Raw genomic sequence first — 44,736 nt, 5'->3', positions numbered from 1 at the left:
GCCCGTAGCTCAGCTGGATAGAGTACCTGGCTACGAACCAGGCGGTCAGAGGTTCGAATCCTCTCGGGCGCGCCATCCCCTTTCAGAATTCTGATCATAATCGCTAGCCGGATTCTCTAACTGGTTTTTTATTTCCGGAACGCCCATGAAATTCATTGCCAAGCTTTTTCCCGAAATTACGATTAAAAGTCGCCCTGTTCGTCGTCGCCTGATTCAGCGCCTGCAGAGCAATTTGCAGATTTTGCTGAAGCGCCTCGATGAGGACATCAAGGTCAGCGGTTTCTGGGATAAGGTTGAAGTCAGCTTTCCGGGCCAGAACGATGCGCTCTGTGAGCAGATCATCGATGTAATGCAGCGGGTGCCCGGCATTCAGAACTTCCTGGAAGTGCAGGAATATCCGCTGGGTGATTTTGATAATGCCTTTGAGTTGACCCGTGAGGCCTATGCCGAACGGCTGAAGGGCAAAACCTTCAAGGTGCGTGTCAAACGCACCGGCGATCATGATTTCACCTCGGTTGAGATGGAACGCTACATCGGCGGTGGCCTGCGTCAGCATACCGAAGCGGCAGGCGTGGATGTACGCAACCCGGAGGTCTGGGTTGACCTGGAGATTCGTGACAACAAGCTGTTTGTTGTCACGGCCAATCATCAGGGCCTGGGCGGCTACCCGCTGGGCACGCAGGAAGACGTACTGTCGCTGATTTCAGGTGGTTTCGATTCAGTTGTGGCGTCCTACATGACCATGCGTCGCGGCAGCAAAACCCACTTCCTGTTTTTCAACCTTGGCGGTCATGCCCATGAAATCGGTGTTAAGCAGGTGTCACTTTACCTGTGGAAAAAGTTTGGTGCCTCTGCGCGCGTGAAGTTCATCACCGTGCCTTTTGAGGAGGTCGTGGGTGAAATTCTGCAGTCGGTTCATCACTCGCACATGGGCGTCGTGCTCAAGCGCATGATGATGCGTGCGGCAGACAAGGTGGCTGACCGCATGAAGCTTAATGCCATCGTCACGGGTGAGAGCGTGGCTCAGGTTTCCAGCCAGACACTGCCCAACCTGCGCCTGATCGACGAAAGCTGCGAGCACCTGGTGCTGCGTCCGCTGGTCACCATGGACAAGCCGGATATCATCAATATCGCCCGTGAAATCGGCACCTTTGAATTTGCCAGCGCCATGCCGGAGTTCTGTGGTGTTATTTCTGACAAGCCGACGACCCATGCGCGTCGAGAGCGTGTCGAGGAAGAAGAGAGCCAGTTCGATTTTGACGTGCTGGAACGCGCGCTGAAGCAGGCGGAGGTCATCGCCATCGATGACATCGTGGAAAATCATAATATCAATAGTGAGATTGAGGCCATGACACGTGTGGCTGACAATCAGACACTGATTGATATCCGCCCGCCGCGTGAGCAGGAGCGCAAGCCGCTTAACATGCCGGGCTGTGACATTCGCGTGATTCCTTTTTACAAGCTGGAAACCGATTTTGCGCAGCTGCCGCAGGAGCGGGAGTATTTGCTGTACTGCGACAAGGGCGTCATGTCGCAAATGCACGCCCAGCACCTGCATGAACTGGGGTATGAGAACGTCAAGGTCTTCCGTCCAGCCACTCAATGAGTGGCTTTTTCATGTCTGGGGGCAGGGCACCCTATCCACTGCCCCTGTCAGAACCCTGTTTGAGCCTGTCCTTGTAAATTAGCCAAAAGGCTAATCCCTTATTGTTGTTCAAAACGGCACTAGAAGTGCTAATGTCAACACTATTGTCGCGCTGAGCGGCCTTCAAGTTTGATTCTGTAAAAAAATTACAGATTGTCGACAATCTTGCAATTGGCCCCTGAGTTTGCGGTAGAATAGATTCGCTTGATTGTGTGCTCTCTGTTGATAGTGATCACCAGCAGAGGCCATAGTCACAACATCAGCCTGTCGCTCCGTCTCTGATACCAGAGGGGACGAGTGCGGCCAAAAGTCGCCGGCAGGCCCAAGGGTTTAAACTAAACAGGAGCACCCATAGATGGATAATCTGTTCTCGGAGGGCCTGACACTCATGGCCTTCGGCATGGGTTTCGTCTTCGTCTTCTTGACGTTGCTGGTGTTTGCAACCGGCATCATGTCGCGATTGGCCACCCGGTACCTGCCAGAACCGGTCGCCAAAGCGCCCACGCCACGTCCACAACCGTCTGCCGCCGGTGCTTCAGCCGGAAACAACGATGAAGTTGTTGCGGCCATTACCGCTGCGGTACACAAATACCGTTCCAAGTGACGCGGGTAGATAACAAGAATTTTAGCTAGATAAAGGCCTGACTCATGTCCGACGTAAAAAAACCGCTTGGCATCACCGACGTCGTTCTGCGTGACGCGCATCAGTCTCTGTTTGCCACACGCATGCGACTCGATGACATGCTTCCGATTGCCGAGAAGCTGGACAAGATTGGTTACTGGTCCCTGGAAAGCTGGGGCGGTGCCACTTTTGATTCCTGTATCCGTTACCTGGGTGAAGACCCCTGGACCCGCATCCGCGAACTGAAAGCGGCCATGCCCAACACCAAACAGCAGATGCTGCTGCGTGGTCAGAACCTGCTGGGCTACCGCCACTACGCCGATGATGTGGTGACCAAATTTGTTGAGCGTGCCGCGACCAACGGCGTGGACGTGTTCCGTATCTTCGATGCGATGAACGATCCGCGTAACCTGGAAATGGCCATCAAGGCTGTTAAAGAGTGTGGCAAGCACGCTCAGGGCACCATCTCCTACACCACCAGCCCGGTGCACACCATCGAAACCTGGGTGGATTATGCCAAGACCCTTGAGGACATGGGCGCTGACTCCATTGCCATCAAGGACATGTCCGGCATCCTGACGCCGTACAACGCTTTTGACCTGATTTCTCGTCTGAAGGCGCAGACCGGTCTGGAAGTGCAGTTCCATGCGCACGCCACAGCCGGCCTGTCCGACATGACCATCCTTAAGGCGGTTGAAGCCGGTGTGGATCGTGTCGACACGGCGATCTCTTCCATGTCCATGACCTATGGCCACACTGCAACCGAGTCTGTGGTAGCGGCACTGGCAGGCACTGACCGTGATACCGGTCTGAACCTGGAAGCGCTGGAAGAAATTGCGGCTTACTTCCGCGAAGTGCGCAAGAAGTACGCCAAGTTCGAAGGCTCTCTGCGTGGCACCGACTCCCGTATTCTGGTGGCTCAGGTGCCCGGTGGCATGCTGACCAACATGGAAAACCAGCTCAAGGAGCAGGGTGCGGCTGACAAGTTTGACGAAGTGCTGGCTGAAATCCCGCGCGTCCGTGAAGACCTGGGCTACATCCCGCTGGTGACGCCGACCTCCCAGATCGTGGGTACACAGGCGGTCATCAACGTACTGATGGGCGAGCGTTACAAGAGCATCTCCAAGGAAGTACAGGGCATCCTGAAGGGCGAGTATGGCGCCGCACCGGCACCTTACAACGCCGAACTTCAGGCACGTGTTCTGGATGGTCAGGAACCGCTGACCTGTCGCCCGGCAGACCAGCTGCAGCCGGAAGTCGAAAAACTGACCGCTGAGCTGAAGCAGATTGCTGAAGAGAAGGGCATCAAGCTGGAGCAGGGCGATAACCAGATCGACGACGTTCTGACCTATGCGCTGTTCCCGCAGATTGGCCTGAAGTTCCTGGAAAACCGTGGTAACCCCGACGCCTTTGAACCTGTACCGACTCTTGAGGACGCAAAAACCATGTCAGCCCCGAAAAACAACGGACCGGAAGTCTACACCATCAATGTCAACGGCCAGAACTACGTGGTTCAGGTAACAGAAGGCGGCGATGTCTCCTCCATTCAGTCTGCTCCGGCAGCGGCGCCTGCGGCTGCACCGGCTGCTCCGGCAGCGGGTTCCGGTGAGCCGGTTCCGGCACCTCTGGCCGGTAACATCTGGAAAGTCCAGGTAGCGGCGGGTCAGTCGGTTCAGGAAGGCGACGTGCTGGTCATTCTGGAAGCGATGAAGATGGAAACCGAAGTGCGTGCGGCTCGCGCCGGCACCGTGGTTTCCGTGGACGTGAAAGAGGGTGATGCCGTACAGGTCGGTGATTCCCTGCTGACGCTGGCATAAGGTAAGGCTCCATGGAAAAGTTGATGGATCTATGGCTGGCGTCGGGGATTTACAATATCTCCTTCGGCCAGTTCACCATGATGATTATCGGCCTGGTGCTGCTCTTTCTTGCCATTCGCAAGAACTTTGAGCCGCTCCTGCTGGTTCCGATCGGTTTCGGCGGTATTCTGGCGAATATCCCGGAAGCCGGTCTGGCAATGTCGGCGGTTGAAAACGCCATTCATTTCGCCAAACCTGAAGTCCTGCAACAGCTGGCGGGTGTGCTGGGAGTCAGCAGCACTGACGTGCATGAGTTGACCCATGCCTACCACAACTCCAATGCGACCGTGCATTCGGCTGCCAGCCTGGTGGCTCAGGATAATGGCTACGGCAATGGCATGCTGTACAACTTCTACACCGTGGCCATTGCGTCCGGTGCGGCTCCGCTGATCATCTTCATGGGTGTCGGCGCCATGACGGACTTCGGCCCGCTGCTGGCGAACCCGAAGACCCTGTTCCTGGGGGCGGCAGCACAGTTCGGTATCTTTGCCACCGTACTGGGTGCGGTCGCACTGAGCAGCTTCGGTATTCTGGACTTCACCATTCAGGATGCGGCTGCCATCGGCATCATCGGTGGTGCTGACGGCCCGACCGCCATCTATGTGGCCAGCCTGTTGTCACCGCACCTGCTGGGCGCCATCGCGGTAGCGGCCTACTCCTACATGGCACTGGTACCGCTGATTCAGCCGCCGATCATGCGTGCTCTGACCTCCGAGGCCGAACGCAAGATCAGCATGAGCCAGCTGCGCCATGTGTCCAAGGCCGAAAAGATCATGTTCCCGATTCTGCTGCTGATTCTGGTGGCCATGCTGTTGCCGGATGCGGCGCCGCTGCTGGGTATGTTCTGTTTCGGTAACCTGATGCGTGAGTGTGGTGTGGTCGATCGTCTGAGCGATACGGCGCAGAATGCACTGATCAACATCGTCACCATCTTCCTGGGTCTGTCCGTGGGCTCCAAACTGTCTGCCGACAAGTTCCTGGACGTGCAGACACTGGGCATTCTGGTACTGGGTATTGTTGCCTTCGGTATCGGTACCGCCTGTGGTGTCCTCATGGCCAAGGGCCTGAACAAGCTGCAGGGTGGCAATGCGATCAACCCGCTGATCGGCTCCGCCGGGGTATCCGCTGTACCGATGGCAGCGCGTGTATCCAACAAACTGGGTCTGGAAGCCAACCCGCAGAACTTCCTGCTGATGCACGCCATGGGTCCGAACGTGGCCGGCGTTATCGGCTCGGCGGTTGCGGCCGGTGTGATGATCAAGTTCGTCGGCTGATTCAGCGACAGACGCAACAAAAAACGGAGCCAAATGGCTCCGTTTTTTTTGCTCGGTATGTACGGGATATCGATCAGAAGCCGGCCAGCACCTCCAGGTGGGCCTGCACGCTGAAGGCCAGTGCTACCGGGTTATACCCGCCTTCCAGTACCGATACGATGCGCCCGCCGCAGTGTTTGTCGGCTGCCTGTTTGATCACCTGAGTGACCTGGCGGTAGTCGCCCTCTTCCAGGTTCAGATCCGCCATGGGATCTTCCTTGTGGGCGTCAAAGCCGGCCGAGATCAGGATCAAATCCGGCTTGTGTGCATCGATCGCCGGCAGCCAGTGTTCTTCCACCGCACGGTGAAAGATGTGTGGCTCGGTATGGGCGGCAATCGGGCAGTTGACGATATTGGGCCGGTCAATCTGGTGATAGCGCTCGGGGTAGTAGGGGTGCTGAAAGGTGGAGCACACCAGCACCTCGGGGCGGTCCTTGAAGATATCCACAGTGCCGTTGCAGTGGTGCACATCAAAATCCAGAATCGCAACGCGCTTGATCTCGGCCTGCTGCAGCGCATGTGCCGCACCGATGGCCACGTTGTTGAACAGGCAGAACCCCATGGCGATGTTGTACTCGGCGTGGTGGCCCGGCGGGCGGATGGCGCAAAAGGCGTTATCGGCCTTGCCATCCAGCACCCGATTGACCGCCATGATGACGCTGCCGGCCGCCAGGCGTGCGGCCTGCATGGTGTCCGGACACATGGCTGTGTCGTCGTCGGTGTAGACAATGCCGCTATCGGGCTGCTTGGCGTCCAGCTGACGGCTGTGCAGCCGGTGGTGGGCCAGCGAAATCTGCTCTTCAGTGACGGGAACGGCGGTAATCTGGTCCAGTTGGTCAATCAGGCCGGTACGCTCCAGTACCTTGTGGATGGCCGCGAGCCGCACCGGGCTGTCCGGGTGTTCCGGTCCCAGGTTGTGCAGCATGCAGTCCTTGTGTGTGATGAGTGCCGTTGTCATATGCTGTCTTTATTCCTTTTATTGTCGACATTCTAGAGCAAAAAGGCCCGGCGGCGTCTTAGGCGATGGTATTAATCCATGCGAATCAGATCCAGTGTGGCCAAAGTTTGATCGATGTCATGCATCGCCTTGCAGGACGCCTTTATAGTGACTGTACAGCATAGAACTGTCTTTCGCGCCGAGTATTCTCACCCGATGCTCGGCGGTTTTTTTTCCGGGACAGGGCGCTGCTCTTCTTCGGTTTACCTTCCCTCTGTATACTTGTTCATATTCATGCCTTCGGGCGTTCAGCGTTTGGTAACAGGTAAATAGCCACAGTGGCATCCCGTACGGTCGACTACTCAGACAAAAGTGTGCTTCTGATTGACAGCAGCGGCAACCTGCGGTCGACTATTTATTACATGTTGCGTGAGCTGGGCGTCAAGAATCTGCTGGCGACCACAGTGAACGACAAGGTCCTGAATCTGATTCAGGAATCGTCCTACGATATTATCCTGCTGGGGCATAACAGCAGCGATGCCGTGACCGGCATGCAGTTGCTGGAAGAAGCGCGCTACCGGGGCTATATCCGCCCCACGGCGGGCTGGATCTTCATGACCAGTGATGCCTCGCAGGAGGTAGTACTGCACGCTATCGACAGCCGTCCCGACGATTTGCTTACCCGGCCCTTTTCCATTGATGAACTCAAGGCGCGACTGGATCAGCTGGTGCTGCGGAAACAGATTCTGCGTCCGGTTGAGCAGTCCATTGAGGTCGGGGACCTCGAGGGGGCCGTGATCGCCTGTGACGATATCCCGCGTCAGGACCCCAACTTCGAGTATGCCTGTCGTCTCAAGGCGAGTTTGTTGATCGACCTGAAACGCCCGGAAGAAGCGTATGAGGTGCTGGAACCGCTGTTCTGGCAGACACAGGACAAGGATATCGGGCTATGTATGGCACAGGCGATGACCGCCATGCACCGCCTGACAGACGCCAGGGAATTGCTCAACAGCCTGATTGAACATTATCCGTTGCTGATCTCCGCGTATGACTTGCTGGCAAAAGTGCATGAGCAAAATGGTGCACTCGATGAGGCACGAGAAACGCTGAAACAGGCGACTGCCAAGTCACCATTGGGCATTCCCCGCCAGATGGAGCTGGGCCGGGTAGCGACTCAGACGCGGGTGCTGGATATGGCAGAAGGGGCGTATCGGCGCTCCATCATGCTGGGGCGGCGCAGCTGTTACCGCTCCCCCGAGCCCTATCTGCGTCTGGCAAATATCCGTCGGCTCGAGATGCAGGACGCCGACAAGCGCCGTCAAATCGAGCTGCGCAATGACTTCGATGCCATTCTGAATAACGCCGAATTCACCTTCCCGCGTGATGAAAGCCTGAAGGTCAAGACCAACCTGCTCAAGTCGCGGCTGTGTGAGGATCTGGGCGAGATGCAGCAGGCTCAGCAGCTGCGCTCATTTGCTGAAGAGCACAACCGGGCGCTGGAGCAGCCTCTGGAGCTGGAGCGCGAAAAGCTGGTGCTGGCCGGGGACAGTGTCCCGATCCTGGAGCCAGAGACCGACGAGCAGGAAGCACCCCGTACCGGCGCGCGCCGTGATCAGGCGATGAGCGACAAGGTAAATCGACTGGGCGTGAAACACTACCTGGCGGGCAAGATGTCTCAGGCCATGCGTTATTTCGGGCTGGCGGTCGAGTACGATCCGGGCAATGTGCCGGCCCTGCTGAATCTGGCGCAGCTGTTTCTGGAGGCGGCCCGCGATACGAGTGGCAAGCGGGATGAGCGTCTGCGCATGGTGGACCGTTACCTGCGACTGACCGACCGACTGCCACTGGAGCCGGCCGAAAAACTGCGCCAGTCACAGCTCAAGCAGTACCGCCAGCTTCCTCTGGAGGAGCTGCCGCCGGGACCGCTGGGCAGCCTTCTGCGCTGATCATTCCAGTTCCTGCAGGAAAATACGCGCGCTTTCTCGGGTTGCCTCCAGTGCTTCGGCTGACATTCTGTCCAGGTTGCGGTACGCTAGCCCCAAGCGCGGATTGGAGGCCAGCTTGTCCCGGTGTCGATCCAGAAAATCCCAGTACAGATAGTTGAACGGACAGGCGCGCGGTCCGGTTTTCTGTTTCACATCGAACCGGCACCGAGTGCAGTAATCGGACATGCGGTGAATGTAGGCACCGCTGGCGATATAGGGCTTGCTGGCCATCAGCCCGCCATCGGCGAACAGCACCATGCCCTGTACATTGGGCATCTCCACCCACTCATAGGCATCGGCGTACACCAGCAGATACCACTCGTTCACCGCCTTGGGCTCGATACCGGTCAGCAATGCAAAGTTGCCCAGTACCATCAGACGCTGGATGTGATGTGCATAGGCATGTCGACGTGTATCGTCTACGCACTGGCTCAGGCAGTTCAACGCTGTTTCAGCGCCCCAGTACAGGGCCGGCAGGGGGCGCTGTGCATCGAGGAAGTTGCTCTCTGCGTAGTCCGGCATCTGCAGCCAGTAGAGACCACGGACATATTCCCGCCAGCCCAGAATCTGACGTATAAAGCCTTCTACCGCGTTCAGCGGTGCCTGGCCGTCATGGAAGGCCTTCTCGGCAGCGGCCAGCGTCTCGGCCGGGTCCAGCAGTCCCAGGTTCAGGTAGAAGCTCAGGTGGGAGTGATAGAGCCAGGGGTCGCCCTGACGCATGGCGTCCTGATAGTCACCGAAATTCGGCAGGCGGTCGCGGATGAACTCGGACAGAACCTGAAGCGCCTGCTCGCGGGTGACGGCGTAGTGAAAATCATCCAGATCACCGAAGTGGTCATACCGCTGCGAGACCATCTGAATCACGTCACGCGTGATGTCATCGGGTTCAAAGCGTGTGGGTGAAGGGGGGATACGATCCGCCGGAAGGGCCTTGCGGTTTGAACTGTCAAAATTCCACTGCTCACCAATCGGTTTTCCATTCTGCATCAAAACATTGTGTTCGCGCCGCAGCAGGCGGTAGAAATACTCCATCCTCAGCTGTTTGCGCCCTTTCGCCCACTGCTCGAACGCTGCCGGCGTTGACAGGAAACGGTCATCTTCGCGCAGTTCCACCTGATAAGCGCACTCTTGTTGCCATTGCGTAAACTGCTGCAGCAGGCGGAACTCACCCGGCTGGGTGATGACGCAGCGGCGACAGCCGGAAGCCTCCAGAATCTGCTCCATCTCCTCGACAAAGCAGGTGACGGAATCGGTATCGTCGAGTTTTCGGTAGCGAACACGAAAGCCTTTTGACTTCAGGGCCCTGGCGAAGTGACGCATGGCGGAAAACACCAGCACCAGTTTTTTTCGATGGTGGGCGACGTAGGTGGCTTCCGTGTGCAGCTCACACATCAGAATCAGATCCCTGTCCGGGTCGGCATCTCTCAGGGTCGCCAGGTTCAGGCTTAGCTGATCGCCCAGAATCAGGCGCAGGACGGGTTCCGTCACGTATCTAAACTCCCTTGTCGTTTAAGGGAAGTCTACGTGCCCTGAGCAGCGGATGGATTGATCGAGCGGATAAAAAAATGCCCGCGGGCAAGGCCTGCGGGCATCAAAAGAACAAACAACAGATAAGGAATCAACACCATGAAGTGGTGAAGAGGCGTTACGCCTGATAGGCGTGACGCGGTGCGCCGATGCGGCAACCATATACGCCGACTTCTGCTTTCCAGCGCATCCAGGTCAGCAGGTCACGGATTTGGTTGAACGCCTTGGCAACAGCACTCTGGCTGTTGGATGCATCGGCATCCGTGTAGCCCATAGCCACCAGTTCCTGGTGAATACGACGATCTTCGTTTGCAAGACCGGTGTAGTGCTTCTGGTTCATAACAACACTCCCCAAAAATGTGTGTTAGACCTTAGTATTATAACTTCACCCATGGGCGGGATCAATTGTTTATTTCATGAACAGTGATCCCGGCCAGCATCTCTACGCTAGAGTTTCTATACATAAGCAAACACTTGTATGCTGTGGGTGTAGGGTGTGAATGGGTGGGCCATGCGAATACGCCAACTAATCCTGATCAACCTGGCTGTCTGGCTGTTCTGTGCCTTTGTGGTGGGCGCCTCATGGTTGATCAATCGGAATGCGATTCAGGGTGCGGCACTGTCGGTGTTTCAGGCGCAAGGCCGGGCTGCATTTACACTGATCCGTGCAACACGTCACTGGAATGCTGCTCAGGGCAGCGTGTATGTGCCGGTGTCCTCCCTTACCCCGCCCAACCCCTATCTTGAACTGGAAAACCGCGATATTACGGACAATCTGGGCAGGCGCCTGACTCAGGTTAACCCCGCCTACATGACGCGTCAGATCTCCGAGCTTCTGGCCGATGCGGATGTAAACATGCGCATTACCAGCCGGAACCCGTTGAATCCCGTTAACCGGGCGGGCCGCTGGGAGAGTGATTCCCTCGGCCTGATGGAGCAGACCGGCGCGACAGAACATGTTGACCGCGTGGGCGATCAGTACCGCTATATGGCGCGGCTGGACATTGTTCACAGTTGCTTGCCCTGCCACGAACAGCAGGGGTATAAGGTCGGTGATCTGCGCGGGGGGATCAGCTTCACCCGCAGTGCCGCACATGTAGACCCGCTGGTGAATGACATGCTGGCGCGGGTTGACCGTATCCATCTCGGGATCTGGGTCCTCATCTCGATGATTGCCGGGCTGACCACGAGCCTGGTGTTCCGTTTTCGCCAGCAGCTGGTGGGCAGTGAATCCGTGCAGCAGGCACTCAGGGCGCTGGTTGAGACCGATGCCCTGACTGGCGTTCTGAGCCGACGCGAATTGATGAACCGGCTGCACAGAGAGGTGGACCGGTGTAATCGCTTCGATACTTCGCTGGTCGTGTTGATGGTGGATATCGACCACTTCAAACAGGTTAACGACCACCAGGGACATGCCGAAGGGGACAGGATCCTGAAGCGGGTAGCGGAGCAGCTTCAGTCATCACTCAGGCGCGTTGATAGCCTGGGCCGTTATGGAGGCGAGGAATTTACTATTCTTCTGCCGCGTACGAGTCATGATGAGGCCCTGATACTGGCACGAAGGCTGCTGCAAGAGGTCCAGTCGATGGGAGATGTGACGATCAGTGTGGGTATGGCCTGCAGTCGTGACCTGCCTGACCCGGTTACGGGCGATGTGCTGCTGAAGATGTCTGACCAGGCGCTGTATGCCGCCAAACGCAACGGACGCAACCGCGTATTCTGTCATCGGGAGTTGTCCTGAACCGCCTGATAGCGATTCTTTATAACCAGGATAAAGAAAGCCATTTGGGCGAATCCTGATCCTCTGACTATTCTGATTTCACACGCTAAATATTCCGCACATGCGGAGAGCTATGCCTGTGATGGCCATGAAGAGCAGTACGGAGCAGTTCGGCCATCACGGCTCTAAGAGGATAAGGAGAGCAGACGTGAGCCAGAATAATAGTTCGGCAGGCAAGTGTCCTGTTATGCACGGCAGTAATACCTCGGCCAGCAAAGATGTCATGGAATGGTGGCCCAAAACGCTGAATCTGGACATCCTTCATCAGCATGACCGCAAGACCAACCCGTTGGGCGAAAACTTCAATTACGCGGAAGAATTCAAAAAGCTTGACCTGGAAGCGGTCAAAAATGACCTCAAGGCCTTGATGACTGACAGCCAGGATTGGTGGCCGGCAGACTGGGGGCACTACGGCGGGCTCATGATCCGCATGACCTGGCACGCCGCTGGCAGCTACCGTGTGGCGGATGGCCGTGGCGGTGGTGGTACCGGCAACCAGCGTTTTGCGCCTCTCAACAGCTGGCCTGACAACGGCAACCTGGACAAGGCGCGTCGTCTGCTGTGGCCGATCAAGAAAAAGTACGGTAACAAGCTGTCCTGGGCCGACCTGATCATCTTGGCCGGTAACATGGCGTATGAGTCCATGGGCTTCAAGACCTTCGGTTTCGGCGGCGGGCGTGAGGATATCTGGCACCCTGAGAAGGATACCTACTGGGGATCCGAGCGCGAGTGGCTTGCACCCACAGGCAGTGAAGGCAGCCGTTACTCCGGCCAGCGCGATCTGGAAAACCCGCTGGCAGCCGTCATGATGGGTCTCATCTACGTGAACCCTGAAGGGGTGGACGGCAACCCTGATCCGTTGAAAACCGCCGAAGACATGCGCGTTACCTTCGAGCGCATGGCGATGAACGATGAGGAAACCGTTGCCCTGACCGCCGGTGGTCATACCGTTGGTAAGGCGCACGGTAATGGCGACGCCGACATTCTGGGGCCGGAACCCGAAGCTGCCCCGATTGAAGAGCAGGGTTTTGGCTGGATGAACCACAAGACCCGAGGCATAGGCCGTGATGCGGTGACCAGTGGCCTGGAAGGGGCCTGGACATCCAACCCGACCCAGTGGGACTACGGTTACTTTGACATGCTGCTGGATCACGAGTGGGAGCTGACCAAGAGTCCGGCCGGGGCCAACCAGTGGAAGCCGGTGGATATCAAGGAAGAAGACATGCCGGTGGACGTGGAAGATCCGTCGATCCGCCGCATGCCGATGATGACCGATGCGGATATGGCGCTGAAAGTGGACCCTGAGTACCGCAAGATTACCGAGCACTTCCGGCAGAATCCGGAGTACTTCGATGAAGTCTTTGCACGGGCCTGGTTCAAACTGACCCACCGTGACATGGGGCCGAAGAGCCGTTATCTGGGGCCGGATGTACCTGATGAAGACCTGATCTGGCAGGATCCGGTGCCATCCGTTGATTACACGCTGGATGCCAATGAGATCGCCGACCTTAAGGCGAAGATTCTGGCAACCGGTTTGAGTGTGTCCGAGCTGGTTGCAACCGCATGGGACAGCGCGCGTACCTTCCGTTGCTCTGACTACCGCGGGGGTGCCAACGGCGCTCGTATCCGACTGGCACCGCAGAAAGACTGGGAAGGTAACGAGCCTGAGCGTCTGCAGAAGGTGCTCAAGGCTCTGGAAGGCGTTCAGTCCGGTCTCAGCAAGCCTGTCAGCATGGCGGATCTGATTGTGCTGGGCGGTACGGCAGCGGTTGAAAAGGCCGCGCGGGATGCCGGTGTGAACATCGACGTACCCTTCACGCCCGGACGTGGTGATGCGACCGACGAGATGACCGATGCGGACTCCTTTGAATACCTGGAACCGCTGCATGACGGCTATCGCAACTGGGTGAAAAAGGACTACGTGGTCACGCCCGAAGAGATGATGCTGGATCGCACCCAGCTGATGGGGCTGACGGCACCTGAAATGACAGCCCTGGTGGGCGGCATGCGTGTGCTGGGCACCAACCACGGCGGTACCCGTCACGGGGTGTTCACGGATCGGGAAGGCGTTCTGAGCAATGACTTCTTCGTCAACCTGACCGACATGCAGTACAGCTGGAAGCCGGTCGGCTCCAACCTGTATGAAGTGGTCGAGCGCAACACCGGCAATGTGAAGTGGACCGCGACACGCGTGGACCTCGTGTTCGGCTCCAACTCCATCCTGCGTGCCTATGCAGAGGTGTATGCGCAGGATGATAACAGGGAGAAATTCGTCAAGGACTTTGTTGATGCCTGGACCAAGGTGATGAACGCCGACCGCTTCGACGTCTGATATACAGAGATCTGATCAGGCTCGGTTAGCCTGAAAGTGAAAGCCCCGGCCGCGTGATCACACTGCCGGGGCTTTTTATAAGGAGAGTCAGCGTTTTGAGGCTTTTCGGTTGCGCTTGTCTTCATACATGCGCGCATCGGCGGTTTCGATCAGCTGGTCCAGGCTGTCACTGTCTTCGGGGAAGACGGCTGTCCCGATACTGGTGTTCACTTCGTGCTTGATGTCATCAAACAGCAGGGGAGGTGCCAGGGTTTTCTTGAGCCGTTTAAGGAAGCACTCGATCTCCTTGCGGTCCTTTATCGGCGTGAGGATCAGGCAGAACTCATCGCCTCCCAGTCGCGCCACGGTATCTGTCGAACGGCAGACCGAGGTACAACGGTTGGCAATTTCGAGCAGCAGAGCATCCCCCAGGCGGTGTCCGTAGCGGTCGTTGGCCAGCTTCAGGTCATCCACATCCAGCATGACCAGCCCCAGCAGCTGTCGGCTGCGCAGGCAGCTGGCCGTGCCCTTGCGTAACCGGTCCATAAACAGTGAGCGGTTGGCCAGCGAGGTCAGCGGGTCATGGGTCGCCTGATAGTAGATGTCTGAATCGTTGAAGTGGGTGGCAAAGTACATGGCCGAGGCGACCAGCTCAGACAACAGTTCCAGCAGCTCGATTTTGCCGGCATCAAACCCTTCAGGTGCCTTCGCCATCGCCTTGAGAACACCGGTGCAGGTATCACCGTGAATCAGCGGCACAGCTACCATGGATCGCATCCCTATTTTGCGGCAGGCCTCACGGTCCGCATGGGGGTCCCGTTCACTGTCCGGGCAATACATGACTTTGCCTGTTTCGGCGCTCAGGCCGGAGAAGCTGTTCTTGCGTTTCAGCCGGAGGCCCAAGTGGTCTCGGGCAATGCCTGAGGCAGCCCGGTAAACCATTTCGTTGTTCTCGGCCAGCTCAATGGCTGCTCCGTCGGCGTCGACCAGGCCCAGCGTGCGGTCGGTCACAAGCTGAATGATGTCCCCCAGGCTGTGGCCCAGCTTGATGACGTCCGTGTGGATGTGAATGACTTCCCTGAGCTTTTCGGAGGCAATGGGAGAATTGGCCATGGGCGCGCCTGCTACTTCTGTTAAACAAACAATAGTTCAACTGTTTTGAAGCTGCGAGAGCGATTGCAATTGAGCCCCAGGCCAGAGCGAATATGGATGCCGCCGAAGATCTTCATTAGCGGATGCGCTCAGGGACATGTACTGTATAGTGATAACAGGTTGTGTCTGGTATTAAAGCGATATCGCTGTGCGTCCGTCAGTTTCGTTATCCCACTCCCTCAACACAGCACTGCTGCGTGCTGCGCTTGTTGCATTGATCCTGCTAGCAGGCATCAGCTTCGTTGCATACAAGGGTGCGATTGAGCAGCAAATATACCGGGACAGTCACCTGACATCAGACCTGGTTTTTGAACGTTTTTACAACCTGATGGCCAGAGGTGCGGCCTCAGAGGAAATCCGTGCTCAGCTGGACCTGTTGCAAGACGAAACTCAAGCCATTCGATATGACGTGCTTCGCAGCGACCTGGTTGCCCGCCAGTATGGCGGCAAAGTTGACCTGATTCAGGCGCAGCTCGAACGCTTGGAGAAGCGTGATTTCTTTCAGCAGCAGGGCCTCACACTCACATATTACCGCCCCATACTGTTCGATCAGCGCTGCCAGATGTGCCATGACGGCGTTGAGTCGGGGCAGCTGGCAGGAGCCTTGGCAATCAGCTCGCCTGTGCTATCCCTCAAACTGCCGTTTCGGTACCTTGTGTGGGGTGTGCTGCTGATTGTAATACTCACTCTGGTATCCACCTTGATGATCCTGTCGCATCATGCCCGGCGCAATATTATTCAGCCTGTTGAACGACTAAGTGAGAAAATGCGTCAGATCGATGATCACACTGACTTGGTGGAAGCTCCGCGCAAGAATTGGCGAATTCGTGAAATCGACTTGCTGGAAACGGCGTTTCATAGTCAGCATCAAAAGCTCCTGAATGCATATGAAGACCTGAAGCAACAGGCCGAACTCGATACACTCACGGGTGCCTATAACCGCTTTCGTTTTGACGACCTTCTGGAGAAAGCCTTGGCGCGGGCAGAGCGTCAGAGCGAACCCTTGTCGCTGGTCATGGTTGACCTGGACCGTTTCAAGGAAATTAACGATAGCCTCGGCCATGATGTAGGTGACATGGCGCTCAAGCGCCTGGCTCGCCAGCTCCAGAAAGTCCTGCGCAGTAGTGATTACCTGATTCGCCTGGGCGGTGATGAATTTCTGGTGGTTGCAGAACGGTGTACACGCGAGCAAACGGCCTCGGTATTTGAGAGGCTGGTCGAGGCATTGCAGGAGGCTGAAGTCAGCAACCCGATCGGGTGCAATATTGAGTTCAGTACGGGCGTGGCCGAGTATCCGCAGGATGCCCAAACTAGGCAGGCACTTATAAAAATTGCAGATGAACGCATGTACCGACAGAAGGTTTCGCGAAGGCAGCAGCGACAATCCTCTGGGGGCGCCTGATCGACGGTTTAGCTGCCTGTGGCGGCAGCAAGACGAGGCAGTAAGCTCGAATTAAGAAACTGACAACAACTACAAGAGTACCTACCTGAATGTTTGGCAAGAAAGACGACTGGCAAAGTAAATACAAGGCGCTGGTACGTGAGACTGAGCGGCATGAGAAGCAGCTGTCCGGCGTGTTCGTTCATTTGCGCAGTCTTGCCATACAGCTCAATCTGGCGACCCACGGGCAGTCACCCAAACTGGATGCATTGCTGGACCAGCTTAAATCAGAGCTGGACGCCGGCAAGCTCGATTCGGTGCAGGAGTTGCTGCGCAAGACGGAAAAGCATGTAAGGCGGCTCGAGGGTACTCGCGGGCAGCTGGTTGATTCCCTGCTCAAGCAGTTTAGAGACTGGTCAGGGCTGCTTTTGTTGCAGGACAGGGATGGGGCCTGTGGCGGTACCCTGGGTGATGTACGCCAGCGCCTGGAGGAGCCGGATACTGACCTGTCGCTGCTGCCGGATATCGCCTCGACACTTCTGGGCGTGCAGAAAAAACTGAGCCATGTGGCTGTGGCAAAAGATGCCGATGACGATGTCTCAAAAATTAACGATGTGGTTACGGCACGGCTGGCCGCCCGCATGCTGGAGCTGTTGAAACAGATCAATGTGCCTTCCCGGCATGCCGCTCGTGCCCACGGACTGATGCATCGGCTTGAAGTTGACCCTGATGCCCAAACGCTGGAAGCCTGTCTGGAAGACCTGTCGGGGCTGATGCGCGCCTGCGGGGGCAATTTGGAAGCAGATATTCAGGATTACCTGGTGAACCTGAATCAGCAACTGGCCTACCTGCGCAGCTTTGTGGACACCTCCGATGAGCTGGAGCAGAAGCAACGCAAGCGCAATAATTTGCTGGATCAGACCGTGCGTCAGGATGTCAGCCGTATTCATACCACGGTTGAGAATACGCACGACATCAACGAGCTCAAGCTGTCAGTTAACGCGCAGCTGGACAGCATTATTCAGGCGATGAATACCCACAAGGCGAGCGAAGACGAGCACCTGGCGACACTGAAAAAAGAAAAGAGCGCGCTGATCGAGCGCGTCAGTCAAATGGAACAGAAAGCGGAGTCGTTCCGAAAGCAGGCCGAGGACGCGCATGTCGAATCCAGAACGGATCCGTTGACCGGTCTGCCGAACCGCCTTGCTTTCGACCAGAAGTTTGACGAAGAACTCAAACGTTTTCAGCGCTATGGGACGCCGTTCAGTCTCTGTGTGGGCGATCTGGACAAGTTCAAGAGCATCAACGACCAGTACGGCCACCTGGCCGGTGACAAGGTGTTACGCCTGACGGCCAAGGTACTTCGAAATCATTTGCGTGAGGTGGACTTTATCGCCCGCTTCGGCGGCGAAGAATTCGTGATCCTGCTGCCTTCGACAACCGCAGAGGAAGCGAAGCAGGCCGCCGAGAAGATTCGACAGGCCGTTGAAAAGAGCCCGTTCAACTTTCAGGGACAGCCGGTGCAAGTGACGATTTCCATCGGCGGGGCCGAGGTGCGTCAGGACGATACCTCAGAGAGTCTGTTTGAAAGGGCAGACAAGTCCATGTACGAAGCCAAGCAGGCCGGCAGAAATCGGGTGCTTATGGATGAGTAAGGCTCGATATCCGCGAGGTTAACGAGCGTAAGGAGCGCTTGGAATCAAATCGGTCCGCTTAACAGGTTGATGTTGCTTACCACTCCCTTGAAGGTTTGGTTATGATCCATTTTGCATAGTTTGACTGTTCTTATGAGTGATATTTTAAACTTGTGCTTGGTTTGAAATTGATCTAATTTGTATAGTATGAATGTGCGTAATGGAAATAAGTTAAACCGACTGGAACGCGAGCTGCCCGAGGGGTTGCTTGTCGATGCGGGCTGGCTGGAGGCGCGTGGTTATTCGCGCTCTTTGCGCAGCCAGTATGTTCGTTCCGGTTGGCTGGAGCAGCCGGTTCGGGGCGTGTTTCGTCGTCCGCGCGGCGTTCTTGGCTGGGAGCAGGTGGTGATTTCCATGCAGACGCTTCTCGGCTTGCCGGTCTCTGTCGGTGGACGGTCGGCGCTGGAGCTCCAGGGTTATGCCCATTACCTCTCTCATTCTATATCGTCCATTCACCTCTATAGCGATGGGAAGCTGCCCGGCTGGGTAGCCAAATTACCGATGGACGTTAAGTTTATCGTGCATAACCGCGCACGTTTTCTGCCACCTGTTGAAATGGCTGAAGGGCCGTCTCTGGAATCCGGAGCTGTCAGCGCACCTGAAGCTTCATTACCCGGGGCGCTGCGGATCGAGCGCTGGGGGCAATGGAAATGGCCGATGATGATGTCGTCTCCCGAGCGGGCCATTCTGGAGCTGCTCGATGAATTACCGACTGATGAGAGCTTTCACAATGCCGATATGATCATGGAGGGGCTGGCGGGGCTCAGTCCACGCCGGTTACAGCGCTTGCTGGAGCAGTGTCGCAGCGTGAAGGTCAAACGTTTGTTCTTCTTTTTTGCCGACCGGCATCGGCATAAATGGCTGGATCGTATCGAGAAATCGAAGATCAACCTTGGGTCCGGTAAAAGGATGCTGGTCAAGGGCGGTAAGCTTGATCCTGTCTACCAGGTTACCGTACCGGAGGAGCTTGATGGCTTTTGAGGATCGTTATCGTAAACAGGTCGAGCTGCTGGTCCGCACGCTTCCGCATGTGGCGGAAGAGGAGTGCTTCGCGCTTAAAGGAGGGACGGCGATTAACCTGTTCATCCGTGATATGCCACGTTTATCCGTCGATATTGATCTTACCTGGTTGCCGCAGGGGGACAGGGGCGAGGCTTTATCGGGAATAGATGCGGCGTTAAAGCGCATTGCGGACCGCCTCAGAAAAAGCGATGACCGTATATCAATCAACGCGACGGCCCCGAAGGGGCACTCCAAAATCAACAAGCTCGTTGTCCGAACACCTGATCGCGTACAGATAAAGATCGAGGTGACACCGGTTCTGCGGGGTTGTGTCTATGATCCTGTCATGACGATGATTTCAGAGAAGGCGGAAGATGAATTCGGCTTCGCTGAAATCAATGTGCTTTCTTTTGCTGATCTTTATGCCGGTAAAATCATGGCGGCGCTGGATCGGCAGCACCCCCGTGATCTGTTCGATGTGAACCAGCTTTTAGAGAATGAAGGGCTCACCGATGAACTGCGGACAGCGCTCATCATCTATCTCATTAGCCACGATCATTCACCGCAGTCGCTTCTGGTTCCAACTGAAAAAGACATCGCGCAGGAATACGAGCAGAACTTTCGGGGTATGACGGAAGATGAGGTTTTACTCGAAACACTAGTGGCCGCTCGCGCTACACTGGCGGCGGGCGTGGTATCCGGTATGCCCGAGGACCATAAACAGTTCCTTATATCCTTCTATCGGCGCAGCCCTGAATGGGAGCGTCTTGGACAGGACGGTCTCGATAAGCTTCCCGCTGTAAAGTGGCGGGAGCTTAATCTTGATAAGGCTGGGGAGGATACACGGGAGGCGATTATTGCGGAGCTGGAAAAGATCTTGTGGCCGTGAAGGCTCACTAATTACAGGTGTCAATTCTAAACGAATTTTCATGGTACCAGTGGCCGGACTCGAACCGGCACGCCCGTTAAGGCAACGGATTTTGAAACCTTTTTACGGGTTACCACTGTCTATCATGTTCTTTCATATCAAAGGCTTATGATGTTTTTGATCTCAGTGGCAGCCTTTGTTTCTCTACTGCGTGGACATTTTGTGGTCACTACTCAACGCCTTCCAAACGTCCTTGAATCCAAGGTTCTACAATGGATATGAGGAGCCCGTTTAAATAGCTGCGCCATTTGTCTTGGTTATGGGCCTCAGGGCCCACAATGGTCAACAGCAAGTAGCACTGATCAACATCATCGTAAGCATAAATCAACCAGTAGTCGTTTTCAGGTTCACTGATGCGGGTGGTTCGGTAATACACCTGAGATATGTGTGGGTAGCGCTCCACCCACTCTGCCGCTAATTCGTCAGTGTGTGCCAGGTGAATATGGTGAACGTCAGGAAGCGAAAGCTCAGCATCTCGACCAAAGTAGTCAGGTACGATGCCTTTGAGCTTGTAATCTTCAAAGCTGGTTTTGTGGTACTGCCATCCTGGCAGGGCCCTGAAAATAGGGCAGGTGTAAACCTTAGACACTGATCAGTGGCGAGCCTCTGCAGCAAGCTCTGATTCAGTCGGGAACCTGTTGTACTTAGCGAAGAACGCCAGCTCATCCTGATTAGGAAAGCGGTTGTGCTTCTGATGGAACTCAAAGACTTTGTTACCAGCTTCAGCCGCAGCAACCACATCACGCGCAGTCGCTGGGCGTGGGCGAGTGGTATCTGTTTGCTTCAGTTGTGGCATGTCTAGTTTTCCTTTCGAGAGTAATTCATCTGTGGCTGCATCAAATTTGCACCACATCTGCATCATAGCGAAATTTGAACAAAAAATATACGAATGACGAATGAAGCGAGCCAATGACTACCTAATGAGGTATTGGCTATGCTGCAACTTTGCTGGTTAATCTCCGTTCAAGTAGCCCGCGTTCAATAAGGTCGAATAGGTCCGATTTTGTTAGGTCCCGGGCCTTGATGTACCCCATCAGATCACGCCAAAGCCCCGACTTCTTCAAACAGCTCCAAGCCTTGCGAGCACTGATGTTGTTCCTGGCATAGATGGATAGCAGGTTGCCCAAGGCAAGGGCTACGTTCCGTTCATTACCTATCCCGGCTGTTTTGTACTTCCGCTTGGCCACGAAGTTGGAGGCAGGTTTGCCCCACTGGGTGTCATCATGCAGTACGGTCCAGAACGGATCTACAAAGCGCCTGTCAGCATCCAGTCGGAATCGGTCAAGGCCATAGGCCCAGAGGTGTGAAAGGTAGTCGGTGACGGATTCGTAGGTACTCAGTGATACTTGGTTGTAGTCGGCAAACTGGCGAAGCACAGTTTGTGAGAAGCGGAACTCCAAGCGCCATACGTCTTGGTCAGGATTCCATAGGGGTGTAGTCAGGTCGTGATCGACCTTCCGTGACCAGATGCCGTGAAAGTAGTCGATTTTATCGTGGGCAATGATCTCTTTCGACTTGTTGTACAGCGTCGCTTGGAGGCTTGAGACAGTGCCAAACGTGTAGGACTGCCCACGCCCGTAGATACTCGCGACTTCGCCGGTTGTCACCTCCAGCGATTGGAAGCCGTTGCGGTCATTTACGCGCTGTGATCGGCAGGTAAGCCGGTCCACGAAGTCGGCAGGCGGTACCCAGCCTTGCCAATCGGTTGCGAGGTGGATCGCCACACCACAGGGAGAAGGTGCAGTCACGAACCAACCCGCCGCCAATTCATCCATTTGATGCTGCAGCACATCGGGGGACTGGTCACGGATCAACTTAGGGGATACCTCAATTTTGCAGTGACTACCGGCCCGATCGGCAGTGGTGTGGTTGTTCTTGATCAGAATGACTACGCCGAACTCGGCATTTTGCAGCAGGAACTTGAAGCCCGCCTTTCCACCACGCCGCAGCCGCCAGAGATGGCCCTGATACTCAACCACTGGCTTAAATTCAGCCTCTAATCGTTCCTCCAATTCGTCCAGGAGGTCATGGTTCAACATGCCGTTGTAGAGCTGACGCACGGTATCAATGGACGTATCCAGAATTTTGACCCCAGACAGGTCGATTACTTCACCATGAGGACTTACAAAAACACGACCATCCTTTGAAGGCTCAAACTGGGTGTTGTAACGGGTAAGGCTTTCTTTGTTCATCAGCTGCACCTGATATCTAATGACTGCTAGTGACTGCTTATAACGTCTTGCGTGTTTTTATTTGAGACGTGCTACAGGGCCGTCTCGGAGTGGTAGTGGACTACCTGCATTCGCGCGCTGGTGTCCCGCGCCCGAGTCGCTACGCTCACGGATCGCGGGATCACATCGCGCTCGGTGCAGGCGTCCGTACCATGGTTCCTCGCTGGTATCCGGTTGTTCGATCCACCCGATGCCCGTCAACGTGACACCAGAGCTGATAACCGCCCTCATACTCATGGCAAGCAGACGGGTCGATATAGCGGTATCCCACCGTGTTGCGCACCACGTAGAAGAACCCATCCGGAATACGAACGGACCCGACCAGCTTCCAGTCATCCGATGGAGCCGGCAGGCGGCCATCTGGATCATCGAACTGGGGTTCGGGCTTGGGCTTGGGTTGTGCCTGGGCGGTTGAAGCGGAGGCGCTGGGCTTCTGTTTCATGTTGAATACCTGCGGCGGGGCCGAGGGTTTCACTTCAGGCTCAAGGTCTTCGGTCTGCGCACCAGTGACAAAACCGGATTGCAGCATGCTGAACACGGAGATCAGGGCGACCACACCGAGAATCGGTGCCCCGATCAGGCTGGCCAATATCTTGGGTGACTTCAGAATGTTGGCCCGCTTATCGGCCTTCACTTCTTTCCCCGCCCCATGCATACCGCTGTTCTGGGCTTTGGTGGCCGACTGATAGAGCTGGTACACCTCCGGCTGGTACTTGCCATAGAACTGACGCAACCGGCGCGACTCGGGTGGCTGCTGCCCTGTGACTGCGCCCTGATACACGTCCACGCGGTAGCGCTTGTCTTGCCCAACATGGTTCAGCTTTTGGGCGCGATAGGTTTCATCAACAAAGTTGCGCACCCATGAAGCGATCTGGGACAGGTCCTGAGTGATCAGAACGATCTCGGTTGAGCGCCCTGCAGCATCGACCTGGTGGCGATGCTCGGCAAAGTATTCCCGATGACCTTCAGGGCATTGGGTGACCTTCTGACCCGAGGGCCAGACCCGCCAGATTTCATCGAACACATGCACCGCGCCATAGCGCATGGAGAGGAACCCTTCTTCTACCGACTTGGCCACTTCGGACAGATCGACAATATCAATCCGCGGCATGGGCGCACCGTTCTTGCGGCACCATTCCTGCAGCTCACCGAGTTTCAGCGGCAGGTTGGTCACGATCGGGCGGCCATCTTTAAGGCACGGAAGAATGACGTTCTCAACGACCCCATAGGATTTGCCGGAACCCGGCAGGCCGGTATAAGCAGAGACAGACATAGATCACCCAATGATCGGAATACGGCGAATGACAAACCGGAGGACATAGGCACCGAGGATGATGCTCAACCCAAGTTCCAGCTCCATCGGTGCCAGATAAAAAGCCACGCTGGGCGGGATGGAGGAGAATGCACCGGAGGCATCATTAAAGAATTCCGGTACCGGCAACTCCTCCAGGAGCGAAGCCAACACATCAAAGAGCCAGTACAACATCTCTTTGAACCAGTGTTCGAGCGTGTCATAGAACGGCAGAAGTGCGAGCATAAATCCCCCTTAGGCAGACATGACTATACGGATGCCGAACAGGGCCCAGATGGCAGTGAAGACCGCCTCCAGAATGCCCGAGTTCTCGGCAATGACCGTGCAGTGAATATTCGTTGAGGATGAGAAGAAGGCTGTATCAATCGACAACGGCGAGCAGGAGCCGGAAGGGACTGAGCCGCTAATGTCTTTGACGGCGGCAATGATGGGCACCGCATCCAGCCGCTCCATGAACGAACCAAGACCGGCATCTTTACCCCGCTCCTGCTGTTCATCGGTGGGCTTTAAGCAACCATCCTTGCCGAACTTGGTGGGATCACAGTCAGGCTGATTCTGGTCATCAGGCTGAACATCAGGGTCACCACTCCCCGACCCATCGCCGGAAGAGCCATCCCCCGTAGAACCGTCCCCTGTAGATCCGTCACCGGTTGACGCATCAGAATCACCGGTCCCGTCACCGGTATCCAGAGAACCATCGGAATTGGTGTAATCAGTGGGATCGGTGGGCGAGCTGTTATCATCTTCAGCCGTAGTGCCTTCGGGGCACTCAGCGGAGCCCCCTACGATATAGCCCACGGTGCCATCAGGGTTGAGGCAGTTCTTCTCGCCCTGGGGATCATCAGTGTAACCGGCTGGACAGGAGGAATTGGCGGAAACCGTGCCGAGATACACACCGTTACTATCGAAACACTTTTTGGGCTCTTCTCCGGCAGTTTCACAACCGCTTTCGACATCGCACTGGCCTTCTTCAGCCGTACCGGTCGCTTCCTCGCCGGTGAACTCAACGATAGCCGTGCAGACACGGTTGCCGGTCTCCAAATCGTCGGCACAGCCTGCTGTAGTAGTAACAGCGCGACAGCCTTCAACACTGTAATACTGAGAGGGATAGCCGCCGGTGAAAGCATCCATTTCAAGGACGACTTCGCCACCTTCCCATTCTTGACACTTCTCATCCGGGAAAGGAACTTCATCGTTGCATGCTGGATGCCACATTGCATACCGACAAAGCGACTCATATACGCGATCATGGAGGTCATCATTTCTACCAGTATCAGAGCAGTAGATATAAGCGCCGCTGGAATAAGCGGCTGCATATCCAAGCTGCCGACAAACACCAGTTCCCCAGGTGGAGTAAGGAAAACCACCTTCGGCATAATAAATTTTTGAACTAGATGAGATTTCAGCAGCAGATGCAGTTTGCACTAAAGCCGAGAGAACGCCCCATACGCACAAGCGCAGCCAAGCACGAAAAACGTCCATACCCATAAATCCCCCATAAGACCCCCACTGACAAAAAAGGGGACCGAAGTCCCCAGGAATGCGCCGAAGACCCCGAATTACTTCAGGAAGCCCAACACGGCTTTCGCACCTTTCATACCGATGTACAGTGCACCCAGTGCAGCGGCAACAGCGCCGATTGCAGCCAGAGCAGTAGTGAAATCGATGGAGCCGGTGATAGTGGTGTAATCCATGAGAGCACCTCACATTTTTCGGATTGATTTAAGAACGGCGCCGGCCGCAAGACCGGCACACTGGAAGGTTGCGACTGCGATAAAGCCAGACCCGAACGCCGCAGCCAGAACGGTCGGGTCCATACTCAGCGGATCAAAGGTTGTCAGCAGTTGATCCACCGGTAACAGTTGCCACTGGGTGGAGCATGCAAGGCTGCCATCTGCGAGCGTGGTCATGTCGCCTGAGCAAATCGGTAATACCTGCATGGACTCCCCCTTGTGGAAAACTCAACGCGTCGCGTGCTGTAGCGCGCCCTCTGCCTCTTGCGCCGTTCGGTCAAGAGACGCTTCGCGTCTCCCGCCGAACCGAGGGCGCTGCCCAATCACGCGGCAGCCTTAGTGCCAGCCGGTTTGATGGAGACGACCTTGAACGCCATCTTCTGTCCGGCCCCTTGGGTGGGCTGTGCCACGATTTCGCATTTGCAGGGCAGGTGATCGCGCAGCAGGTCCACGGTTGCGTAGTCACAGGCCAGCTTCATCAGCTCAAGGCCAGCGCGGTCGGGGTTGGTCCCGTCCGACTTCTGGGTGGTGATGATGGAACCGCCCTTGTTGCCGTCCATGTCGTAACGGCTTGCCTGGATAACGTCAGCATTCATGGTGATGTTCATGGTGTTTTCCTCAGTTCAGTTCGCCGCAATCAGGGCATTTAACGGGGTAAGCGGTGGGTACAGCGAGCAGCGCACCGCATGAGCAAACAGACCAGCGTGAGACACGACCGCCGAAGGTGTAGAGCGGGCGCGGTTTGGTGGTCATTTCAGTGGGAACCGGCGGGCAGTTGCACTGGTGCTGTCCGCAGACAAGGCACAGGCCCATCGCCTCAGCCGGTTTCACCATTTGGCGCAGCCGCTTATTCATGGGCTCCACCAGCGGAATGAGAACCCGAGGCACGCCATGTGACCTCGGGGGCGGTTACGCCGCCAGTCGAATTGTCGTCAGCGCGGTGAGCACTGACGCCCCCTTCAGGGGTGCAGCCCTGAGTAGTGGGAGAGGGAGAGGAAGCGCGCTGTTTACGCTTCCACAGGTGAAAGGACACCAAGCGGCCCATGAAACTGATGAGCTCGACCAAGAGGCAGGCAATGGCAAGGCCGATCCACATACCAACCATCGTTTCAAATGGCTGATCGGTGTCGCTGTAGAACCGGATATAAGCGGTTGCTGCCAAGGCATACAGTAGGTAAAGAATCAGGCTGGTCATGCTGCCACCCCCATGACGCGACATGCGTCTGTGTTGCGATCCATCAGGGCAAAGCGACGCAGGATGGTTTCAATAGCTGGCTCAACTTGAGACAAAGGCGCACCAAAATGGATGGTGTAACGGTCAGTCACGCACATGTCAGAACGAAATGAGCCAACACCGGGGAAGTAGTGGCCCCGTCCAACGTCATGCCAAGCGTTAACCGCATCGACGTGGTAATTACGGACACACAGCGGACCAGTAGGCACAGGGGCGCAGATCACTAGATATAAGCCAATCGGATTAACCTCACAGTTAATATCCACACCCTGAACAGCCAAACGACAGGACTCAGCCGCTACTTCAGAGAACATGGCAAAGATGCACTCATAGTCCTGCATAGCGGCAAGGCGGTCAGATTCAGCCTGGTGGTACTCAGCAGGTGTGAGCAGGGTCAGTTGAGCAGTCATCAGATTGCCTCCATGCATTCGGCCATGATCTTGGCCACGTTGACGAAGGAGCGGCGGGCACGTTCATCGCCGTTGCTAGGCGAAATCACAGGGATGTAACCGCGATGGATCATGTTCTCGAGAGTCGGCTGGGTGATACCAACCAGCTCAGCAAAACGAGCGCGATCCATGATCGGAACGAATGGCATGGAAGCAGGAAGCTGGATCGATACGGGGGCGTTCATGGCGTTTTACCTTTATACTGTTCTATGAGAGCTAACGGATAGTGAATTAATTACACGATAATCTTAGCACGATGATTGTTATCGTGTAGATTTAACACGATGGTATTTTTCTATCATGAATGAGCGTCTTATAGCGCTGATAAATTGGTACGGGAGCAGTGAACGCAAACGATTCAGCGAGTTTGCTGACAAGACTGGTCTAGAAAGAGATACAATCAAAAACCTCTATCATCAGAGGCAACGAATTAACCAGGATCACATTTCAGCAATCGCCGGGGCCTTTCCAGAGTTCAAGATGTGGTTTGTATTTGGTGAGACGCATCCGGAGCTAGGGCAGGTTAGTCCTGAGATTGAAGAGACACGGAAGGCTTACAACGGGTAGGGAAAGGGTACGTACTCGCAGAGAGGATCAACAATGCCTGGTTCGGCAGTACAGGGATAGGTAAGCAAGGAGAATGAAATGGAATTCATCATTGCAATTGGCTTTATCGCCACCATCGTTTTTCTCGTCAAAAACAACTCTTCTCATACAGGTGGGCTCAAAGGGCAGCGCAATGCTCCCCGAAGAGCTAAAGGCTCTAGTGTAGAGCTTGATCCCTGGGAGTCAGGGCAGCAATCCAAAGCGCCAAAGACACTGAGCCTCAGTGATTTCTTGCCAAAAGACTTTTTAAAGGAAAGCGGTGATAAGGTCATCGACTTCAAGGAAAAGCCCAAGAGCGATGTAGTAAAGGACTACTCTGAAATCTATGAGGTGGAAGATAGCATCCTCACGCCTGCTGAGCTGAAATATATGAAGGTCTTACAGGATGTTGTTGGTGATAAATACTATATTCTATCCAAAGTCCGAGTAGCTGATGTTTTTAGAGTTAAAAAGCAGCGCTTCGGGGATGCTGATTATAAGTGGTTTAATAAAATCAAGGCAAAACACTTTGACTATGTGCTTTGTTGCCCTAAGACATTTAGACCAATAATAGTAATGGAGCTTGATGACTCTTCTCATAAAAGGATTGATAGAGTTAAAAGAGATGAGTTTATAAATAAGATCTGCTCTGATAGTGGGATAAGGATTATTAGGCAGGCGTTGAAGAAAAATTACGACTTAGGAAAAATAAAATATTTTATTTTCGAGAAAGACTAGTTCTCAAGAGTGAATAAAATGATAATGGATTCAATTAATGCAATAAAGGCTACTCTATATGACAGACTGCATAGTCCTTTTTTGGGAAGCTTTTCAATAGCCTGGTCTATTATTAACTATAAAACTTTACTAATTATTTTCTCCTCATTAAGTGTGCGAGAAAAAATAAAATACATAGAAGATATTCCATCTGATGAGAAGTTTATTTTTTATTTCACATATCCCCTATTAGTTTCATTTTTTTATATGTTTATATTTCCTTATGCTGAAAGGTTTATGTATGGGGTTTGGAGAGATCACCAAAATAAGTTAAAGGATATAAAAATTAAAAAGGATGAGGTTAAGGCTTTAGATGAAGATGAAGCTAGAGATTTAAAGCGTCACCATCTTGATCTTATGAAAGGTTATGACGAGAGTTATGCAGTATTGAGATCGGATAATGAAAATGCTAAAACTGAATTAGAAGAACAAAATTCAATAATAAAAAAAATGAAAATGGATCTTGAAGCAAAAAATCAGGAAGTCTATAAAAAAGATGAAGATATTGAAGCTTTAAATAAATTTATCTTATCACTTAAAGATGAAAACAAAAAGTTATCAGGTTTGATTGAAATTCAATCGCCAATTGTGGAAAAGTATCATGAAGTTCAAGTCATGAGTGATGGCGACCAAAAAATGGATTTTAGTCCAGAGAATGTAAAAGATATTAGAAATAGCTTTGAAAAATCATTTCAATACCTCCTGGGAATCATATCGGAAAATTCAGGTTACTCATCTACTATAATAGAATTTAATTATAAAAATGGTAGTATTTATGAGAGCCTCGCATTTCTTTATATGGCTAAAGAAATGGGACTTACCAAAATTCATAAAAACGGAAAGATGTCTTTGACAAAATTTGGATGTGACATATTAAAAACTGATATGGGTAGAAGTGATATGTTTGATGCCCAAGATAAATATCTTATATATCTCAAGAAAGAAGGTACTGAAGGGCTAATGAATGATTAGCCGAGATAATAACAAACGCAGATGGAAAATAGACCTTCGTTTAGGTGGGCGCTCAGGAAAGCGTTATCGGAAATCTTTTGCAACTAAGGCCGAAGCACTGCGCTGGGAAGCCTGGATGAAGTCTCAGCATGCCCAAAACCCTGAATGGGAGCCGCCTAAAAAGGATCAACGCCGCCTATCTGAACTGATCGAAGAATGGTATCAACTGCACGGTCAGCACTTGAAGGATGCGGAGAACCGCTTGGGAAGGCTGGAGTTTACGTGTCAGGGGCTCGGCAACCCTATTGCCAGTGAGTTAACCGGTGCATCTTTTACACACTACCGAGCCGCCCGATCGGAAACCGTAACTGCCAACACGTTGAACCATGAGCTGGTGTATTTGAGAGCTGTATTCAATGAGCTGATCCGCTTGGGACACTGGAAAGGCGAAAACCCGCTTAAGAATGTACGTAAGCTGCAAGTGGATGAGCACGAGCTGGCCTGGCTCTCCACGGATGAAGTCTCTCTTCTATTAAATCACTTGGCGGAACGCCGGAGACGGGATGCGCTATTGGCGACAAAAGTGTGCCTTGCGACGGGAGCAAGGTGGAGCGAGGCAGAGAAGCTAACCGCCGAACAGTTACAACCCCACCGAATTACCTACCACCGCACCAAGAACGGCCGAAGCCGGTCGGTCCCGATCTCGCCAGAGCTGTACGAAGAAATCAGAACGACCAGTAGCGGGCGACTCTTTGGCAATTGCTACGATGCCTTTACCAATGCACTTGAGGCGTCAGGGATTCAGTTACCAAAAGGGCAGCGCACACATGTACTGCGGCATACTTTCGCGAGCCACTTCGTGATGAAAGGCGGCAATCTGCTCACGCTACAAAAGATCCTCGGCCACCAGTCCATACAGATGACTATGAGGTATGCGCACCTGGCACCGGATCACCTGAATGATGCGGTACGGTTAAACCCTCTCATTGAGCTCTAAGGGCTACTGGCAGCAGATATCATCTTCTTCAACTCTTCTACCGATAAGGTCCTATTTTTTCTTCGGTGAATAACAGCATGACAATTCGCACACAGCGGAATGAGTTCTGTTCTAGGGTCCACCTTCTTGCTCTTGCCAAAGGTTGAGACAGGCACAATGTGATGAATATGTATAAGCCCTTCAGCATAAGGCCCATACTTTTCTCCAAAGTTGATACCACATGCCTCGCACGTCACGCCATGTATATCAATTGCTTGTTGACGAAGCCGCGGATCACGCTCGTATGTAGATACATATTTAGATTTTTTCTCGCCTTCTACATAAGACTCAAAGGCTTGGTCATTGTCGTTGAGGTCTAGTTCAGGTGTGTAAGAAGCAGGCGGGTGCGATAAGCCACGAACAAAGCTGAGGATTATGTCATAGGTGCTCTGGTTGATGGGGCGGACGCCATCTCGCCAGTAATTACTCTTGCGGTTATCAGGTATGGTTTCTAAATAAGAGCCCTCATGCTTCGCAAGTACTGCCTGGTCAAACGGCTGATAGTCTTTAATGTCGGCGAAGTAGTCACCTTTAGAGCTTTCTCTATCAGCATAAACGCTGGCGATCGTGGCAATGGCAAAATAGTGAGGGGCCGGTGAAAGTCTGGTATCGGAGTACCGCTTGTTCTTCATCTTACCCTTGTAGTAGACAACTTGAGTGCCTTCAGGGAGGTATTTGAGGTAGCGCTTTGGGAAGTGGTAACGAGTGCCTGTTTCATCGCTCCACTGTGACTCATCATTCTCAGCAATAACTGCAAACATCATCCTATCCTTAGGTTGAGCTTTACGGTGTATTGAAAACGAGAGCATAGCAATTGCTGTTTGGATAGCGAAGATGCCAAAGGTCTTGAGTGGTTGTGGGCCTGTTAACAGGGTGGGGCTAAAGTGGACACTTTGTGGACACAAAGGAAGTTTGGGTATTGTAAGATACCGCAAGGATGGAGGCGGGGTTGGGGCAAGGTGTTGATTGTAAACGGATTTTCATGGTACCAGTGGCCGGACTCGAACCGGCACGCCCGTTAAGGCAACGGATTTTGAATCCGTCGTGTCTACCAATTTCACCACACTGGCACTGTCGTCTGGGGCAGTCAGGGTAGGATGCCCGCGTCAGTGAAGGCGCATATTATATTTGTCCTGCCTGATTCGTCAATCAAGACTGAAAAAAAGCCGTGGCTCGGTTAGAATTGGCGTTTTCCAACAGGTTGCCAGTTGTAAATTCATGCAGGTAAAAGATTTCTACTTCGATCTCCCGGAGGAGCTGATTGCGCGCTACCCTCTGGAGCAGCGCAGTGCCAGCCGGCTGCTGTGCGTCGACGGTAACACCGGTCAGCGTGAGCACCGTCATTTTGCCGATCTGCCTTCAATGCTCGAGCCCGGTGATCTGCTGGTGTTCAACGATACGCGAGTGATTCCGGCGCGGCTGTTCGGCCAGAAAGCCAGTGGCGGCAAGGTCGAGATGCTGATTGAGCGCGTGACTTCGGATACCGAAGCGCTGGCGCATATCCGTTCCAGCCGTTCGCCCAAGCCGGGCACGGTGCTGACACTGGAAGGTGGCCTGGAAGCCGAGGTCACCGGACGTCAGGAGAACCTGTTCGAGGTGCGTTTCACCAATCTGGACGGCCACCTGGTCAGCGCACTGGAAGAGCACGGCCATATGCCGCTGCCGCCTTACATGAAGCGCGAAGACCAGCTGTCGGACCGCGAGCGTTACCAGACGGTGTACAACCGCAAACCCGGAGCCGTTGCGGCGCCTACGGCCGGACTTCATTTTGACCAGCCGCTGCTGGAAACGCTCAAGGCGATGGGGGTTGAGCAGACCTTCGTCACCCTGCATGTCGGGGCCGGCACCTTCCAGCCGGTGAAGGTGGATAACATCCAGGACCACCACATGCACGCCGAGTACATCGAGGTGTCCGATGAGGCCTGTGCGGCCGTGCGTGCGGCACAGGCGCGGGGTAACCGCGTGATTGCGGTGGGTACCACCAGTGTCCGCTGTCTGGAAACGGCCAGCCAGTCCGGTGAAATCCAGCCGTTCTATGGCGATACCGACATCTTTATCTATCCGGGCTATCGCTATCGCACGGTGGAGGCATTGATCACCAATTTCCACCTGCCGGAGTCGACCCTGCTGATGCTGGTGAGCGCCTTCTCCGGGCACAAGGCGATTATGGATGCCTATGCAGACGCGGTTGCCGAGCGTTATCGTTTCTTCAGCTACGGCGATGCCATGTTTCTGACCCGTCGCGATGCGGCGGATGAGGAGTCAGTGTGAGAAAAGAATGTTTCATGCAGTTTGAGACCCTGACGCAGGAAGGCAAGGCGCGCCGTGGCCGCCTGATATTTCCGCGCGGGGTGGTGGAAACCCCGGCTTTCATGCCGGTGGGGACGTATGGCACGGTGAAGGGGATGACCCCGCGTGACATCGAAGCGACCGGCGCCCAGATCATTCTGGGTAATACCTTTCATCTGATGCTGCGTCCGGGCACCGAGATCGTCCAGCAGCACGGTGATCTGCATGACTTCATGCAGTGGAAGGGGCCTATCCTGACGGACTCCGGCGGCTTTCAGGTGTTCAGTCTGGGCAAGATGCGCAAGATCACGGAGGAAGGCGTTACCTTCCAGTCACCGGTGAACGGCAGCAAGGTGCTGATGACGCCGGAAAGCTCCATGCAGGTGCAGCGTGAGCTGGGTTCGGACATCGTCATGATCTTTGACGAATGTACGCCGTATCCGGCGACGCACCAGGAAGCGGCTGACTCCATGCGTCTTTCCATGCGCTGGGCCAAGCGCTCCAAGGATGCGCACGGCGACAGTCCGTCGGCCCTGTTCGGTATCATTCAGGGTGGCATGTACGAAGACCTGCGCGACGAATCGCTGGCAGGCCTGACCGAGATCGGCTTTGATGGCTATGCCATTGGCGGCCTGTCGGTGGGCGAACCGAAAGAGGATATGACCCGGATTCTGGATCATCTGGCCTGGAAAATGCCGGAAGACAAGCCGCGTTACCTGATGGGCGTGGGCAAACCGGAGGATCTGGTTGAAGGTGTGCGCCGTGGCGTGGACATGTTCGACTGCGTCATGCCGACACGCAATGCGCGCAACGGTTTTCTGTTTACCCGTAACGGCATCGTGAAAATCCGCAATTCGGCCAACAAGACCAATACCGCGCCGGTGGATGAAACCTGTAGCTGTTATACCTGTCAGAACTTCAGTCGCGCCTATTTGCACCATCTGGACAAGTGCAAGGAGATCCTTGGAGCGCAGCTCAATACCATCCACAACCTGCACTATTATCAGGAGCTGATGGCTGGTTTGCGCAACGCTATTGAACAGGGTAAATTGAGCGACTTTGTAGACGAATTCTATCGTCAGCGCGGGCAGGAAACGCCGCCGCTGACGGCGTGAAACGAATACTTTTCAATGCAATCGGGAGTACAACCTGAATGAGCTTTTTCATCTCTCCGGCACTGGCCGCTGAAGCCCCTGCGGGCGCAATGGATCCGGGCATGTTCAACATCCTGTTTCTGGTCGGTTTCGGTCTGATCTTCTACTTCTTCATGTGGCGTCCTCAGGCCAAGCGTGCAAAAGAGCATAAAAACCTGCTCGCCAACCTGGCCAAGGGCGACGAAGTGATCACCGCCGGCGGCGTGATCGGCAAGGTTGTGCGTCTGAACGACGACTACGTGGTGCTGGAAGTGTCTGAAGGCACTGAACTGAAGTTCCAGAAAGCGCACGTCGCTGCCGAACTGCCGAAGGGCACGATCAAAAGTATCTGATCCCCCATCCGTGTGATCCAGCGCCACTGACTCAGGTGGCGCTTTTGTTTTTGGTGAGGACCGAGCACGATGCTCAACCGCTACCCCCTGTGGAAAAATCTGATGATCCTGCTGGTGCTGGTGATCGCCGGTATCTATGCAGCCCCAAACCTGTATCCCGATGATTACGCCGTTCAGGTGTCCGGTACCCGTACCACCGAGGTGACCGCCGACACTCTGGGCCAGATCGAGTCGGCACTGAAGGCGTCCGGCGTGGAGGTGAAAGGCACCGAAATGCAAGCGGACGGGGTCGCTCTGGTGCGTCTGAGCAGCTCTGATGCCCAGCTTGCGGCCAAGGAAGCGATCGCGGATCAACTGGGGAATGGCTATGTGGTAGCGCTGAACCTGGCGCCCACAACGCCTGAGTGGTTGAGCAGTATCGGCGCCGGTCCCATGAAGCTGGGCCTTGACCTGCGTGGCGGTGTTCACTTCCTGCTGGAGGTCGATATGGCCCAGGCGGTCGGTCAGCGTCTGGACGTATATGTCAGCGAGATCAAAAGCAAGCTGCGTGACGAGCGCCTGCGCTACCGGACGGTAGACCATCTGGAAGATGGCCGTCTGGCGATCCGCTTTATCGACGCCGAAACACGTGACGAAGCTTCCAGCCTGTTGCTGCGAACCTACCAGGAATTTCTGGTCGATAGCCAGGATGTGGATGGCGAAGCCTGGCTGTACGTCAACCTGACCGAGCAGACCATCCGCGAGATCGAAGACTACGCCATCAAGCAGAACCTGACCACGCTGCGTAACCGTGTCAACGAGCTGGGTGTGGCCGAGCCGCTGGTACAGCGCCAGGGCCGCAACCGTATCGTGGTGCAGCTGCCCGGTGTACAGGATGCGGCAGCCGCCAAGCGTATCATCGGCAAGACCGCGAATCTGGAGTTCCGCCTTGAGGCCGGACCGGATGCCAGCCGTACCAGCACCGAGGTGTATGGCTTCCGCGATAACCCCGACCGCACGGCAACGCTGGAAAAGGACGTGATCATCACCGGCTCCAGCGTGTCCAATGCGCAGGCTGCGTTTGATGAAAATGGCATGCCGCAGGTATCCATCACACTGGATGCCAAGGGCGGCCAGATGATGAGCCGTGTGACGCGCAACGCCATTCAGCGCCGCATGGCGGTGATTTTCGTTGAGCACAAGCAGCGCACGCTGGTGCAGACCATCGATGGTGAACGGGTGGAAAAACGCATCCCGTACACCGAAAAGGGCATTATCTCCCTGGCCACCATTCAGAGCACCCTGGGCAACTCGTTCCGTATTACCGGCCTGGATAGTGCACAGGAGTCTTCGGAGCTGGCACTGCTGCTGCGTGCCGGTGCGCTGGCCGCGCCGATCTACTTTGTGGAAGAGCGTACCGTTGGTCCAAGCCTGGGTGCAGAAAACATCGAGCTGGGCACCCTGTCGGTGCAGATCGGTTTTGCGCTGGTACTGGCCTTCATGCTGATCTACTACAAGGTCTTTGGTCTGCTGGCCAACGTGGCACTGACGCTGAATCTGGTGCTGCTGGTAGCCGTCATGTCGCTGCTGTCCGCTACGCTCACGCTGCCGGGTATTGCCGGTATCGTTCTGACCGTGGGGATGGCCGTGGACGCCAACGTATTGATATTTGAGCGTATCAAGGAAGAGATGCGCAACGGGCAACCCATTCAGTCGGCCATCCATGGCGGCTTCGCCCGTGCCTTCACCACGATTCTGGATGCGAACGTGACGACGCTGATTGCGGCGGTCATTCTGTTTGCCATGGGGACCGGGCCGGTCAAGGGCTTTGCCGTCACTCTGTCGGTGGGCATTCTGACCTCCATGTTCACGGCGCTGCTGGTCACCCGTGCACTGGTCAATCTGGTGTATGGCGGTCGTACGCTGAAGAAAGTGATGATCTGAGGAGAAACCCATGGCAACAGGCAAAATCTATAATTTCATGGGTGTTCGCAAGCTGGCGCTGGCGTTCTCCCTCGTTCTGATGCTGATTTCCATCGGCTCTCTGGCGGTCAACGGGCTCAAGTTCGGCCTCGACTTTACCGGTGGCAGCCTGGTGGAAATCGGCTATGAAGAAGCGGCCGACCTGGAGCGGGTTCGCACTCAGCTTCAGGGCGCAGGCTTTGAAGACGTGACCGTGCAGACCTTCGGGTCGCCGCGTGACGTGCTGATCCGCCTGCAGGCGGATCATGATCCCAAACTGGGCGACAAGGTGCTGCAGGCGCTGCAGAGCGGTTCCGATCAGAATCTGGAGTTGCGACGCAATGAATTCGTCGGCTCTCAGGTCGGCGAAGAACTGCGTGAGCAGGGCGGTCTGGGCATGCTGCTGGCGCTCTTCATGATCATGGTGTACTTGGCGTTCCGCTTCCAGCTCAAGTTCTCCGTCGGTGCTGTCGTGGCGCTGATACACGACGTGCTGGTTGTGCTCGGTTTCTTCTCGCTGCTGCAGGTGGAGTTCGACCTGACGGTACTGGCAGCGGTGCTGGCCGTTATCGGCTACTCGCTCAACGATACCATCGTGGTCTATGACCGTATCCGCGAAAACTTCCGCGTGATGCGCAAGGGCGACTCCGTAGAGGTGATGAACACCTCGTTGAGCCAGACACTGAGCCGAACCCTGATGACCTCCATCACCACCCTGCTGGTGCTGGTGGCACTGTTCTACTTCGGTGGAGAAATGATTCACGGCTTCGCCATGGCGTTGCTGGTGGGCGTACTGATCGGTACCTACTCCTCAATCTATGTGGCTGCCAATGCGCTGTTGATGATGAACGTCACGCGTGAAGATCTGCTGCCGCCGCAGAAGGAAGAAGGCGAAGACGCCGAAGAAATGCCCTGATTGAGAAAAGCCGGCGTCAGCCGGCTTTATTTTTTGAGAATTTCTCGACTATTCTGAATGAAAGTCGACTCTGGCAGTCTAAGGGCTGTTACAGATATTTATTGGATACTGAATGACTAAAAATTGGCAAGATAAAGATCCCAATGCTCAGCAGGAAGCTGAGAAGTATGAACAACCTGTTCCCAGCCGTGATTTCCTGCTCAACTTTCTCGACAAGTGGGGAGCCCCCATCAACCACCCGGCACTGTGCCGCGAGCTCGGCATTGATGACGAAAATGGTGTTGAGGGTGTACGCCGCCGTTTGATCGCAATGTGCCGTGATGGCCAGCTGATCTCCAACCGCAAGGGCGAGTATGGCCTGATCCGCAAGATGGACCTGATTCAGGGGCGCGTGATTGGTCACCGCGACGGTTTCGGCTTCCTCAAGCCTGATGCAGGAGGAGATGATCTGTTCCTGAGCCCGCGCAACATGCGTGAAGTGTTTGATGGCGACCGTGTGCTGGTACAGCCGGTCGGCATCGATCAGCGCGGTCGCAAGGAAGGCAAGATCGTCGAGGTACTGGAGCGCTGCACCACCAAGCTGGTAGGGCGTTTCGATGGTCATGGCGGCTTTGGCAGCCTGATCTGTGAAAACCAGCGCATTACCAACCAGGTGATGGTGATTCCGGATCCGACCACAGGCCTTGAGTATGAAGATGGCCAGCTGGTGGTGGTGGAGATTATCCAACATCCGACACGCAAGCAGCCGGCCCGTGCTCGGGTGGTGGAAGTACTGGGTGACCGCATGGCACCGGGTATGGAGATCAAGGTCGCCATCCACAATTACGAGATTCCCGACGAATTTCCGGAAGAGGTGCATCAGCAGATTGGTGAGCTGACACCGGAAGTGCGCGACGAGGACAAGCAGAACCGCTTCGACCTGCGCGACATGCCGTTCGTAACCATCGATGGCGAAGACGCAAAGGACTTTGACGATGCGGTCTACTGTGAGAAGAAAACTTTCGGCGGCTGGCGCCTCTGGGTCGCCATCGCGGATGTGTCCTACTATGTGAAGCCCGACTCCCCGCTGGACAAGGAGGCGGTCAAGCGCGGCAACTCGGTATACTTCCCCGAGTTTGTGGTACCCATGCTGCCGGAGCTGCTCTCCAATGGCCTTTGCTCGCTCAACCCGAAGGTTGACCGTCTGGCCATGGTGTGTGAGATGACCGTAAGCCGTGCCGGCAAGCTGTCCGGCTACAAGTTCTACGAAGCGGTGATCAACTCCAAGGCGCGCCTGACCTACACTAAGGTGGGTGCCATGCTCGATCCCGAAAATGAGGATTGCGAGCGCCTGCGCGGCGAATATGCGGAAGTGGTCAAGCACGTTGATCAGTTGCATGGCCTGTACAAGGCACTGCGCAAGGCCCGCGAGGAGCGCGGCGCGATCGACTTTGAAACCGTCGAAACCCGCATCGTATTTGACCAGGTGCGCAAGATCGACGAGATCGTACCGGTACACCGGAACGATGCGCACAAGATCATCGAAGAGTGCATGCTGATCGCCAACGTGGCCACGGCCCGCTTCCTGGCCAAGTATGGCAAGCCGGCCCTGTACCGTATCCATGAAGGACCCAAGGAGCAGAAACTGGAAAATCTGCGGGCCTTTCTCGGTGAGCTGGGTCTGAACCTGCCTGGCGGCGACAGCCCCGAGCCCAAGGATTACCTCAAACTGGCCGAGGCGATCGAGGGCCGCCCGGATCGGCACATCATCCAGACCATGATGCTGAGATCCATGCAGCAGGCGGTGTACAGCCCGGAAAACCTGGGGCACTTTGGTCTGGCCTACAACGCCTACGCGCATTTTACCTCGCCGATTCGCCGCTATCCGGACCTGCTGGTACACCGTGCCATTCGTGGCGCCATTCATGGTGAGGCCAAAGTGAAAGGGGTTGAGCGTCCGAAGAAGTTTCAGGCGGACGCGGGCTTCCATTACGGATACACCAACGAACAGATGCTGGTGCTGGGCGAGCACTGCTCCATGACCGAGCGCCGTGCCGATGATGCAACCCGTGATGTGGTGGCCTGGCTCAAGTGTGAATACATGCAGAGTCAGATTGGCGAAACCTTCTCCGGTGTTGTTGCGGCCGTGACCGGTTTTGGTGTGTTTGTGGAGCTGGAAGACCTGTATGTGGAAGGACTTATCCACATTACGGCACTGCCCAGCGACTACTACCACTTTGAAGCGGCCAAGCAGCGCCTGATCGGTGACCGAACCCGCCGTGTCTTCAAGTTGGGCGACCGGCTGGATGTACAGGTGGTGCGTGTCGATCTGGATGAGCGCAAGATCGACTTTGAACTGGTGGGCGAGCCCGAACCTTCAAAACCCAGGAAAAAGCCGACCCAGCGTGAAAAGCTGGCCAAGGGCCAGATTGGGGACGGGCGCGACAGCAAGCCTCGCAGGAGTAAGCGCGGAAAAAAGCCTGAAGGGCATCCCGGCGATGCCCCTTCCAACAAGAAAGGCAAGCACACTACTCCCAAGCACAAGCGGAAAAAGGCTCACAAGCCCAAGCATCCGCCCCGTGCACGTCGCAAGAAGCAGTAGTCCGGCAGGTGCCGGGCTCAGCCGAGCCGATAAAGCTCGGCTGCTGCCTCGAACCTGAGCATCACATACACCAGCGTTGCAAGCAGGCAGGCCAGTAGCCACCTGCCTGTGACCGGTGCCGCGGCCGGCCGGCGGTACAGCCAAAGCCGATAGCCGGCGGCTACAAAAATGCCTTCCGTTATCCCGGCCAGCACATCCAGCGGCCAGTGAACCCCCAGCAAAGTCCGCGAAAGGCCAATCAGCAGCATGGCGATTGCCGCCAGCAGGTAGCTCCAGTGCCGCAGGGCGTGCGGGCGGTTATGAGACCACCAGACCCCTGTTAGCGCGATCCAGGCGGCTGCAGCGGAGGCATGTCCGCTGGGGAAGCTGAAGGTATGCAGGGGCGCGTCCACGGGGCGCTCAATGGCAAACAGGTGCTTAAGCGCCACATTCAGCCCTACCACCAGCAGGGTTCCCGCAAAGACGCCCCAGGCTTGCGACTGCCGCAGGACGAGGCTACCAAACAGACTGGTAGCGAGCGCCATCCCCAGTGCCCATTGCAGATCACCCGGTAGTGTCAATGTCAGTGCGAGGGCGGGCAGCAGCTCACCCAGGCGCTGCAATGGCGGCAGGGTCAATGTGTTGAAGGTGACCCCAACCGGGCTCAGGCTCAGCAGGCTGCAGGCCAGAAACATCACAGCGGCGGATGCCATCATCAACAGGGGACCCGGGGGCCAATCAGGCGGCATGCGTTCGGACAGCCTTCGGTACAGGGGGCCCTCAGGGTGAAGGCGTAGATGGATCTGCTGCCACACCAGCAGCGCGAAGGCGAGAGCTGCCCCTGTCCACAGCAGCGGTGTCAGATGCTCCGGGAGCTGGTGCAGGCCACGGCCGGTCAGGTAGCCGGGAAGCAGATAAGCGGGTGCCCAGCCCAGTGCGGAAGCGAGGTTGTAGGCGGTGAAACGAATGGGGGACAGGCGGCAGCTGCCGGCGACAAAGGGAATAACGGGACGCAGCGGGCCGACAAAGCGACCAATGATGATGCTGAGCGCACCCCAGCGCTGGAAAAAACGTTCTCCACGCTCGATCCATTCAGGGTGTTGCTGCAGCCAGCGCAACTGTCGTATGCGGGGCGCGCTGTGGCGTCCCAGCCAGAAGCTCAGGCTATCGCCCAGCACAGCGCCGACAAAGGCCAGTAACAGGCAAAGTGACAGGGTCTGGTCGGTGCTGCCGGCGGCAAACCCCAGTGCGAACAGCAGCGCCACGCCCGGCAGTACCAGGCCGACAAAGGCCAGCGACTCGGCCAGTGCGATCAAGCCGATCAGGCTCAGCAGTGCCCAGCCGGGCATGTCGGGCAGTGTTATCAGGCTCTCGGCCACGGGCAAAATCCCTTCGGTTCCGGGCTGCGGGCATACGGTGGGCAGAGCGGTCTGGTATACTCTGCGCCAAGGGCTGGTGATGCCAGCGGTGCTTTATTTAACGGAAAGATGCGATGAACGAAATCATCCTGCTGACAGTCTCCGGTGATGACCGGCCCGGTGTAACCTCGGCGATCACCGGAATTCTTGCTCGCTATCATATCAACATCCTCGATATCGGCCAGGCGGTTATCCACAACACCCTGTCACTGGGCGTCTTGATTCAGGTGCCCACGGAGCTTGAGTCGTCCCCGCTGCTGCGTGATCTGCTGTTCAAGGCGCACGAAATGAAAATGCAGGTCCGTTTCGAGCCGGTTGAGGGCGAGGCCTACGAGCACTGGGTGGAAGGGCAGGGCAAGTCTCGCCACATTATCACCCTGCTGGCGCGTCAGATCCGGGCCGAGCACATCGCGCGCGTGACCAGTATCGCCGCCGATCACGGCTTGAATATTGATAATATCAGCCGTTTGTCCGGCCGTATCTCCCTGCAGCAGGAAACCTGTCCGAAAACACGTGCCTGTGTGGAGTTTTCAGTGCGTGGCATGCCGGCTGACGCGGCTGCACTGCGTGAAGAGTTTTTGAAGGCGGCCAGCGACCTGGATGTGGATATCGCCTTCCAGCGCGATGACATCTACCGCCGTAACCGCCGTCTGGTGGTGTTTGACATGGACTCCACCCTGATCGAGGCGGAAGTGATCGACGAGCTGGCGAAAGAAGCCGGCGTAGGCGATCAGGTGGTTGCGATTACCGAATCGGCCATGCGCGGCGAGATCGACTTCGATGAAAGCTTCCGCCGTCGTGTCGCCCTGCTGAAGGGGCTGGATGCTTCCGTACTGGAGCAGATTGCCGAACGCCTGCCCCTGACCGAAGGGGCGGCTGAGCTGGTTGCACACCTCAAGGCGATGGGCTTCAAAACAGCCATTCTGTCAGGCGGCTTCACCTACTTCGGTCGCTTCCTGCAGGACAAGCTGGGCTTCGATTATGTGTATGCCAACGAACTGGATATCCAAGACGGCAAGGTGACCGGTGAGGTGACCGGGCAGATCGTAAACGGCGAGCGCAAGGCCCAGCTGCTGAAAGAGATTGCCGAGCGGGAAGGCGTGCGTCTGGAGCAAACCATCGCGGTAGGTGACGGTGCCAACGACCTGCCCATGCTCTCCATTGCGGGCCTGGGCATCGCCTTCAGAGCCAAGCCACTGGTGCGTCAAAGCGCCAAGCAGGCCATCAGCACTCTGGGGCTGGATGGCATTCTGTATCTGATCGGCTTCCGCGATCGCGACAGCGATACACTGGTCTGATCCCGCCTGTAACGACCGGGTCAGCTGTCCCGGTCGTTAAAGAAATCATAATCCATCTGCTCGCGCGGGGGTTGCAGGTAGTGGCCCTGCAGCAGGTGGATGCCTGCCGTATACAGCTCCGGAATTACATGTGTGGTTTCAACCTGAGGCGCGATCAGGGTGCGTTTCTGCTCCCGCAATGGGTCCAGTAGAGTTTCCAGCGTTTCCAGATCCAGGCTGTCGTTTTGCAGATCTCGCATGTAAGAGCTGTCCAGCTTGACGAACTCAGTCTCCAGCTCACGGCGAACATGAGCCGAGTTGGGCGAGCTGCCAAAGTGTTTAAGGCAGGTGCGGCACCCCAGCTGCTTCATCGCCCGGACAAAGCGCCGTGCAGCCATCAGGTCCACGGCCGCATCGCTTTCACTGATCTGGAAGACCAGCTGTGAAGGGGCAACGGTGGTTTGAGTCAGTGTTTCGGCCAGCCACTCCGGCAGCTCATTGCAGCGGATGGAGGGGCCTGACAGATTGATGAAGAGGGCAATATGCTGATCGGCAATTTCCGGTGCCTGCAGAGCACTTAGGGCGTGCTTGACGACCCAGCGATCCAGCTCACGAAGAATGTCAGGCTCGATGGTCTGAATGATAAAGGCGTTGGGTGAAATCGCCTTGTTGCTGTCACTCATCAGGCGCAGCAAGACTTCGTAACAGGCTGCAGGAGGCTCCAACCGCAACGGAACAACCGGCTGGTAAAGCAGCCTGAAACGGTTGAGCCTCAGTGCATTTGCGAGGCGGCGGTTCATCTTGCCGTCCAGCTGCGATATTTCGCCCTGGTCAGGGCTGTAGAGCTGAACGCCATTCCCGGGCCGGTTGCCCTGATGCAGGCTGTCTGCGGCTTCATGCGCATGCTCCAGCAGCGTCGCAGGCGGTGGTGCACTGTCGTTGATCATCACAATGCCGATGGAAACGGTGGTGTGGATCGAGGTGTTGGCGACACTACAAACATGGTTGCGAATGGCGTGACAGAGTGCCTGTCCCAGATTCAGGGCCTTGTTGGGGTCCGAGTTCTGCATCAAGACAATGAAGCTGTCGTCATCAAGACGCCCCAGCTCGTGCGCCGGGTTGACTGTCTGTTTCAGCGTCCGGGCGATGGCACGCAGAATCAACCCTTCACCATCAATGCCGACCTCAGAGCGAATCACATCGAGGTGGTCAAGGCGCAACAGCAGCAGGCTGCGGTCCTGTCCGCCTCGGCGGGCACGCGCACAGGCTGTCTCGAGCGCCTGTAAGCTGGCTTTGTGGTTACGAAGGCCCGTAGTCGGGTCAATGTACTGAAACGCCTCTGCTTCGCTCTCCGGCTGTCTGATATCGACAATCAGACAAGGGCTGCCCTCATATTCGGATCGGCTGGCACTGACGCAACCTTCAAACATGGTTTGGTCAGGTCGGTAGAAGGTCAATTGGACCGCCTCACCGGGGATCGCCTCCTGAGCCTGATGCAGGCATTCGCTCAACCGGTCCGACTGGTGGGGGGCGACCAGTGCTCCCAGGCGATGGCCCAGCAAGCGCTTGGCGCTGTCATAGCCCAGTAAACGCACGCATGCTGGATTGGCATACACAAGGGTGTTGTCTCGCAGGTAGCAGATGGCCGTGCTGGAGCCTTCTGTCAGGAGGTGGTTGCGCTCGGTCAGTTGTTGCAGCTCGGTCTGGGCGCTGCGCAGCTCGCGCCGATGCTGTAGCTGCTGATAGGTGCGTTCAAGAGCGAGCATCAACCAGGGCTCATTGTGTGCATCAACAACGGCATCCACGCCCAGAGATAGCCAATGCACCGGGTCGGTCGTTTCGTCCGAAGGGTGCAGCAGGATGCAGGGCAGGTCACGCCCCTGTTGCTTGAGCCACTGCTGGCTTTCTTCGATATTCAGCCCGCTGGAGGCGCCTGGCCGAGTGTGCACCAGCAGGATATCCCAGGTACGCATCTCCAGACAGTGCTTAAGCTCCTCAAGGCTGTGTACGGCCTGACCGCGAGGGGCAAAATGCGCCGCACGCAGGTTGGTCAACAGCTGTTCCATGCGCGCGTTGTCACAGTGGGCAAACAGGATGTTGATGTTACGGCTGCTTTTGTCTTCAGGATGCTGGCCGGCCAGAGCCGAGAGAATATGGTCTGAGCTGCTCATGCACTCTCCGGGGGCTGATGTTGGTACTAACCCACATCTTAGAACAAAGCGGAGGTGTTAAAAACAGAGAATAGGTGGCAGGGGTAGCAGGATTCGAACCTGCGCATGCTGGAATCAGAATCCAGTGCCTTACCGCTTGGCGATACCCCTGTACCGGAGATGGTGGCAATGGCGGGACTCGAACCTGCGACCCTCGCATTATGAATGCGATGCTCTAACCAACTGAGCTACATTGCC

General features: G+C 55.7%; 41 protein-coding genes and 3 tRNA genes. 21 read left to right on the top strand and 23 right to left on the bottom strand.

Annotated elements, in window-relative coordinates:
• Nucleotides 1–145: 145 nt before the first annotated feature.
• The 4 genes from thiI to H9C73_RS14120 all read left to right on the top strand — a co-directional run bounded on the left by thiI (nt 146) and on the right by H9C73_RS14120 (nt 5,397).
• Nucleotides 146–1,606 (top strand): tRNA uracil 4-sulfurtransferase ThiI, encoded by a 1,461-nt coding sequence (gene thiI, locus H9C73_RS14135; protein ID WP_209288550.1) that lies wholly within the window; start codon nt 146–148, stop codon nt 1,604–1,606.
• 394 nt (nt 1,607–2,000) lie between these two features.
• Entirely contained in the window at nt 2,001–2,249 is a 249-nt protein-coding gene (locus H9C73_RS14130) for an OadG family protein (protein WP_209288549.1), read from the top strand.
• A 44-nt stretch (nt 2,250–2,293) separates the two neighbouring features.
• Nucleotides 2,294–4,084 carry a sodium-extruding oxaloacetate decarboxylase subunit alpha gene (gene oadA / locus H9C73_RS14125; protein WP_209288548.1) on the top strand — a complete coding sequence of 597 codons (1,791 nt, stop codon included), beginning with the start codon at nt 2,294–2,296 and terminating at the stop codon, nt 4,082–4,084.
• A gap of 11 nt (nt 4,085–4,095) precedes the next feature.
• Entirely contained in the window at nt 4,096–5,397 is a 1,302-nt protein-coding gene (locus H9C73_RS14120) for a sodium ion-translocating decarboxylase subunit beta (protein ID WP_209288547.1), read from the top strand.
• A 73-nt stretch (nt 5,398–5,470) separates the two neighbouring features.
• On the opposite strand, the gene H9C73_RS14115 is transcribed toward H9C73_RS14120, so the two are convergent.
• On the bottom strand, nt 5,471–6,394 hold the full coding sequence (locus H9C73_RS14115; protein WP_209288546.1) for a histone deacetylase family protein: 924 nt from the start codon (nt 6,392–6,394) through the stop codon (nt 5,471–5,473).
• Between the two features lie 353 nt (nt 6,395–6,747).
• On the opposite strand from H9C73_RS14115, the gene H9C73_RS14110 reads away from it, so the two are divergent.
• On the top strand, nt 6,748–8,319 hold the full coding sequence (locus H9C73_RS14110) for a response regulator (protein ID WP_328797985.1): 1,572 nt from the start codon (nt 6,748–6,750) through the stop codon (nt 8,317–8,319).
• Here H9C73_RS14110 and H9C73_RS14105 read toward each other — a convergent pair whose 3' ends face one another.
• Both H9C73_RS14105 and H9C73_RS14100 read right to left on the bottom strand, forming a co-directional pair.
• Nucleotides 8,320–9,846 (bottom strand): cryptochrome/photolyase family protein, encoded by a 1,527-nt coding sequence (locus tag H9C73_RS14105; protein ID WP_209288544.1) that lies wholly within the window; start codon nt 9,844–9,846, stop codon nt 8,320–8,322. It lies immediately after the preceding gene.
• 157 nt (nt 9,847–10,003) lie between these two features.
• Nucleotides 10,004–10,225, bottom strand: coding sequence for a hypothetical protein (locus tag H9C73_RS14100; RefSeq protein WP_209288543.1), 222 nt, complete (start codon nt 10,223–10,225; stop codon nt 10,004–10,006).
• Nucleotides 10,226–10,396: 171 nt separating this feature from the next.
• On the opposite strand from H9C73_RS14100, the gene H9C73_RS14095 reads away from it, so the two are divergent.
• The gene (locus tag H9C73_RS14095) at nt 10,397–11,626 is read left to right on the top strand and encodes a GGDEF domain-containing protein (protein WP_209288542.1); all 1,230 of its coding nucleotides are present in this window, start codon (nt 10,397–10,399) and stop codon (nt 11,624–11,626) included.
• A gap of 187 nt (nt 11,627–11,813) precedes the next feature.
• The gene (katG, locus tag H9C73_RS14090) at nt 11,814–13,997 is read left to right on the top strand and encodes a catalase/peroxidase HPI (protein WP_328797984.1); all 2,184 of its coding nucleotides are present in this window, start codon (nt 11,814–11,816) and stop codon (nt 13,995–13,997) included.
• Nucleotides 13,998–14,084: 87 nt separating this feature from the next.
• On the opposite strand, the gene H9C73_RS14085 is transcribed toward katG, so the two are convergent.
• Nucleotides 14,085–15,089 carry a sensor domain-containing diguanylate cyclase gene (locus tag H9C73_RS14085; RefSeq protein WP_209288540.1) on the bottom strand — a complete coding sequence of 335 codons (1,005 nt, stop codon included), beginning with the start codon at nt 15,087–15,089 and terminating at the stop codon, nt 14,085–14,087.
• 187 nt (nt 15,090–15,276) lie between these two features.
• On the opposite strand from H9C73_RS14085, the gene H9C73_RS16390 reads away from it, so the two are divergent.
• The 4 genes from H9C73_RS16390 to H9C73_RS14065 all read left to right on the top strand — a co-directional run bounded on the left by H9C73_RS16390 (nt 15,277) and on the right by H9C73_RS14065 (nt 20,094).
• On the top strand, nt 15,277–16,530 hold the full coding sequence (locus H9C73_RS16390) for a GGDEF domain-containing protein (protein ID WP_209288539.1): 1,254 nt from the start codon (nt 15,277–15,279) through the stop codon (nt 16,528–16,530).
• Nucleotides 16,531–16,619: 89 nt separating this feature from the next.
• The gene (locus tag H9C73_RS14075; RefSeq protein WP_209288538.1) at nt 16,620–18,164 is read left to right on the top strand and encodes a sensor domain-containing diguanylate cyclase; all 1,545 of its coding nucleotides are present in this window, start codon (nt 16,620–16,622) and stop codon (nt 18,162–18,164) included.
• A 186-nt stretch (nt 18,165–18,350) separates the two neighbouring features.
• Nucleotides 18,351–19,184: a type IV toxin-antitoxin system AbiEi family antitoxin gene (locus tag H9C73_RS14070; protein ID WP_209288537.1), complete on the top strand. Its 834-nt coding sequence runs from the start codon at nt 18,351–18,353 to the stop codon at nt 19,182–19,184.
• On the top strand, nt 19,174–20,094 hold the full coding sequence (locus H9C73_RS14065; RefSeq protein WP_209288536.1) for a nucleotidyl transferase AbiEii/AbiGii toxin family protein: 921 nt from the start codon (nt 19,174–19,176) through the stop codon (nt 20,092–20,094). Before H9C73_RS14070 ends, H9C73_RS14065 begins: the two co-directional genes overlap by 11 nt.
• A 208-nt stretch (nt 20,095–20,302) precedes the next feature.
• Here H9C73_RS14065 and H9C73_RS14060 read toward each other — a convergent pair whose 3' ends face one another.
• The 13 genes from H9C73_RS14060 to H9C73_RS14005 form a co-directional block, all read right to left on the bottom strand.
• Complete coding sequence (locus H9C73_RS14060) at nt 20,303–20,722, bottom strand: type II toxin-antitoxin system YafO family toxin (RefSeq protein WP_209288535.1); 420 nt, start codon at nt 20,720–20,722, stop codon at nt 20,303–20,305.
• Between the two features lie 3 nt (nt 20,723–20,725).
• A complete protein-coding gene (locus H9C73_RS14055) occupies nt 20,726–20,929 on the bottom strand; it encodes a hypothetical protein (RefSeq protein WP_209288534.1) in 204 nt (67 codons plus the stop codon).
• 136 nt (nt 20,930–21,065) lie between these two features.
• On the bottom strand, nt 21,066–22,325 hold the full coding sequence (locus H9C73_RS14050; protein ID WP_209288533.1) for a hypothetical protein: 1,260 nt from the start codon (nt 22,323–22,325) through the stop codon (nt 21,066–21,068).
• Between the two features lie 160 nt (nt 22,326–22,485).
• Nucleotides 22,486–23,637 carry a zonular occludens toxin domain-containing protein gene (locus H9C73_RS14045; protein ID WP_209288532.1) on the bottom strand — a complete coding sequence of 384 codons (1,152 nt, stop codon included), beginning with the start codon at nt 23,635–23,637 and terminating at the stop codon, nt 22,486–22,488.
• Nucleotides 23,638–23,640: 3 nt separating this feature from the next.
• Nucleotides 23,641–23,901 (bottom strand): DUF2523 family protein, encoded by a 261-nt coding sequence (locus H9C73_RS14040; RefSeq protein ID WP_209288531.1) that lies wholly within the window; start codon nt 23,899–23,901, stop codon nt 23,641–23,643.
• 9 nt (nt 23,902–23,910) lie between these two features.
• Complete coding sequence (locus H9C73_RS14035; RefSeq protein ID WP_209288530.1) at nt 23,911–25,158, bottom strand: hypothetical protein; 1,248 nt, start codon at nt 25,156–25,158, stop codon at nt 23,911–23,913.
• 77 nt (nt 25,159–25,235) lie between these two features.
• Entirely contained in the window at nt 25,236–25,370 is a 135-nt protein-coding gene (locus tag H9C73_RS16155) for a major capsid protein (RefSeq protein WP_236014293.1), read from the bottom strand.
• 9 nt (nt 25,371–25,379) lie between these two features.
• Nucleotides 25,380–25,616 carry a hypothetical protein gene (locus H9C73_RS14030; RefSeq protein WP_209288529.1) on the bottom strand — a complete coding sequence of 79 codons (237 nt, stop codon included), beginning with the start codon at nt 25,614–25,616 and terminating at the stop codon, nt 25,380–25,382.
• A 116-nt stretch (nt 25,617–25,732) separates the two neighbouring features.
• Nucleotides 25,733–26,017, bottom strand: coding sequence for a hypothetical protein (locus H9C73_RS14025; protein WP_209288528.1), 285 nt, complete (start codon nt 26,015–26,017; stop codon nt 25,733–25,735).
• A gap of 10 nt (nt 26,018–26,027) precedes the next feature.
• Nucleotides 26,028–26,264 carry a hypothetical protein gene (locus H9C73_RS14020; protein WP_209288527.1) on the bottom strand — a complete coding sequence of 79 codons (237 nt, stop codon included), beginning with the start codon at nt 26,262–26,264 and terminating at the stop codon, nt 26,028–26,030.
• A complete protein-coding gene (locus tag H9C73_RS14015) occupies nt 26,257–26,604 on the bottom strand; it encodes a hypothetical protein (RefSeq protein ID WP_209288526.1) in 348 nt (115 codons plus the stop codon). The genes H9C73_RS14020 and H9C73_RS14015 overlap by 8 nt, the downstream gene beginning before the upstream one ends.
• Nucleotides 26,601–27,053: a hypothetical protein gene (locus H9C73_RS14010; RefSeq protein WP_209288525.1), complete on the bottom strand. Its 453-nt coding sequence runs from the start codon at nt 27,051–27,053 to the stop codon at nt 26,601–26,603. The genes H9C73_RS14015 and H9C73_RS14010 overlap by 4 nt, the downstream gene beginning before the upstream one ends.
• Nucleotides 27,053–27,277, bottom strand: a complete 225-nt coding sequence (locus tag H9C73_RS14005) for a hypothetical protein (protein WP_209288524.1) — start codon at nt 27,275–27,277, stop codon at nt 27,053–27,055. Before H9C73_RS14005 ends, H9C73_RS14010 begins: the two co-directional genes overlap by 1 nt.
• Before the next feature lie 460 nt (nt 27,278–27,737).
• Between H9C73_RS14005 and H9C73_RS14000 the strand changes: the two genes are divergently transcribed.
• The 3 genes from H9C73_RS14000 to H9C73_RS13990 are packed head-to-tail and all read left to right on the top strand — an operon-like array spanning nt 27,738 to nt 30,402.
• Nucleotides 27,738–28,415, top strand: a complete 678-nt coding sequence (locus tag H9C73_RS14000; RefSeq protein ID WP_209288523.1) for a DUF2726 domain-containing protein — start codon at nt 27,738–27,740, stop codon at nt 28,413–28,415.
• A gap of 18 nt (nt 28,416–28,433) precedes the next feature.
• Nucleotides 28,434–29,426: a hypothetical protein gene (locus H9C73_RS13995; RefSeq protein WP_209288522.1), complete on the top strand. Its 993-nt coding sequence runs from the start codon at nt 28,434–28,436 to the stop codon at nt 29,424–29,426.
• A complete protein-coding gene (locus H9C73_RS13990; protein WP_209288521.1) occupies nt 29,419–30,402 on the top strand; it encodes a phage integrase in 984 nt (327 codons plus the stop codon). Before H9C73_RS13995 ends, H9C73_RS13990 begins: the two co-directional genes overlap by 8 nt.
• On the opposite strand, the gene H9C73_RS13985 is transcribed toward H9C73_RS13990, so the two are convergent.
• Together H9C73_RS13985 and H9C73_RS13980 are read right to left on the bottom strand one after the other, a co-directional pair.
• The gene (locus H9C73_RS13985; RefSeq protein ID WP_209288520.1) at nt 30,399–31,202 is read right to left on the bottom strand and encodes an HNH endonuclease; all 804 of its coding nucleotides are present in this window, start codon (nt 31,200–31,202) and stop codon (nt 30,399–30,401) included. The two genes, H9C73_RS13990 and H9C73_RS13985, sit on opposite strands and share 4 nt — an antisense overlap.
• A gap of 222 nt (nt 31,203–31,424) precedes the next feature.
• Nucleotides 31,425–31,511: transfer RNA gene (locus H9C73_RS13980), tRNA-Leu, on the bottom strand.
• 148 nt (nt 31,512–31,659) lie between these two features.
• Between H9C73_RS13980 and queA the strand changes: the two genes are divergently transcribed.
• From queA to rnr, 6 genes are all read left to right on the top strand, one after another.
• The gene (gene queA / locus H9C73_RS13975) at nt 31,660–32,712 is read left to right on the top strand and encodes a tRNA preQ1(34) S-adenosylmethionine ribosyltransferase-isomerase QueA (RefSeq protein WP_209288519.1); all 1,053 of its coding nucleotides are present in this window, start codon (nt 31,660–31,662) and stop codon (nt 32,710–32,712) included.
• A gap of 14 nt (nt 32,713–32,726) precedes the next feature.
• Entirely contained in the window at nt 32,727–33,845 is a 1,119-nt protein-coding gene (gene tgt / locus H9C73_RS13970) for a tRNA guanosine(34) transglycosylase Tgt (protein WP_209288518.1), read from the top strand.
• 38 nt (nt 33,846–33,883) lie between these two features.
• Nucleotides 33,884–34,216 (top strand): preprotein translocase subunit YajC, encoded by a 333-nt coding sequence (gene yajC, locus H9C73_RS13965; RefSeq protein ID WP_209288517.1) that lies wholly within the window; start codon nt 33,884–33,886, stop codon nt 34,214–34,216.
• Nucleotides 34,217–34,285: 69 nt separating this feature from the next.
• A complete protein-coding gene (gene secD / locus H9C73_RS13960; RefSeq protein ID WP_209288516.1) occupies nt 34,286–36,139 on the top strand; it encodes a protein translocase subunit SecD in 1,854 nt (617 codons plus the stop codon).
• A gap of 10 nt (nt 36,140–36,149) precedes the next feature.
• The gene (gene secF / locus H9C73_RS13955; RefSeq protein ID WP_209288515.1) at nt 36,150–37,073 is read left to right on the top strand and encodes a protein translocase subunit SecF; all 924 of its coding nucleotides are present in this window, start codon (nt 36,150–36,152) and stop codon (nt 37,071–37,073) included.
• Nucleotides 37,074–37,185: 112 nt separating this feature from the next.
• Nucleotides 37,186–39,654, top strand: a complete 2,469-nt coding sequence (gene rnr / locus H9C73_RS13950) for a ribonuclease R (protein ID WP_209288514.1) — start codon at nt 37,186–37,188, stop codon at nt 39,652–39,654.
• Between the two features lie 17 nt (nt 39,655–39,671).
• Here rnr and H9C73_RS13945 read toward each other — a convergent pair whose 3' ends face one another.
• Nucleotides 39,672–41,012 (bottom strand): VTT domain-containing protein, encoded by a 1,341-nt coding sequence (locus H9C73_RS13945; RefSeq protein WP_209288513.1) that lies wholly within the window; start codon nt 41,010–41,012, stop codon nt 39,672–39,674.
• Between the two features lie 113 nt (nt 41,013–41,125).
• On the opposite strand from H9C73_RS13945, the gene serB reads away from it, so the two are divergent.
• Complete coding sequence (gene serB / locus H9C73_RS13940) at nt 41,126–42,349, top strand: phosphoserine phosphatase SerB (protein ID WP_209288512.1); 1,224 nt, start codon at nt 41,126–41,128, stop codon at nt 42,347–42,349.
• A gap of 20 nt (nt 42,350–42,369) precedes the next feature.
• Here serB and H9C73_RS13935 read toward each other — a convergent pair whose 3' ends face one another.
• The 3 genes from H9C73_RS13935 to H9C73_RS13925 form a co-directional block, all read right to left on the bottom strand.
• Nucleotides 42,370–44,499 carry an EAL domain-containing protein gene (locus tag H9C73_RS13935; RefSeq protein ID WP_209288511.1) on the bottom strand — a complete coding sequence of 710 codons (2,130 nt, stop codon included), beginning with the start codon at nt 44,497–44,499 and terminating at the stop codon, nt 42,370–42,372.
• 75 nt (nt 44,500–44,574) lie between these two features.
• A tRNA-Gln gene (locus tag H9C73_RS13930) sits at nt 44,575–44,649 on the bottom strand.
• Nucleotides 44,650–44,659: 10 nt separating this feature from the next.
• Nucleotides 44,660–44,736 (bottom strand) — tRNA-Met (locus H9C73_RS13925).

Source organism: Marinobacterium alkalitolerans, assembly GCF_017776525.1.
Classification (GTDB): Bacteria; Pseudomonadota; Gammaproteobacteria; order Pseudomonadales; family Balneatricaceae; genus Marinobacterium; species Marinobacterium alkalitolerans.
The sequence above is the reverse complement of the archived record's forward strand: the minus strand, read 5'-3'. Positions and strand labels throughout refer to the sequence as shown.

Excerpts from the sequence above, each read along its gene's own strand:
- H9C73_RS14050 (WP_209288533.1), bottom strand. The coding sequence starts at position 22,325 with ATGAACAAAGAAAGCCTTACCCGTTACAACACCCAGTTTGAGCCTTCA.
- H9C73_RS14055 (WP_209288534.1), bottom strand. The coding sequence starts at position 20,929 with ATGCCACAACTGAAGCAAACAGATACCACTCGCCCACGCCCAGCGACT.
- queA (WP_209288519.1), top strand. The coding sequence starts at position 31,660 with ATGCAGGTAAAAGATTTCTACTTCGATCTCCCGGAGGAGCTGATTGCG.
- H9C73_RS14115 (WP_209288546.1), bottom strand. The coding sequence starts at position 6,394 with ATGACAACGGCACTCATCACACACAAGGACTGCATGCTGCACAACCTG.
- rnr (WP_209288514.1), top strand. The coding sequence starts at position 37,186 with ATGACTAAAAATTGGCAAGATAAAGATCCCAATGCTCAGCAGGAAGCT.
- H9C73_RS14010 (WP_209288525.1), bottom strand. The coding sequence starts at position 27,053 with ATGACTGCTCAACTGACCCTGCTCACACCTGCTGAGTACCACCAGGCT.
- H9C73_RS14030 (WP_209288529.1), bottom strand. The coding sequence starts at position 25,616 with ATGCAGGTATTACCGATTTGCTCAGGCGACATGACCACGCTCGCAGAT.
- H9C73_RS14015 (WP_209288526.1), bottom strand. The coding sequence starts at position 26,604 with ATGACCAGCCTGATTCTTTACCTACTGTATGCCTTGGCAGCAACCGCT.
- H9C73_RS14095 (WP_209288542.1), top strand. The coding sequence starts at position 10,397 with ATGCGAATACGCCAACTAATCCTGATCAACCTGGCTGTCTGGCTGTTC.
- H9C73_RS14120 (WP_209288547.1), top strand. The coding sequence starts at position 4,096 with ATGGAAAAGTTGATGGATCTATGGCTGGCGTCGGGGATTTACAATATC.
- H9C73_RS14025 (WP_209288528.1), bottom strand. The coding sequence starts at position 26,017 with ATGAACATCACCATGAATGCTGACGTTATCCAGGCAAGCCGTTACGAC.
- H9C73_RS14085 (WP_209288540.1), bottom strand. The coding sequence starts at position 15,089 with ATGGCCAATTCTCCCATTGCCTCCGAAAAGCTCAGGGAAGTCATTCAC.
- oadA (WP_209288548.1), top strand. The coding sequence starts at position 2,294 with ATGTCCGACGTAAAAAAACCGCTTGGCATCACCGACGTCGTTCTGCGT.
- H9C73_RS14045 (WP_209288532.1), bottom strand. The coding sequence starts at position 23,637 with ATGTCTGTCTCTGCTTATACCGGCCTGCCGGGTTCCGGCAAATCCTAT.
- H9C73_RS14070 (WP_209288537.1), top strand. The coding sequence starts at position 18,351 with ATGAATGTGCGTAATGGAAATAAGTTAAACCGACTGGAACGCGAGCTG.
- H9C73_RS14130 (WP_209288549.1), top strand. The coding sequence starts at position 2,001 with ATGGATAATCTGTTCTCGGAGGGCCTGACACTCATGGCCTTCGGCATG.
- yajC (WP_209288517.1), top strand. The coding sequence starts at position 33,884 with ATGAGCTTTTTCATCTCTCCGGCACTGGCCGCTGAAGCCCCTGCGGGC.
- H9C73_RS14000 (WP_209288523.1), top strand. The coding sequence starts at position 27,738 with ATGGAATTCATCATTGCAATTGGCTTTATCGCCACCATCGTTTTTCTC.
- H9C73_RS14005 (WP_209288524.1), bottom strand. The coding sequence starts at position 27,277 with ATGAACGCCCCCGTATCGATCCAGCTTCCTGCTTCCATGCCATTCGTT.
- H9C73_RS14040 (WP_209288531.1), bottom strand. The coding sequence starts at position 23,901 with ATGCTCGCACTTCTGCCGTTCTATGACACGCTCGAACACTGGTTCAAA.
- thiI (WP_209288550.1), top strand. The coding sequence starts at position 146 with ATGAAATTCATTGCCAAGCTTTTTCCCGAAATTACGATTAAAAGTCGC.
- H9C73_RS13985 (WP_209288520.1), bottom strand. The coding sequence starts at position 31,202 with ATGTTTGCAGTTATTGCTGAGAATGATGAGTCACAGTGGAGCGATGAA.
- H9C73_RS13990 (WP_209288521.1), top strand. The coding sequence starts at position 29,419 with ATGATTAGCCGAGATAATAACAAACGCAGATGGAAAATAGACCTTCGT.
- H9C73_RS13935 (WP_209288511.1), bottom strand. The coding sequence starts at position 44,499 with ATGAGCAGCTCAGACCATATTCTCTCGGCTCTGGCCGGCCAGCATCCT.
- H9C73_RS14020 (WP_209288527.1), bottom strand. The coding sequence starts at position 26,264 with ATGAATAAGCGGCTGCGCCAAATGGTGAAACCGGCTGAGGCGATGGGC.
- secF (WP_209288515.1), top strand. The coding sequence starts at position 36,150 with ATGGCAACAGGCAAAATCTATAATTTCATGGGTGTTCGCAAGCTGGCG.
- H9C73_RS14075 (WP_209288538.1), top strand. The coding sequence starts at position 16,620 with ATGTTTGGCAAGAAAGACGACTGGCAAAGTAAATACAAGGCGCTGGTA.
- H9C73_RS16155 (WP_236014293.1), bottom strand. The coding sequence starts at position 25,370 with ATGGATTACACCACTATCACCGGCTCCATCGATTTCACTACTGCTCTG.
- H9C73_RS14065 (WP_209288536.1), top strand. The coding sequence starts at position 19,174 with ATGGCTTTTGAGGATCGTTATCGTAAACAGGTCGAGCTGCTGGTCCGC.
- serB (WP_209288512.1), top strand. The coding sequence starts at position 41,126 with ATGAACGAAATCATCCTGCTGACAGTCTCCGGTGATGACCGGCCCGGT.
- tgt (WP_209288518.1), top strand. The coding sequence starts at position 32,727 with ATGCAGTTTGAGACCCTGACGCAGGAAGGCAAGGCGCGCCGTGGCCGC.
- H9C73_RS13995 (WP_209288522.1), top strand. The coding sequence starts at position 28,434 with ATGATAATGGATTCAATTAATGCAATAAAGGCTACTCTATATGACAGA.
- secD (WP_209288516.1), top strand. The coding sequence starts at position 34,286 with ATGCTCAACCGCTACCCCCTGTGGAAAAATCTGATGATCCTGCTGGTG.
- H9C73_RS14100 (WP_209288543.1), bottom strand. The coding sequence starts at position 10,225 with ATGAACCAGAAGCACTACACCGGTCTTGCAAACGAAGATCGTCGTATT.
- H9C73_RS14035 (WP_209288530.1), bottom strand. The coding sequence starts at position 25,158 with ATGGACGTTTTTCGTGCTTGGCTGCGCTTGTGCGTATGGGGCGTTCTC.